Annotated in this window: 47 protein-coding genes and 3 pseudogenes; 29 read left to right on the forward strand and 21 right to left on the reverse strand. The window is 42.4% G+C overall.

Features of this window, described 5'->3' with window-relative positions:
* Positions 1 to 658, reverse strand: a 658-nt coding sequence (gene fmt / locus B2Y23_RS05415) for a methionyl-tRNA formyltransferase (protein ID WP_291369461.1), incomplete at its 3' end; no start/stop codon positions are given.
* A gap of 429 nt (positions 659 to 1,087) precedes the next feature.
* Here fmt and ilvD (B2Y23_RS05420) point away from each other — a divergent pair.
* The 4 genes from ilvD (B2Y23_RS05420) to B2Y23_RS05435 all read left to right on the forward strand — a co-directional run bounded on the left by ilvD (B2Y23_RS05420) (position 1,088) and on the right by B2Y23_RS05435 (position 6,667).
* Positions 1,088 to 2,917, forward strand: a complete 1,830-nt coding sequence (gene ilvD / locus B2Y23_RS05420) for a dihydroxy-acid dehydratase (protein WP_291369463.1) — start codon at positions 1,088 to 1,090, stop codon at positions 2,915 to 2,917.
* Positions 2,918 to 3,333: 416 nt separating this feature from the next.
* The gene (ilvD, locus tag B2Y23_RS05425; protein WP_291369465.1) at positions 3,334 to 5,019 is read left to right on the forward strand and encodes a dihydroxy-acid dehydratase; all 1,686 of its coding nucleotides are present in this window, start codon (positions 3,334 to 3,336) and stop codon (positions 5,017 to 5,019) included.
* Positions 5,020 to 5,088: 69 nt separating this feature from the next.
* The gene (locus tag B2Y23_RS05430) at positions 5,089 to 6,399 is read left to right on the forward strand and encodes a hypothetical protein (protein WP_291369467.1); all 1,311 of its coding nucleotides are present in this window, start codon (positions 5,089 to 5,091) and stop codon (positions 6,397 to 6,399) included.
* Entirely contained in the window at positions 6,380 to 6,667 is a 288-nt protein-coding gene (locus tag B2Y23_RS05435) for a chorismate mutase (RefSeq protein WP_291369469.1), read from the forward strand. The genes B2Y23_RS05430 and B2Y23_RS05435 overlap by 20 nt, the downstream gene beginning before the upstream one ends.
* Before the next feature lie 80 nt (positions 6,668 to 6,747).
* Here B2Y23_RS05435 and B2Y23_RS05440 read toward each other — a convergent pair whose 3' ends face one another.
* Entirely contained in the window at positions 6,748 to 7,209 is a 462-nt protein-coding gene (locus tag B2Y23_RS05440) for a hypothetical protein (protein ID WP_291369471.1), read from the reverse strand.
* 533 nt (positions 7,210 to 7,742) lie between these two features.
* Between B2Y23_RS05440 and B2Y23_RS05445 the strand changes: the two genes are divergently transcribed.
* Positions 7,743 to 8,480: a sulfite exporter TauE/SafE family protein gene (locus tag B2Y23_RS05445; protein WP_291369473.1), complete on the forward strand. Its 738-nt coding sequence runs from the start codon at positions 7,743 to 7,745 to the stop codon at positions 8,478 to 8,480.
* Between the two features lie 32 nt (positions 8,481 to 8,512).
* On the opposite strand, the gene B2Y23_RS05450 is transcribed toward B2Y23_RS05445, so the two are convergent.
* The 4 genes from B2Y23_RS05450 to B2Y23_RS05465 all read right to left on the reverse strand — a co-directional run bounded on the left by B2Y23_RS05450 (position 8,513) and on the right by B2Y23_RS05465 (position 14,577).
* Complete coding sequence (locus B2Y23_RS05450; protein ID WP_291369475.1) at positions 8,513 to 9,415, reverse strand: LysR family transcriptional regulator; 903 nt, start codon at positions 9,413 to 9,415, stop codon at positions 8,513 to 8,515.
* Between the two features lie 104 nt (positions 9,416 to 9,519).
* Positions 9,520 to 10,821, reverse strand: a complete 1,302-nt coding sequence (locus B2Y23_RS05455; protein WP_291356339.1) for a solute carrier family 23 protein — start codon at positions 10,819 to 10,821, stop codon at positions 9,520 to 9,522.
* 299 nt (positions 10,822 to 11,120) lie between these two features.
* Positions 11,121 to 13,805, reverse strand: a complete 2,685-nt coding sequence (gene ppc / locus B2Y23_RS05460; protein WP_291369477.1) for a phosphoenolpyruvate carboxylase — start codon at positions 13,803 to 13,805, stop codon at positions 11,121 to 11,123.
* Positions 13,806 to 13,953: 148 nt separating this feature from the next.
* Positions 13,954 to 14,577, reverse strand: coding sequence for a TetR/AcrR family transcriptional regulator (locus B2Y23_RS05465; RefSeq protein WP_291369479.1), 624 nt, complete (start codon positions 14,575 to 14,577; stop codon positions 13,954 to 13,956).
* Positions 14,578 to 14,723: 146 nt separating this feature from the next.
* Between B2Y23_RS05465 and B2Y23_RS05470 the strand changes: the two genes are divergently transcribed.
* From B2Y23_RS05470 to dnaJ, 4 genes are all read left to right on the forward strand, one after another.
* A complete protein-coding gene (locus B2Y23_RS05470; protein WP_291369481.1) occupies positions 14,724 to 15,842 on the forward strand; it encodes an efflux RND transporter periplasmic adaptor subunit in 1,119 nt (372 codons plus the stop codon).
* Positions 15,839 to 18,988, forward strand: a complete 3,150-nt coding sequence (locus tag B2Y23_RS05475) for an efflux RND transporter permease subunit (protein WP_291369483.1) — start codon at positions 15,839 to 15,841, stop codon at positions 18,986 to 18,988. Before B2Y23_RS05470 ends, B2Y23_RS05475 begins: the two co-directional genes overlap by 4 nt.
* Before the next feature lie 133 nt (positions 18,989 to 19,121).
* On the forward strand, positions 19,122 to 19,499 hold the full coding sequence (locus tag B2Y23_RS05480; RefSeq protein ID WP_291369485.1) for a hypothetical protein: 378 nt from the start codon (positions 19,122 to 19,124) through the stop codon (positions 19,497 to 19,499).
* A gap of 107 nt (positions 19,500 to 19,606) precedes the next feature.
* Complete coding sequence (dnaJ, locus tag B2Y23_RS05485; protein ID WP_086176573.1) at positions 19,607 to 20,719, forward strand: molecular chaperone DnaJ; 1,113 nt, start codon at positions 19,607 to 19,609, stop codon at positions 20,717 to 20,719.
* 124 nt (positions 20,720 to 20,843) lie between these two features.
* Here the strand turns inward: dnaJ and B2Y23_RS05490 are convergent.
* The 3 genes and pseudogenes from B2Y23_RS05490 to B2Y23_RS05500 all read right to left on the reverse strand — a co-directional run bounded on the left by B2Y23_RS05490 (position 20,844) and on the right by B2Y23_RS05500 (position 21,993).
* Positions 20,844 to 21,136, reverse strand: a pseudogene (locus B2Y23_RS05490) (helix-turn-helix domain-containing protein).
* A pseudogene (locus tag B2Y23_RS05495) lies at positions 21,120 to 21,389 on the reverse strand (transcriptional regulator); the annotation flags it as partial. The pseudogenes B2Y23_RS05490 and B2Y23_RS05495, both read right to left, overlap by 17 nt.
* A 34-nt stretch (positions 21,390 to 21,423) precedes the next feature.
* Complete coding sequence (locus tag B2Y23_RS05500) at positions 21,424 to 21,993, reverse strand: hypothetical protein (protein WP_291369488.1); 570 nt, start codon at positions 21,991 to 21,993, stop codon at positions 21,424 to 21,426.
* A gap of 102 nt (positions 21,994 to 22,095) precedes the next feature.
* On the opposite strand from B2Y23_RS05500, the pseudogene B2Y23_RS05505 reads away from it, so the two are divergent.
* The 4 genes and pseudogenes from B2Y23_RS05505 to B2Y23_RS05520 form a co-directional block, all read left to right on the forward strand.
* Positions 22,096 to 22,356: pseudogene (locus B2Y23_RS05505) on the forward strand (IS982 family transposase); the annotation flags it as partial.
* Between the two features lie 318 nt (positions 22,357 to 22,674).
* Positions 22,675 to 23,496, forward strand: coding sequence for a 4-hydroxy-tetrahydrodipicolinate reductase (gene dapB, locus B2Y23_RS05510; protein ID WP_291356350.1), 822 nt, complete (start codon positions 22,675 to 22,677; stop codon positions 23,494 to 23,496).
* A 60-nt stretch (positions 23,497 to 23,556) separates the two neighbouring features.
* Positions 23,557 to 24,201, forward strand: coding sequence for an START domain-containing protein (locus tag B2Y23_RS05515; RefSeq protein WP_291369490.1), 645 nt, complete (start codon positions 23,557 to 23,559; stop codon positions 24,199 to 24,201).
* 358 nt (positions 24,202 to 24,559) lie between these two features.
* Positions 24,560 to 25,450, forward strand: coding sequence for a LysR family transcriptional regulator (locus B2Y23_RS05520; RefSeq protein WP_291369492.1), 891 nt, complete (start codon positions 24,560 to 24,562; stop codon positions 25,448 to 25,450).
* Between the two features lie 98 nt (positions 25,451 to 25,548).
* Here B2Y23_RS05520 and ahr read toward each other — a convergent pair whose 3' ends face one another.
* The 12 genes from ahr to B2Y23_RS05580 form a co-directional block, all read right to left on the reverse strand.
* Complete coding sequence (gene ahr, locus B2Y23_RS05525; RefSeq protein WP_291356353.1) at positions 25,549 to 26,571, reverse strand: NADPH-dependent aldehyde reductase Ahr; 1,023 nt, start codon at positions 26,569 to 26,571, stop codon at positions 25,549 to 25,551.
* A gap of 18 nt (positions 26,572 to 26,589) precedes the next feature.
* Positions 26,590 to 27,174 (reverse strand): DNA-3-methyladenine glycosylase I, encoded by a 585-nt coding sequence (locus B2Y23_RS05530; RefSeq protein ID WP_291369494.1) that lies wholly within the window; start codon positions 27,172 to 27,174, stop codon positions 26,590 to 26,592.
* A 21-nt stretch (positions 27,175 to 27,195) separates the two neighbouring features.
* Positions 27,196 to 27,441, reverse strand: a complete 246-nt coding sequence (locus B2Y23_RS05535; RefSeq protein ID WP_086196761.1) for a hypothetical protein — start codon at positions 27,439 to 27,441, stop codon at positions 27,196 to 27,198.
* Positions 27,442 to 27,458: 17 nt separating this feature from the next.
* Positions 27,459 to 28,001 (reverse strand): M23 family metallopeptidase, encoded by a 543-nt coding sequence (locus tag B2Y23_RS05540; RefSeq protein ID WP_291356355.1) that lies wholly within the window; start codon positions 27,999 to 28,001, stop codon positions 27,459 to 27,461.
* Between the two features lie 62 nt (positions 28,002 to 28,063).
* Positions 28,064 to 29,098, reverse strand: a complete 1,035-nt coding sequence (gene mutY / locus B2Y23_RS05545; protein WP_291369496.1) for an A/G-specific adenine glycosylase — start codon at positions 29,096 to 29,098, stop codon at positions 28,064 to 28,066.
* Between the two features lie 125 nt (positions 29,099 to 29,223).
* On the reverse strand, positions 29,224 to 29,586 hold the full coding sequence (locus B2Y23_RS05550; protein ID WP_291356357.1) for an HIT family protein: 363 nt from the start codon (positions 29,584 to 29,586) through the stop codon (positions 29,224 to 29,226).
* A 71-nt stretch (positions 29,587 to 29,657) separates the two neighbouring features.
* Positions 29,658 to 30,398: a dienelactone hydrolase family protein gene (locus tag B2Y23_RS05555; RefSeq protein WP_291369498.1), complete on the reverse strand. Its 741-nt coding sequence runs from the start codon at positions 30,396 to 30,398 to the stop codon at positions 29,658 to 29,660.
* A gap of 360 nt (positions 30,399 to 30,758) precedes the next feature.
* Complete coding sequence (locus B2Y23_RS05560; protein ID WP_291369500.1) at positions 30,759 to 31,460, reverse strand: FKBP-type peptidyl-prolyl cis-trans isomerase; 702 nt, start codon at positions 31,458 to 31,460, stop codon at positions 30,759 to 30,761.
* A gap of 57 nt (positions 31,461 to 31,517) precedes the next feature.
* Positions 31,518 to 32,222, reverse strand: a complete 705-nt coding sequence (locus tag B2Y23_RS05565) for an FKBP-type peptidyl-prolyl cis-trans isomerase (RefSeq protein ID WP_291369502.1) — start codon at positions 32,220 to 32,222, stop codon at positions 31,518 to 31,520.
* A 338-nt stretch (positions 32,223 to 32,560) separates the two neighbouring features.
* Positions 32,561 to 34,753: a polysaccharide biosynthesis tyrosine autokinase gene (locus B2Y23_RS05570; RefSeq protein WP_291369504.1), complete on the reverse strand. Its 2,193-nt coding sequence runs from the start codon at positions 34,751 to 34,753 to the stop codon at positions 32,561 to 32,563.
* Between the two features lie 18 nt (positions 34,754 to 34,771).
* On the reverse strand, positions 34,772 to 35,200 hold the full coding sequence (locus B2Y23_RS05575; RefSeq protein ID WP_291356362.1) for a low molecular weight protein-tyrosine-phosphatase: 429 nt from the start codon (positions 35,198 to 35,200) through the stop codon (positions 34,772 to 34,774).
* A complete protein-coding gene (locus B2Y23_RS05580) occupies positions 35,200 to 36,279 on the reverse strand; it encodes a polysaccharide biosynthesis/export family protein (protein ID WP_291369538.1) in 1,080 nt (359 codons plus the stop codon). The genes B2Y23_RS05575 and B2Y23_RS05580 overlap by 1 nt, the downstream gene beginning before the upstream one ends.
* Positions 36,280 to 36,676: 397 nt before the next feature.
* On the opposite strand from B2Y23_RS05580, the gene tviB reads away from it, so the two are divergent.
* The 16 genes from tviB to B2Y23_RS05660 form a co-directional block, all read left to right on the forward strand.
* Positions 36,677 to 37,954, forward strand: a complete 1,278-nt coding sequence (gene tviB, locus B2Y23_RS05585) for a Vi polysaccharide biosynthesis UDP-N-acetylglucosamine C-6 dehydrogenase TviB (protein ID WP_291369507.1) — start codon at positions 36,677 to 36,679, stop codon at positions 37,952 to 37,954.
* A gap of 14 nt (positions 37,955 to 37,968) precedes the next feature.
* Entirely contained in the window at positions 37,969 to 38,994 is a 1,026-nt protein-coding gene (locus B2Y23_RS05590; protein WP_291369509.1) for an NAD-dependent epimerase/dehydratase family protein, read from the forward strand.
* On the forward strand, positions 38,991 to 40,163 hold the full coding sequence (locus tag B2Y23_RS05595) for a lipopolysaccharide biosynthesis protein (protein ID WP_291369511.1): 1,173 nt from the start codon (positions 38,991 to 38,993) through the stop codon (positions 40,161 to 40,163). Before B2Y23_RS05590 ends, B2Y23_RS05595 begins: the two co-directional genes overlap by 4 nt.
* Complete coding sequence (locus B2Y23_RS05600; protein ID WP_291369512.1) at positions 40,160 to 40,756, forward strand: acyltransferase; 597 nt, start codon at positions 40,160 to 40,162, stop codon at positions 40,754 to 40,756. Before B2Y23_RS05595 ends, B2Y23_RS05600 begins: the two co-directional genes overlap by 4 nt.
* Positions 40,757 to 40,850: 94 nt before the next feature.
* A complete protein-coding gene (locus B2Y23_RS05605; RefSeq protein WP_291369514.1) occupies positions 40,851 to 41,399 on the forward strand; it encodes an acyltransferase in 549 nt (182 codons plus the stop codon).
* A 23-nt stretch (positions 41,400 to 41,422) separates the two neighbouring features.
* Complete coding sequence (locus B2Y23_RS05610; protein ID WP_291369516.1) at positions 41,423 to 42,541, forward strand: glycosyltransferase; 1,119 nt, start codon at positions 41,423 to 41,425, stop codon at positions 42,539 to 42,541.
* Positions 42,538 to 43,638, forward strand: coding sequence for a glycosyltransferase (locus tag B2Y23_RS05615; protein WP_291369518.1), 1,101 nt, complete (start codon positions 42,538 to 42,540; stop codon positions 43,636 to 43,638). Before B2Y23_RS05610 ends, B2Y23_RS05615 begins: the two co-directional genes overlap by 4 nt.
* Entirely contained in the window at positions 43,635 to 44,774 is a 1,140-nt protein-coding gene (locus B2Y23_RS05620; RefSeq protein WP_291369520.1) for a glycosyltransferase family 4 protein, read from the forward strand. Before B2Y23_RS05615 ends, B2Y23_RS05620 begins: the two co-directional genes overlap by 4 nt.
* Positions 44,774 to 45,376: a sugar transferase gene (locus B2Y23_RS05625; RefSeq protein ID WP_291369522.1), complete on the forward strand. Its 603-nt coding sequence runs from the start codon at positions 44,774 to 44,776 to the stop codon at positions 45,374 to 45,376. Before B2Y23_RS05620 ends, B2Y23_RS05625 begins: the two co-directional genes overlap by 1 nt.
* Positions 45,376 to 46,032 carry a NeuD/PglB/VioB family sugar acetyltransferase gene (locus tag B2Y23_RS05630; protein ID WP_291369524.1) on the forward strand — a complete coding sequence of 219 codons (657 nt, stop codon included), beginning with the start codon at positions 45,376 to 45,378 and terminating at the stop codon, positions 46,030 to 46,032. The genes B2Y23_RS05625 and B2Y23_RS05630 overlap by 1 nt, the downstream gene beginning before the upstream one ends.
* Positions 46,033 to 46,054: 22 nt before the next feature.
* Positions 46,055 to 47,224 carry a DegT/DnrJ/EryC1/StrS family aminotransferase gene (locus B2Y23_RS05635; protein ID WP_291369526.1) on the forward strand — a complete coding sequence of 390 codons (1,170 nt, stop codon included), beginning with the start codon at positions 46,055 to 46,057 and terminating at the stop codon, positions 47,222 to 47,224.
* A gap of 62 nt (positions 47,225 to 47,286) precedes the next feature.
* Positions 47,287 to 49,134, forward strand: coding sequence for a polysaccharide biosynthesis protein (locus B2Y23_RS05640; RefSeq protein ID WP_291369528.1), 1,848 nt, complete (start codon positions 47,287 to 47,289; stop codon positions 49,132 to 49,134).
* A 185-nt stretch (positions 49,135 to 49,319) separates the two neighbouring features.
* Positions 49,320 to 50,444, forward strand: coding sequence for a non-hydrolyzing UDP-N-acetylglucosamine 2-epimerase (gene wecB / locus B2Y23_RS05645; RefSeq protein WP_291369530.1), 1,125 nt, complete (start codon positions 49,320 to 49,322; stop codon positions 50,442 to 50,444).
* A gap of 18 nt (positions 50,445 to 50,462) precedes the next feature.
* A complete protein-coding gene (wecC, locus tag B2Y23_RS05650; RefSeq protein WP_291369532.1) occupies positions 50,463 to 51,716 on the forward strand; it encodes a UDP-N-acetyl-D-mannosamine dehydrogenase in 1,254 nt (417 codons plus the stop codon).
* A 42-nt stretch (positions 51,717 to 51,758) separates the two neighbouring features.
* Entirely contained in the window at positions 51,759 to 52,295 is a 537-nt protein-coding gene (locus tag B2Y23_RS05655) for an acyltransferase (RefSeq protein ID WP_291369534.1), read from the forward strand.
* Positions 52,285 to 53,415, forward strand: a 1,131-nt coding sequence (locus B2Y23_RS05660) for a hypothetical protein (protein ID WP_291369536.1), incomplete at its 3' end; no start/stop codon positions are given. The genes B2Y23_RS05655 and B2Y23_RS05660, both read left to right, overlap by 11 nt.

Raw genomic sequence — 53,415 nt, forward strand, 5'->3', positions numbered from 1 at the left:
CAATTTCTGCTTCAGCTTTTGACAGTTTATGTGCATACACGGTTAAGGTTTCGTCTTGCACTTCACGTGTCGCTAAATAATGCTGTAATTTTTCTTCTGACTCTAAAACAGCAGCAATGGCTGTTGCACCCTGTTCAGCCAGTTTGTCATGTAAAGTTGCAGAAGTATCGTTTGCTTCAATAGGACAAAGGGTTTTATACATCATGTCGCCTGTATCCAAGCCAGCTGCCATTTTCATGATGGTCACGCCAGTCTCGGCATCGCCTGTGGCAATGGCACGCTGAATCGGAGCTGCACCGCGCCAGCGCGGCAACAGGGAACCATGAATGTTGAGACAGCCATATTTAGGGGTGTCTAAAACCACTTGCGGCAAAATCAAACCATAGGCGGCAACCACCATCACGTCGGCATTTAAGGCAGCCAGTTCTGCTTGCGCGGCCAAGCCTTCTTCAGTTGAAGATTTAAAGTGAAGTGGTTGGTAGACTGGAATATTATTTTCTAAAGCCAGCTGCTTTACTGCAGACGCTGTCAGTTTTTGTCCACGCCCAGCTTTGCGGTCCGGTTGAGTATAGACCGCAACAATGTCATGTTCGGTTTTAAGCAGTGCAGCCAATGCTGTGGCGGCAAATTCTGGGGTACCCGCAAAGATGATTTTCACACATGAAATTCCAAATAAACTTAACGTATTATAAGGCAAAAACTGAGTGAGACCTAAGGTCCTCTATAGGTAGTTATAAGCTGTTGAAACTCAGATATTTATCAGAAGATAATAACTAAAAAATCTGCTTTAAATCATAAAATTAATAAAATAAAGTAATGCAAAATTAAAAAATTATTCATGGAAGTTTTGTATTTAATTCACTGCTATGGCGTTATATTAGTTTTCAGTATCAGTTTATTTTATATGAATCATTGAAACATCAATAGATTTATCTCATAAAACAGCCTGCTTATCGGACTTTGCAAAACAGTAAGCTGTAGTAAGATAGATCTCTATTTCAACTGATTTAGCGTTATATATCAGTATCATTCAGCCAGATTGAATCCTAGAATTCATTTCGAGCACAAACTTTGTTGGAAATACACAATGCCTGACTATCGTTCAAAAACATCGACACACGGAAGAAATATGGCTGGCGCACGTGGCCTATGGCGTGCAACAGGTATGAAAGATGAAGATTTTGGTAAACCGATTATTGCGGTAGTCAACTCTTTCACCCAGTTTGTACCGGGTCACGTCCATTTGAAAGACTTAGGTCAGCTGGTGGCACGTCAAATTGAAGCGTCAGGCGGTGTAGCCAAAGAATTCAATACCATTGCTGTGGATGATGGCATCGCAATGGGTCATGACGGCATGCTGTATTCATTGCCTTCACGTGACCTGATTGCGGATTCAGTCGAGTACATGGTCAATGCCCATTGTGCCGATGCGATGGTGTGTATCTCGAACTGTGACAAGATCACCCCAGGCATGTTGATGGCATCTATGCGTCTGAACATTCCGGTAGTTTTTGTCTCTGGCGGTCCAATGGAAGCGGGTAAAGTTAAAATCCGCGGCAATGAAAAAGCCATTGACCTGGTCGATGCCATGATTGTTGCGGCAGATGACAGCTTCACCGATGAAGAAGTCGCTGAATACGAACGTTCAGCTTGCCCAACCTGTGGTTCATGTTCAGGTATGTTTACCGCGAACTCGATGAACTGTTTGACTGAAGCATTAGGTTTATCGCTTCCGGGCAATGGTTCAACGCTGGCAACACATGCCAACCGTAAAAAATTATTTGAAAAAGCTGGCCAATTGATTGTTGAATTGGCGAAGCGTCATTATGAGCAGGAAGATTACAGCATCTTGCCACGTTCAATCGCAACCAAAGCTGCGTTTGAAAATGCGATGACTTTAGACATTTCCATGGGTGGTTCGACCAATACGGTTCTGCATTTACTGGCAGCAGCACATGAAGCCGAAGTTGACTTTACCATGACCGACATCGACCGTTTGTCGCGTAATGTGCCGGTATTATGCAAAGTTGCGCCAGCGAAACAGGACATCCATATGGAAGATGTACACCGTGCCGGTGGCATCATGTCAATCTTGGGCGAGTTAGATCGCGCGGGCTTGCTGGATACTTCTGTTCCAACCGTCCATGAAAAAACTTTAAAAGATGCCTTGGACAAATGGGACATCATCCGTACTGAAGATGAAGAGGTGTATCAATTCTTCAAATCAGCGCCAGGCGGTGTACCAACGCAGACGGCATTCTCGCAAGACCGTTATTATGCACGCTTAGATGGCGACCGTGACAATGGCGTGATCCGTAATGCAGCCAATGCCTTCTCGCAAGACGGTGGTCTGGCTGTGCTTTACGGCAACATCGCGCTAGAAGGCTGTATCGTAAAAACAGCGGGTGTGGATGATTCAATCCTGAAATTCAACGGGACTGCACGTGTCTTTGAAAGCCAGGATGCTGCGGTTGAAGCGATTCTTGGCGGCAAAATCACTGCGGGTGATGTCGTGGTAATTCGCTATGAAGGTCCACGTGGTGGTCCGGGTATGCAGGAAATGCTGTATCCAACCAGTTACTTAAAATCGAAAGGTTTGGGTAAAGACTGCGCACTGTTAACTGATGGCCGTTTCTCTGGTGGTTCTTCAGGTCTTTCAATCGGTCACGTGTCGCCTGAAGCAGCTGAAGGTGGTGCAATTGGTCTGGTGGAAGATGGCGACCGTATCGAAATTGATATTCCAAACCGTACCATTCACCTGGCAGTGGATGATGCCACCATGGCAACGCGCCGTGAAGCACAAGAAGCCAAAGGTTGGCAGCCTGCCGAACAGCGTCCGCGTAAAGTGTCTAAAGCACTGAAAGCGTATGCGATGCATACCACCAGTGCTTCGAAAGGTGCGGTACGTGATATCTAATTTGTAATTTTATAGATTTAAAAAGCACTCCAAATGGAGTGCTTTTTTATTATTAGTATCAAAACATAAAAGCTCAGAAAAATGTTGATACGTAGAATGCGACAGGATGTCGCACGTTTGCCCGTATGGCAGGGATGCCATATCGGGTAAACAAAGGGATTTTGTTTACTTTTGGCCCATCAAAAGTAAAGTTTGCCTACACAACGAAAAGTAGATAATGCACGTAATAGTGGGGCTGTATGGAATCAACAGTTATTAGATTTGATCTGACCTTGACCACCTACTTTTTTTTGTGAATATCAAATGTCAGAAAATAGTTAATTGCTATATTGCACTGTTTTATTTCTATACAATAAATACAGAATAATTTGCCAAAGACTAAAGCTTAAAATCAGTCATCGCCCAGGAAGAAAATAATGAGTAAAGATAATATCCGCGAGCATTCCGCACCGGTGTATGAAGGTATTGAAAATGCACCGGCTCGTTACATGATGCGTGCCACAGGTTTTAAAGATGCCGATTTTGAACGTGCATTTATTGGAATTGCCTCGACTTGGGCCAATGTCACGCCTTGTAATATGCATATTGATGGACTGGCACGTGAAACCGAAAAAGGCGTAAATGCCGCAGGCGGTAAAGGCATTATTTTCAATACCATTACCATTTCTGATGGGATCTCAAATGGTACTGAGGGAATGAAATATTCCTTGGTGTCACGTGAAATTATTGCCGATTCGATTGAAGCCGTCGTCGGCTGTCAGGCCTATGATGGTGTGATTGCGATTGGCGGCTGTGACAAAAATATGCCGGGCTGCATCATGGGCTTGGCGCGTTTAAACCGTCCGGGTCTGTTTATTTACGGTGGAACCATCAAGCCAGGTGCTGGTCATACTGATATGATCTCTGTATTTGAAGCCGTCGGTCAGCATGCCAAAGGCGAGATTAACGAAATTCAGGTCAAGCAGATTGAAGAAGTCGCATTGCCGGGCCCGGGTTCCTGTGGCGGGATGTATACCGCCAATTCGATGGCCTCTGCGATTGAAGCACTCGGTATGAGCTTACCGGGTTCATCGGCTCAGGAAGCAGTGTCAGACGAAAAGCTGCTTGACTGTAACCGAGCGGGTGAGGCGGTAATGAACCTGCTACGTTTGGATATCAAACCGCGTGACATCATGACCAAGGCAGCATTTGAAAATTCCATTAAAGTGCTGATTGCACTCGGTGGCTCGACCAATGGCGTACTGCATTTATTGGCCATGGCTCATACTGCCGGCGTTGAACTCACTCTGGACGATTTTGTGCGGATTGGCAAAGACATTCCGGTGGTAGCCGATGTGCGTCCATCAGGGAAATATTTAATGTCTGAGCTGATTGCCATTGGCGGTATTCAGCCGCTGATGAAACGTATGCTGAACGCAGGCATGTTGGATGGTTCCTGCTTGACTGTGACCGGTAAAACGCTGGCGGAAAATCTGGCAGATGTAGAAGATTATCCAGAAGGTCAGCAAATCATTCTGCCATTTGATGCCCCAATTAAAAAAGACTCGCATCTGGTGGTATTAAAAGGCAACTTGTCACCGACCGGTGCAGTGGCAAAAATTACTGGTAAAGAAGGGCTATATTTTGAAGGGCCGGCACGCGTGTTTGAAGGTGAAATTGGTGCCATGCGCGGGATTCTGGATGGTGAGGTACAGGAAGGTGAAGTGGTGGTAATTCGTGGCGAAGGCCCTAAAGGTGGACCGGGGATGCCAGAGATGCAGAAAACCACTTCTGTCATTAATGGAAAAGGTTTAGGAAAGTCTGTTGCGCTGCTCACTGATGGGCGTTTTTCCGGCGGTAGTCATGGCTTTGTAATTGGTCACGTGACCCCGGAAGCCTATGAAGGTGGCCCGATTGGTCTGGTTAAAAATGGCGATAAAATTTCCATTAATGCTGAAACCCGTGAAATGACATTGCATATTTCCGATGAAGAGCTGGCAGCGCGTAAAGCGGCATGGGTTAAGCCTGAACCGAATTATCGTTACGGCGCTTTGGCGAAGTTTGCCAAATTGACTACAGGTGCTGAAAAAGGGGCAGTTACGGATCTAAATTTAGATGTATAATTGATCATTACCTAACAAATTGTTATAAACCCTTGTAGCACACAAGGGTTTTTTTTCGAGGCTGATCTCATGTCACTGTTACGCCGTTGGTTTGATCCACTCCGATCGCGTTGGTTTTACCAAAAGCCGACTCGTCAGGTGGTGTTATCTACGGAGCAGGGTTTAAGCATCCACTTACGTCTGGATGATGTCTATAGCTATCTGGCTGCACAGCAGTTACCTGAACTTGAAGAAATCTTAAGTGATGAGATCAAACCTCTAAAGGTGATTATTTCCAGTCGAACGGCAGAACCTCCGAACAACATGTCGAAAATGGAGTGGCAAAATTACTGCCTCAACGATGCCAAAATTCTATCCAAACAGCATCGCTTTAGTTTTCATGAAACCCCGGAACAACCGCCACTTGAAGCTATAGCACAAGCAGAAACGATTTTGCGCAATACGCCCTTACGCGGACAGGATTTCCTGTATTTACTTGAAGATGTATTCCACATGCTGTGGCAAAAACAGTATGGGAAATTACGTACCTTGCACGCTATGGCCAGCCGCCATCATCAAGCGCAAAACTTCCCGGAACGAATTTTTAACGATGCCGAAGTGCTGGCCAGTTATTTTGAATTTGGCGAAAGGAAGTATCATGCAGTAGATGATTTACTGCGCCTGACCCGCCGTTTAAAACAACAAAAATTGCTTACCGGCAATCCGATTTTCCTGATTAATCATATTGAATGGCGCGAGCATCTGATTTCTGACGCAGAAGAACTGAATGAAATTCAGGCGCTGGACCCGGAGCTGGATTTATATATTGCCCTGGAAGACCCGATCTCCTGGCTATTATTGGCTTATATTAAGGAAGAACTGGCCAATTTTTATAATATTCACCTCAATGTTTATCCGCTGTCTTATCATGGCCGCGATTTCTTTGACTGGGGGCTGGCCACCCGCCTTTCCAAACGGACGGAAGTGAAATTTACTCCATTCTGCCGTCCTACCCAGCAGGCCACTTTCGACATGGCACAACTGTTTTATAGCGTGCCTGAAGAGCAGCGGGTCGAAGCCATATACCGCATTTTGCAAGCGGTCTGGACCAAAGGCAAAGATCTTTCCTTTAAGTCACATTTTGATCAGATTAAGCGTGATCTAGAGATTAATGAACTGAGCACTGAAGATATCACTGCCAAATTGAAAGAAAATGACATACTCTGTGAAATGAAATCTCAACCAGATTTTCCAGTGCTTGAACTGCGCATTGACGGGCAAAGTTATGTATTTAATAGCTTGTACCGAGTCTGGATGATTGAGAGTATTTTTAGTAATGTTTTAGAAGACAAATATAAAAGTGAAAATGATGATATCAAAGATGAAGAAAGAGAAATGTGAGTCTTTAGAACAAGCCCGTGCAAAGATTGATGTCATTGACGCAGCGCTCATTGACATGATTGCGACCCGTCAATTTTATGTCGATCAGGCTGCGCGTTTTAAGCGTACTGTACAGGATGTGCAGTCACCTGAACGAGTAGAGCAGGTGATTCAGAAAGTGCGTGCACAAGCCCTAGATTTGGGCACCGATCCTGACTTGGTAGAGCATTTATATCGTGAAATGATCCAGCGTTTTATTCAACGTGAGTTAAAAGAGATTCGACCGTAATTTTCTTGCCTGTTATATCAAGTTAATTAGCAAAATAAAAAAGACACCTGAAAAGGTGTCTTTACCGGGCGGCTTATCGATTAAGCCAGTCGGTAATAAGTGTAGGTCACGCGGTCATTTTTATAAACGGCATGGCTGTTTTGGCGGAAATCAGAAACCCATTGACGACCGGTATACGCAGCAATATGGCCATAAATGTGTTTTTGAGTTCTATTGATAATATAAATATCGCCTTCTTTGGGATTATCAAAAGAGGGATTGATTTTTTTATAGCCAATCGTCTGGAGGGTATTTCCCCAATCCGCAGCTGCGACAGGGTGATTTAAAATCCGAGCGCCAGCAGACTGGAGTGCAATCCGGATGCTTCGAGCACATTTTTTAGTACTGGTCGCCGAGGAAATGCTATGTAACTTTTGCGTGAATTTACGCACATCGAGATAGGGAATACCTTTATTTTTGGAGTTTTTGGCGCCTGAACCTGCCTGATGTTTCTGGAAATTTTGGGAGATTACCGCAGTATTCTGATCCGCAGTATTAATCATATTGCTATGATGTCCATCATAAATCATTCTTAAATCTCTACCTTATCTTCAATTACTTTTAGAAAAAAATAGACAGCATTTTTCAGAACTAAAACCCGAATATTTTTTCTCTAACTCTCAATAGTGAAATGCTATATCATTACATAGCCTATTCATGCGAAGGGCGTACTTTAAAGAGGTTTTGTCTAAAAATCCACCCAATTTAGGCTAAAAAAAGATCAATTTTGAGTAAAAAAAGCACTAAAATTGTCAAAATCCGGGCAGAAAATGAACTTAAGATAGCTCATAAATCATACAGTTAAGCCAGACTTAATAATGTGTTATTAATTGATGGAATTTTTATGTAAACATGCAATTAATTGCTCAATTGTTAATCAAAAATTAACATTTTGTCATATTTGCAGTCCTTTTTTTAACATTTCTGCCCCCTCTAAAAGGCCTCAATTTATTCTTGAGGCTTACTCTGGAAAACAGTGATTTTTAAAGTGCTCAGAGTCGCCTATGATCAGCTTAAAATTTAACGGGTGCTCAATATGATTGGCTTTGTGATTGGGGTGTTTGCCATTGCAGGCATGATTAAAGGCACCATTGGACTGGGTTTGCCTGCGGTTTCCATGGGCTTGCTGACGATTTTTATCAGTCCCTTTCAAGCAGCCACCTTGTTGATCGTACCGTCAATGGTCACCAATTTCTGGCAACTGTTTGCCGAAGGGCATGTGCTGAAACTGGTTCGTCGCTTTTGGCCACTGTTGCTGGGCATTGTGGTCGGTTCTATCTGGAGTATTTTTCCAACCCTGGGACATGGCGAGTTTCAGAGTGAGGCGCTGCTCGGCGGAATGCTGGCCTTATATGGCTTGTACGGTCTATTTGCCAAGAACATGCCCAATCTGGCTGCATATGAAAAATGGTTGTCTCCGATGATGGGTTATCTGGGCGGGGCACTGACAGTCGCTACCGGTGTGGTCGTCATTCCTGTAGTGCCTTACTTGCAATCGCTGCATCTCAAACGGGATGATCTGGTGCAGTCGCTCGGTCTGGCCTTTACTATCTCCACGATTTGTCTGGCAGTATTTTTACATCAGAATCCGGTGGAAAATATTCCCATGGACTATAAGATGTCATTTATTGCCCTGCTTCCGGCCCTAGTGGGAATGTGGCTGGGAACCAAAATTCGCTATCGCATTCCTGAACAAAAATTTCGTAAAGTATTCTTTTGTGGCCTGGTCATTTTTGGCGGTTATATGGTACTGCATCAGTTTGGCCTGCTTTAAAGTTAGTATTAAAACAATCTGCCCCCGTGTTTTTAACTTAATAATCTGGATTTTTGTGAAACTAAAAACTGGCTGAAATGTTGATAAGTAACCGGCAAGGCATCAAAGTTTTTTGCTGCCAATAACAGCTTGCGATTGGCCCAGTCACCAGTCAGTTCAATTTGCTGAAAAGGATAAACCGACTTTAAACGATTAGCTGCACGTTTCGGCATAATGGCAATTCCGACGCCATTAGCAACCACCTGAGCAATCGCAGCAAAATTGGGTAAACGTAAACGGTACTGAATCGCACAGCCCAGTAATTTGGCTTGGGTTTCAATCGATTGCTGCAAGGAATGATATTGCATTAAACCGACAAAGGGATAATGCAGCACATCGGCTAATTGCAGGGTAGATTGCTGCTGCAGTTCATGATCTATGGGGCAAATCAGCACCAAAGGATCATCGGAAAACTCGAGGGTCTGTAACTTTTTTGAATTGAAAAAACCTGAAATCAAGCCGAGCTGGGCGTTGCCATTTTCCAGAGCCTGAATAATATCGTTACTTTCCGCTTCTTTTAAATCAATCTGGATATTGGGATTTTCAAGCAAATAAGAGGGTAAAAGCTGTGGAAGATACTCACTTTGAGCCGAGGAATTACACCACAGCGTCATTTCACTTTGTGCACCTGTAGCGAAGGGCAGCATCTGTTGTTGCAATTGTTGCGCTTGGTGAACCAGCATCTGCGCCTGCGTGGCAAACACCTGTCCGGCAAGGGTCAGTTTGACGCCGGAAGCATGCCGGGTAAATAAATGCACCGCAAACTGCTGTTCAATTTTTTTAATCCGTTCACTGGCGGCTTGCAGCGAAATGGCAGAGCGTTCTGCACCTTTGGTCAAGCTGCCCGTATCTACAATATTCAAGAAAAGTTGCAAATCAAAAAAGTCGAGACGCATCTGCTGAGTCTGTTCAGTGAAATTTAACTCATCATACTAAAATTTATTCAGCTTCAGACATAAAAAAAGCAGCCTGAAGGCTGCCTGAAAATTTGTCTTTATATTTATGATTTATCGCCCAGGCTAAAGAACCAGTTCAGGATGAGGGCTGCAAATGTAGCGGTGCCAATACCACCGAGGTTAAAGCTGCCGAATTGCAGGGCAAAGTCACCAGTACCTAAAATAATGGTCACCGCAGCCACCATCAGGTTTTTGTTTTTAGAGAAATCAACCTTGTTTTCAATCCAAATTTTGGCTCCGGCAATGGTAATTAAACCGAAGACCACAATCGAGGCACCGGTTAAAATCGCAGTCGGAATGGTGTGAATGATCGCACCAAATTTTGGTGAAAGTCCCAAGAAAACTGCAAAGATACCGGCAAAGACAAAAATGATGGTCGAATAGACACGTGTTACGGCCATCACGCCAATATTTTCACCATAGGTGGTCATGCCCGGAGCACCGACACCACCCGATAAAGTCGTTGCAAGACCATCGGCCACGAAGGCTTTGCCAATATGCGGATCAAGGTTTTCACCAGTCATGGCACCGACAGCTTTAATATGCCCCAAGTTTTCAGCCACTAAAATCAAGGCAATGGGTGCAATAATTAGCATGGCGTTGAAGTCAAAGACTGGAGAGTGGAAGGTTGGAATACCAAACCAATCGGCTTGCTGAATTGGCGCAAAATTAATTGGTGTGCCATGTCCCATCACATTGGAAACAATGTAATAGATCAGGTAAGCCAGTAATAAACCAATCAATAACAGCAGACGTTGCAGCAGGCCTTTGGTAAATACCGCAATCGAGCCCATGCACATTACGGTGACCAGTGACATCCACATATTAAAGTTATTACCCGCCACGCCTTTAACCGTCACCGGTGCCAAATTCAGGCCGATGATCATGACCACAGCGCCGGTCACTACAGGTGGCATGAGTTTTTCAATCCATTTGGTGCCGGTTGCCATCACAATAAAACCAAAAATGGCATAAAGCACACCACAGGCCATAATACCGCCAGCAGCCAAGGCCAGATTGGCATTGGGTGCACCTGTACCCGAAGCGGCATAACCCGTTGCCGCAATCACCACCCCAATAAAGGCAAAGCTGGACCCCAGATAACTCGGTACTCGACCTCCGGTCATCAGGAAAAATAGAATGGTACAGATCCCTGACATTAAAATGGCCAGATTCGGATCAAAACCCATCAGGAAAGGTGCAAGAACGGTCGCACCAAACATGGCAAAAGCATGTTGTACGCCCAAAACCACACTTTGTGCAGGCGGAAGGTATTCATTGGTACCTACAGGACGTGCATCGATACTGCCTTCGTACGGGCGCCATTTGGGAAACCAATTGGACATTTTTTGAGCACTCTAAAGATAAATTGTGCACATCATACGCTTCTTTTTTGGAAGATTTAATCATTGAAACAAAATTTTGTTCAAACTAATGCTATGACTTTTCAAACGTTTTTACCATATGGTAAAAATTTTACTATTTAAAAAATAATGCTAAATCAACAGCTAATCACTATGAAGATGTTTCAATTTATTCATAAGTATTTCTTATTTTAGTTATAAAAAATACCAGGAAACTTTTGACCATATGGTTAAAAAAAAGCACATTACGAAAATGTGCTTTTTCTGGGGAAAATCAGGACTTAACCGGTATTACGCAGTCCGGCAGCAATTCCTGCAATACTCACCATCAAGGCATGATCGACCGGGGTATGTTCGGCCTGACATTCGGCCAGATAGCGACGGCGGCGTTTCATCAGTTCGGCCTGCAATAAATGTAGCGGCAATAAATATGGTTTACGCACTTTCATGGACTGATCCAGTACTTCATTGCTACTGAGCAGTTTGGATTCGCCTTTTAGAGCCAACAAGGTCTGTACTGCATCTTTTAAGCGCTGACGCAGTTCGTTGCCGAGAACTTTTAAATCTTCATCATCGGTCAAATGTGATTCGTAATAGAGTGCCACATGACCATCGGCTTTAGACAGCACCATTTCCAGCATATCAATCAGGGTCTGGAAATAAGGCCATTGTTGCAGCATCTCATCCAGCAGCTGTTTTTGTCCCTGATCAAGCACCTGATTAATTGCAGCCCCGGTACCTAACCAGGCCGGAAGCATCAAACGGATTTGGGTCCAGGCAAATACCCAGGGAATGGCACGTAAAGATTCAATTCCCCCACTGACTTTACGTTTTGCCGGTCGTGAACCGAGTGGCAGCATTTGCAATTCAAGTTCCGGTGTAACCGTACGCAGGTATTTTACAAAATACGGATTTTCACGCACGGTTTGACGGTAGACCTGTACCGATAAATCGGTCATGGTATGCATCAATTGACGCCATTCATCTTTAGGCACTGGCGGGGGAAGCAAGGTGGCTTCTAAAGTAGCTGCGGTATAAATTTCCAGGTTTTGCAGGGCAATGCCTTCCAGACCAAACTTGAAGCGAATCATCTCGCCCTGTTCAGTCACGCGAATGGCACCGGAAATTGAGCCTGGCGGTTGTGAAAACAGCGCTTGCTGGGTCGGTGCGCCGCCCCGGCTGATCGAGCCGCCGCGACCATGGAATAAAGTCAGTTGTACAGCATGCTTTTGTGCAACCGCAGTCAGCTCTTCCTGTGCACGGTACTGCGCCCAGTTGGCCGACATAAATCCGGCATCTTTGGCAGAATCTGAATAGCCAATCATCACTTCATGTTTGCCCTGAATATGCTGTTTGTACCAATGCATATTGAACAGGGTATTCATGGTTGCGGCTGCGCCGTCCAGATCTTTCAGCGTTTCAAATAATGGCACGACTCGCAGCGGATGTTTGATGCCCGCTTCTTTTTGCAGCAGTAACACGGCCAAAACATCGCTCGGATATTCCGCCATGGAAATAATATACGCGCCCAGAGACTCGCTCGGCTGTTCAGCCAGCGTGCGCATGGTGGCAAAGACTTCTTGCACATCCGGATGTTCAATCAGGCTTTGTTTCGGCTCATTTAAATGTTTAGGCAATAACGGACGTTTGCTTTGTAATTCCTGTAGCAAGAAATTTTGGCGCGCCTGTTCAGTCCAGGTTTCAAAATTGCCTAATCCTAAATATTCGGTAATCGCGGAAATGGCCTGGCGATGCCGTCCGGATTCCTGACGGATATCCAGTTTCAGCAATTCAATGCCAAAGCAGTTGACGCGATGGATAAAATCAAGCAGTTTGCCATTGGCAATTTCAGGCAAGTTGCAGGCAATCAGTGAGCGGTAACACAGCAATAAAGGCTGTAATAATTCATCTTTACTTTTAATCACCAGACGCTCATCGGCATCTTGCCCATGCAGTTTTTGCGCCAGCCAGTGACGGGTGGCTTTGAGGCGTTCTCGGGTATCGCGCAGATATTCACGGTATGGTTCGGGATGCGACTGACCGAGTGCCTGCATCAGTTCATCGCTTGCATTTTGAATCGACAGTTCCCAGCGCAGGTCTTCAATATCGCGCAAGTATAAATCTGCTGCTTTCCAACGCGATAACCACAGTACTTCCTGGGTAATGTTATGCGTGACATTCGGGTTACCATCACGGTCACCGCCCATCCAGGAGGCAAAGCGAACCGGAGCAACATTTAAAGGTAAGCGTTGACCACAGTGCTCTTCAACCATTTCATCCAGTTCGCGGATGAATTTGGGAATGGCATTCCACAGCGTTTGTTCAATGGTGGTAAAGCCCCATTTGGCTTCATCGACTGGAGTGGGGCGGTGCTGGCGGATCTCATCGGTCTGCCATGCAGAACAAATCAGCTGTTTCAGTTCTTCTAATACGGTTTTGCGCTCACGTGGGGTCAGTTTTTGCTGATCGGCCTTAAACAGGCAATCATTAATATCATCATATTTTTGAATTAAGGTACGACGGCTCACTTCGGTTGGATGTGCAGTCAACACCAGTTCAATATTCAGCTCACAGATTTGCTTGAATAAGGTATCGGCTGAAATTTCGTGATCTTTAAACTTTTGGAACAGGTGATCGAGCGGATTGGGAGACGGTGCATTCTCATCAAATTCGCTTTGACGGCGGCTGCGTACCACATTGTACTGTTCAGCAATATTGGCAAAGTTCAGAAAGTGGGTAAATGCACGGGTCAGTGGAAGAATTTCTTCATCTTCCAGGCTTAAAAAAAGTTGTTCAAGCTGTTTTTCTGCTTCCACTTGACCATCACGCGCCCCTTTAGACAGGGCACGAATCTGTTCGACCTGATTAAACAAATCTTGTCCTGCATGTTCCTTGAGGGTTTCTCCCAGTAGGTTCCCAAGTAAGCGTACGTCCTCACGCAGTGGAGCATCAATTTGTTGAATCATTTTTTTCATTCTCCTAGGCTTCTCTTTTGAATATACCCCGATTCAATGACATTCCAAGTAGGGGGCAGACAAAAGTCGGTAATCTTTTGCTGCTAAAACTAGCAATTCATCTACCGTTACAGCGCTTAGGAAAATACAACAGTGGGCTTTAAGGCTTTTTTTGATATTTCAGCATAAAGATTTCAATGCTGTTCAAGAGAATCTGCTGTTTGTCTTCGGCCGTAGGCACTTCGCGAACCCCAAGCAGCACTTCATGATGGCGCATGCCAAACAATAACGACACGATCAGCAGGGTCAGTGTTCTTAATTCCTCAGCTTGAATAAAACCTAGATCAATCGCCTGTTGAAAGAAGTTTTCCCAAACTGCATTCATGCGCAGATGTGAAGCTTCATAAAATTTTTGTGCCAGTGGATTTTGTTCTGCTGCCAGTTCGATTAATAACCGTTCCAGTTTGATGGCTTCAGGTAAATTGCTGATATTCAGCGCCAGCTCGCAGGCATGTACGAAGGCATGATGAAAATCACTGTTTGGCTGCAAATTGAACGGGCGAGCATTGATCAGTTCATCGCAGGTGGCGGCAATCGCGCAGGCAAACAAGTTGGCTTTGTCCTGAAAGTGATTGTATACCGTCAGTTTGGTCACACCGGCTTCTTGCGCAATCTGGTTCATGCTGGAACCCTGATAACCACATTTCAAAAATAAGCTTTTTGCCGCATTTAAAATACGCTGTTTTTTTTCTAAGTCCTTGGGACGGCCCACATTTATTTGCACAATTTTTTCCAAAAAAATGAAAAAGGTCATTGTATTGACCTGATTATTATAATTACTGTACCAGTCAGTATATTAATTAAAAAATGATCAATTTAAGATATTGCTTATTTTGCCCTAAAAAACATTTTGAGATAAGAGCGAACTTCATGAGCACAGTAAAGATTGCAGTAAAAACCGCCCTTGCCAGCATGATGATTATTTGCAGTGTGACTTTATTGGGGTGCAGCACGGATGCAACCGAAACAGAACAAGTCCCCTTTGTGATGGTCACTCAGCCCAACAGTACCCACAATGAGCAGAAAAGTTACGCTGGAGATGTGCAGGCGCGTCAGCAAACAGCATTGGCCTTTCGGGTGGGTGGACAAATTACCGAACGTTATGTCGATGTAGGCGATCAGGTCAAAGTGGGGCAAGTGCTGGCAAAACTGGATGTTAAAGATGCACAGCTGCAACTCAATGCCGCAAAAGCTCAACTGGAAAGTGCCCAATCGGCAGCAAAAATTGCCGCAGATGAACAGCAGCGCTTTAAGCAGTTACTGCCGATGAATGCGGTGAGCCGCTCACAATATGATGCTGTGGATAATCAGTATAAATCGGCGCTGTCGGCACTGAAACAGGCGCAATCCAATTATGAAGTCACTCGTAACCAGACTAGCTATAACCAGCTGATTGCCAATAAAAATGGCGTGATTACGGCACGTAATATTGAAGTCGGGCAGGTGGTTGCAGCAGGGCAGGCCGCTTATCAGATGGCGATTGCGGGTGATCGTGAAGTGGTGATTGGAGTGCCGGAACAGGCCATTTCAGAGATTAAAGTCGGTCAGGCGGCATGGGTGACCTTGTGGTCTATAGCTGAAGATAAATTTGCCGGCTATGTACGTGAAATTTCTCCGGCAGCCGATCAGTCGCGGACCTTTAGTGTCAAGGTGGCTTTACGGGAAGGCAACGCTGCCATCCAGCTGGGACAAAGTGCCCGGGTATTTTTTAACCATACACAAAACAATGTTTTGAGTGTGCCTTTGTCCAGTGTTTCGGCCAATGGTCAGCAGGCCTATGTCTGGGTGGTAAAACCGGATCAAACCATTCATAAAGTAGCGGTGACTTTAGGTGCTTACGGTCGTGACAGCGTGCCGGTCTTGTCCGGTTTGCAGGCAGATGATTATGTGGTGATTGGCGGCGTGCATTTATTGCGTGAAAAACAAAAAATTCAGCCGATTGACCGGGAAAATCGTGCCGTGAAAATTCAGCCAGGAGCTGCATCATGAATTTAGGCAGCAACTTTAACCTGTCGGAATGGGCACTGAAAAATAAAGGCCTGATCCTTTATTTCATGCTGCTGTTAGGTATTGTCGGGATTATTTCCTATTCCAAACTGGCACAAAGTGAAGATCCACCTTTTACCTTTAAGGTGATGGTGATTCAGACTTATTGGCCGGGAGCAACCGCGCAAGAAGTGTCCTTGCAGGTGACCGATCGCATTGAAAAAGAATTGATGAGCACCGGCAACTACGAACGCATCATGGCCTATTCGCGTCCCGGCGAATCACTGGTGACGTTTGTTGCCAAAGATTCGCTGCGCTCCAGTCAAATTCCAGATGTGTGGTATCAGGTGCGTAAAAAAGTGGGGGATATCAAACAGCAACTGCCGAATGGTGTGCAAGGCCCTTTCTTTAACGATGAATTTGGCGATACCTTCGGAAATATCTATGTCCTGACCGGCAAAGGTTATGATTATGCTGTATTGAAGGAATATGCTGACCGTTTGCAGTTACAGTTACAGCGCGTCAAGGACGTTGCGAAAGTCAATCTGGTGGGGCTGCAAGACCAGAAAATCTGGATTGAGCTGTCCAATACCAAGGCGGCACAACTGGGCATTCCGGTCACCGCCATTCAGCAGGCACTCCAACAACAAAATACTGTGGCCAGTGCTGGCTTCTTTGAAACAGGCACCGACCGTATTCAGATGCGCGTTAGCGGCCAGCTGCAAAGTGTCGATGAACTCAAGCAAATGCCGCTGCTGGTGGCAGGCAAAACCATTCAGCTGGGTGATGTGGCCGAGGTCTATCGTGGCTTTAGCGAGCCGGCCCAGCCTCGGATGCGTTTTATGGGTGAAAACGGTATCGGCATTGCCGTATCCATGCGTAAAGGTGGAGACATTCTGGCTTTAGGTAAAAATCTGGAAACTGAATTTGCCCATTTGCAAAAGTCATTGCCCTTGGGCATGGAACTGAAAAAAGTTTCTGATCAACCGGTTGCCGTAAAGCGCAGCGTAAATGAATTCATGCAAGTGCTGGCAGAAGCAGTGATTATCGTGCTATTGGTCAGTTTCTTCTCACTGGGTTTTCGTACCGGACTGGTGGTGGCATTTTCCATCCCACTGGTTTTAGCGATGACCTTTGCTGGCATGAACCTGTTTGATGTCGGATTGCATAAAATTTCCCTGGGTGCCTTGATTCTGGCACTGGGTTTATTGGTCGATGATGCCATTATCGCCATCGAGATGATGGCCATCAAAATGGAGCAGGGCTATAGCCGGCTAGAAGCCGCAGGTTTTGCCTGGAAAACCACAGCTTTTCCAATGCTGACCGGAACCTTGATTACTGCCGCCGGCTTTTTACCGATTGCCACTGCCGCATCCAGTACCGGTGAATATACCCGTTCCATTTTCCAGGTAGTGACGATTGCTCTGGTGGTGTCCTGGGTTGCTGCGGTACTGTTTGTACCGTATCTGGGTGATAAGTTGCTGCCAGATTTCAATAAAGACCTGATTCAAAAAGCACCGTGGTACCAGCGCTTATGGGCCCGTTTGCGCAAGCAGCCAGAGCCTCAGCCGGTCGTGCATCATGCCGGTGAACATCATGATCCTTATCAAACCAGGTTTTATCAAAACTTTAGAGCTTGGGTGAGTAAATGTATTACTTACCGTAAAACCGTGATTGCCACTACAGTAGGTATTTTTGTGTTGTCGGTGTTGATGTTTAAACTGGTGCCACAGCAGTTCTTCCCGCCGTCCAACCGTGCTGAGATTCTGGTGGATTTAAAACTGGAAGAAGGTGCGTCACTGACCTCAACAGAGAATGCAGTGAAGAAAGTGGAGAAATTCCTGTCCACGCAGGAGGGCATCGACAACTATGTGGCTTATGTTGGCACAGGTTCCACCCGTTTTTATTTGCCGCTGGATCAGCAGTTGCCACAAGCCAGTTTTGCCCAGTTTGTGGTCTTGGCTTCATCCCTGGATGACCGCGATGAAATCCGTAAATCCCTGGATCAGGAAATTCGTAAACTGCTGCCGGATGTGCGTACCCGGGTATCGCTGTTGGAAAATGGCCCGCCTGTCGGTTATCCATTACAGTACCGCGTTTCTGGTGAAGACCTGAATCTGGTGCGTCAATGGGCGCATAAAGTGTCTGCGGTCATTGCAGATAATCCCAATACCACCAATGTCCATCTGGACTGGGGCGAGCCAAGCAAGGTCATTCAGCTGAATATTGATCAGGACCGCGCGCGTCAGATGGGCGTGTCGACCTTAGATTTATCGCAATTCCTGAACAGCTCTATCAGTGGTGCAGTAATTAACCAGTATCGTGAAAAACGTGAATTGATTGACATCCGCTTGCGTGGTGATCAGAACGAACGGATTAGTGTGGAATCATTGTCCAGTCTGGCCGTACCCACTGCCAATGGGGGCTCAGTGCCATTGGCGCAAATAGCCAAAATTGAATATAAATTTGAAGATGGCCTGATTTGGCATCGTAACCGTTTGCCGACCATTACCGTGCGTGCCGATATTCGCACCAACTTGCAACCGGCTACGGTAGTGAATGAACTGGCCGATAAAATGGATCAGCTGCGTGCCGAACTGCCAAGCGGTTATCTGATTGAAGTGGGCGGTACAGTAGAAGAGTCGGCACGTGGACAAAACTCGGTCAATGCCGGTATGCCATTTTTCCTGGCGGTGGTGATGACCTTGCTGATGATTCAGCTCAAGAGTATGTCACGCGCGTTTATTGTGTTTTTGACTGCGCCTTTAGGCTTGATCGGGGTAGTGCTGTTTCTGTTATTGCTGAATAAACCCTTTGGTTTTGTGGCAATGCTGGGAACCATTGCACTATCGGGCATGATTATGCGTAATTCTTTAATTTTGATTGACCAGATTGAACAGGACATTCAGGCTGGACATGATCCCTGGAATGCCATTATTGATGCCACCGTGCGTCGTTGCCGTCCGATTGTGCTTACAGCGCTGGCCGCAGTACTGGCGATGATTCCTTTATCACGCAGTATTTTCTTTGGTCCAATGGCCGTTGCCATTATGGGCGGCTTGATTGTGGCGACCCTGCTCACCTTGTTCTTTTTACCTGCATTGTATGCACAATGGTTTAAAGTGAAAAAAAATAGCCAAACGGAGTAACTTTTTGACAATAATCAGGTGCGAAATATTGAAAAGTTCAATATAGTAGCACCTAATATTTGTATACATTTCTATAAAGCAATTTACTGCATATTAAAAATCTAAACATGTGGTAAATGGGGTTAAAACGCACATGAAGCAAGACAACTTAAGCCGACTTCGCCGTTCTATTGCGATTTCCTATGTCTTGATGTTTTTGGCCTTATTTACTGTGATTAGTGGCATATTTGCTTACTGGTTTGCGCGCAAAGTCACACAGGTGGATGAAGCAGAGGTCTGGCTTCAGGCTCAAGCGCTCTGGATCATGCGTAATATTGTCATTTATATGATTTTGGTGTGTTTTGCAGCACTGTGGTTTATTCCACTGATTTTCTTTTATTGGGATAGCGCAATTTGGGTCAAAGGCTGTACCGTTGCAGGCGTGGTTTTTGCTATGATTGCCTTTTTATTCCTGTTGAATGCCTGGCTGAAAGGGATTTCCCGATTTTTCAAAAATAAAGCCGTTTTCTAAGCTGGATAAATTTTTTTCCCATCGTCCCCTTGTAAAATTTGTTTTCATCCCCAATTTCACTCCACAGTTAAGTATTAAATAAAATTCCGTGAGGAGCATCGCCAGACATGGCTAAACGTGATTATTATGAGGTTTTGGGCGTCGCTAAAACCGCTAGTGATGATGAAATTAAAAAAGCCTACCGTAAGTTGGCGATGAAATATCATCCAGACCGTAACCCGGACAACCCTGAAGCTGAAGAAAAATTCAAAGAAGCTGCTGAAGCTTATGAAATTTTATCCGACAGCGAAAAACGCAGCATGTATGACCGTATGGGGCATAACGCCTTTGAAGGCGGCATGGGCGGTGGTGGCTTCGGTGGCGGTTTCAGCGCAGAAGATATTTTCAGTCAGTTTGGCGACATCTTTGGTGGTGCGTTTGGTGGCGGTGGTGGCCGTGGTCAGCAACGTGCACGTCGCGGATCAGACCTGCGCTACGTTATTGAATTAACGCTTGAAGAAGCGGTTAAGGGCGTGAAAAAAACCATTACCTTTACTGCACCGGCACCTTGTGAAGCCTGTGATGGTAAAGGTTCTAAAAATCCGAATGATGTTGAAACCTGTAAAACCTGTCATGGTGCAGGTCAAGTGCGTATGCAACAAGGTTTCTTCTCTGTTCAGCAAACTTGTAGCACCTGTCGCGGTCAAGGTAAAATCATCAAGAACCCATGTAACACTTGTCATGGTTCAGGTGTAAAAGATCGTCAGCAAACGCTTGAAGTCACTATTCCTGCAGGGGTGGACAATGGCGACCGCGTACGTTTAAGCGGTAAGGGTGAAGCGATTCGTGATGGTCAGTCCGGTGACTTATACGTAGAAGTGGTCGTGCGTGAGCATGAAATCTTCCAGCGCGACGGTGCAGACCTGTATATGGATGTACCAGTCAGCATTGCTGATGCTGCATTGGGTAAAGAAATCCAGATTCCAACTCTGGATGGCCGTGTCAGCCTGAAAATTCCTGAGGGAACTCAAACCGGCAAGATGTTCCGCTTGCGTGGTAAAGGGGTTAAACCGGTACGTACCAGCATGCAAGGCGATTTACTCTGCCGCGTAGTGGTCGAAACACCAGTGAATTTGACTGCTCGTCAACGTGAGTTGTTAAAAGAGTTGCAAGAAACGATGGATGGTGATGACAATAAATCATCTCCAAAGAAAAAGTCTTTCTTCGGTCTGTTTGATTAATTCTAGATGTCATTAAAAAAGGGATGCATATGCATCCCTTTTTTAATTATTTTAATTGGTGAATAACACAAAAATGGGAGTTTATGGCTCCGATTTTTAATAATAATTTCAACTAGATAAGAGCTTATCTGACGAAAGAAGGATTTTTGATAAACAGTTTAATTAAAGATTGTGCTGCTTTAGATGGTTTACGCACACTTTGTTCCCAGCTTTCTAAAGTACGTACAGATACGCCTAATGTTTCAGCGAATTGACGCTGACTTAGCTCTGATTTCTGGCGTGCTAAAGCTACATCTGTTTGCGTAATGGTGTGTGTTTTTACTGGGGCATTTGAAAGCATTTATCTACCGCCATAAGCAACTCAGCACCAATATCTCGTTCAGCATCACGTCTTTCAATATCATTTAAGTGACTCATTTAATTTCTCCACTAAGGCACGTAGTACTTTTTTATCGAGTTGATCCACAGCAAATTCTCCGTAAATGGTTAGTAGCCATATCTGCCCGTTAGCTAAACGGTTGTAATAAATTACTCATACACCACCGCTTTTACCTGTTTTGCCAGATCCCCAACGAACTTTACGTATCCCACCTGAATTAGGTTCTACATCACCAGCTTCAGGATTCGATGCAAGGAAAATTTTAAACTCGTTGTACTCTTTTTCTGTCCAAAGGAATCATTGGCTTAAACAGGATTGGGGGTACTTAGTAATTTATAGCTTTGTGTTTTTGAGCTTGCATTTTTAATTGTTCCTCATAGGTTGTAGATGCATTGAATATAGAAGGAAGTGAACAATACTCTCTATAGGTAATTTTTTTATCCTTTTTATATTCTGATAAGTATGCTTGAACAGGAGGAACAGAGGACGATGCTTTACTAATATCATTTATATTTTGATAATCTTGTACGTTAATTTCCTGATCTAACCAATATTTTAAATTATCTTCATAATTTTCATAACTAAAATTACTAAAGTCTTCACACCACGTACTTATACTATACATGTCCATAGTAAGCTGTATCATATTAGAATTATTCCTATAATCATCAATGCCATTCTCAATATCACCATCTCTATATCGCTGATTATAATATTCTTTTACTTTATGGTAGCTATTAAGATTGTTGGGTACCATAACTCTATAGGAGTTATATATGGTCTGTATTTCTGTATTTCTCTTTTTATTTTGATACTCATATATTCCATATCCTATAGCCACAATAACTAATATAGATAATAGTATTGATACTATAATTTTACTTAACTTAGACATTTAAATAATTATTCCTATTAGTATGAATTAATAACACTCTTTGTATCACTATATATACTGTTTTTTTAAGATTAGTACTTTATTTTAACCCTAATCGTGGATAAGCAATTGAGTAGTGATTTGGTTACCTATCATCGAAAGAACATGAAATCGGTTCAACCTTCTGTATCAGATGTATATCACTTAAAACAGGGCAATAAAATAGAAAACTTATTTAGCCTATTGAAAGGGCAATACAATTTAGTGACGAGTAAAGCTCGGAGTATTCTGGGCTTCTTAAGTGGCATTTATGCATTGTTATGTGCATATCAATTGTGTCATCGAAATAAGTCAATAATTCAGATTAAGGAATCATTGGCTTAAACAGGATTGGAGTTATATTATTGAGTTTCTCTAAAATTAACATAATACACGTTATACGAAATTATTTAAATTACTTGATTTAAATCAATATCTTATGCTTATATTGAAAGCCCAATCAACTCAGATTCAATTCATATCTAAAATTGACTATCTGGCATTATTCCAAAAAGTCTGCATGAGCTTATTTCTCAGTTTTTTTATCAAGATCAGTGATTTTGCTATTTAGGTATTTTCATTGATTTTATGCAATCAATCTTAGTGTTATTACAGAGTTTTGATATAGTAAGAACAATTTAGAATCAACATTAGGAATATGTTATGTCAGCAGCTCCACGCATTGGTGTATTGGGTGCAGGCGGTCGTATGGGACGCATCCTTATTCAGGCAGTGAAAGAAGCAGGTTATCAACTTGCAGCAGCAGTTGAACGCCCTGAAAGCAGCCTGATTGGTGCAGATGCCGGTGAGATCGCTGGTATTGGTGCTGTTGGCATTAAGGTTGTAGGTAATCTGCAAGACGTATTAAAAGACTGTGATGTGGTGATTGATTTCACAGCGCCTGTTGCGAGTGTACAGCATTTAAAATTGTGCCGTGAAGCAGGGGTGGCCATTGTGATTGGTACCACAGGCATGAATGATGAACAAAAAGCATTTTTAGATGAAAGTGCAACGCAAACGCCTGTGGTCTATGCAGCAAACTATTCTGTTGGGGTAAATGTTTCAATTAAACTGTTGGAACTTGCTTCTAAAGTATTTGGTGATACAGTCGATATTGAAGTGATTGAAGCGCATCACCGTCATAAAGTCGATGCACCATCAGGTACAGCATTAATGATGGGTGAAGCAATTGCCGGTGCTTTAGGTCGCGATCTTAAAGAAGATGCCGTGTATTGCCGTGAAGGGCATACCGGTCCGCGTGAGCGTAAAAGCATTGGTTTCCAAACCATTCGTGGTGGTGACATCGTGGGTGAACATACTGCAATGTTTATTGCTGATGGTGAACGTGTTGAAATTACCCATAAAGCAACTAATCGCATGAACTTCGCTTCAGGTGCGGTACGTGCAGCTGCTTGGGTAGTGGGTCGCGAAGCACGTAAATATGATATGAAAGATGTACTTGGTTTTAACGATATTAAAGTATAAAAAATCGTTAAAATCATTTATAACAATACATAGCAAAATTAAAATAAGAAGCACAATGGAATGAAAAAAGTGATATTGATGGCCTGTGCAGTAGCGATGCTTGCTACTGTACAAGCTAAACCTATGGATAATGCCAAACTCAGTATTAACAAAAATAATATTAAAGTGTGGACCTATCAAAACAGTCAAAACCCGGTATTTTTATACAAAGCTGAGACCACTTACGATACACCTTTCGAAAAAGCCGTCGGTCTGATTCTGGATGTCGACCATGCGGTGAAATGGGTGCCGTATATGGGCAGCATCAAAGTCCTGTCGCGCGATGACAAAAAAGGCGAGTTTTTATTGTATATGGTGTTGGATTTTCCTTTTCCGCTAAAAGATCGTGATTTAGTGGTACAAGGCAAAATGATGAAAGATGCTCAGGGTGTTATTACCATAAAAAATAAAGCAGTCGATAAAGGCTATGCCAAAAATCCGGATTATGTACGTTTAACCCATTATGAAGGCGATTGGACCTTTCAAAAATTAGCCAATAATAAGGTCAAAGTTTCCACGTATGGTTATGCCAATCCTGAAGGTTCTATTCCTTTAACCTTTGTGAATATGTTTGTACAGCAGCAGCCTTATCAGATGCTGCAAAAGATGAAAGCTGAACTGGCCAAACCCTCGAGTATTCCGCTGTTGCCTGAAGCATTACGTTAAAACAGAAAAAGAAAAAAGTCCGCATCAAGTGGACTTTTTTCTTTACAGTATTTTATGAACATCACTGATTATTCAGCACTTTATTCGATGAAAATTTCATCTGAATAAACCTCTATATTCACTGAAAAATCCGGCCTTAACCATTTTAAGCCACAGATATGCTCTATGTGTTGTAATGGAAAAATCACGGCAAAAGCAGCTCTATCCCAACGGATGAATGCCAATGCTGTTGATGAGTTATTAGGTTAATTCCATCTTCAAATTTTCAAGATCGGCGTGATTTTGCAGCTATTATTGTGGTTAAAAATACATCAATTTGAAAAATATTCTGGATTAAACATCAATACATGAGTGCAAGATGAAATCGACCATCGAAGAACTACACGCTTTTGTGACCATTGTCGATAGTGGCTCGATTGTGATGGCAGCAGAACGTCTGGGACAAACTACATCCGGTATCAGTCGGGCTTTGCAACGTCTTGAAAACAAGCTCACTGTAACCTTGCTGGAACGTACCACACGCAAGTTGAAACTCACTCAGGAAGGGCAACTATTTCTGGAAAAGGCTCGTAAAATTTTAAATGACCTGGGCGAAGCCGAAGATGCCTTGCTGAAATCTGATAGTGATACTTCTGGACTGATTCGGGTGGATTCTGCCACGCCTTTTATTTTGCATGTCATTGTGCCGCTAATTCAGGAGTTTATGCAGCAATATCCCAATATCGAAATTGAACTCACCAATCATGATCAGGTCATTGATTTACTGGAACATAAAACCGATCTCGCCATTCGTTTTGGAGATTTGCACGATTCAAGTTTACATGCCAGGTTATTATGTCGTAGTCGTCTCTATATCGTAGCCAGTCCCGGGTATTTAGAACAACATGGAATACCGCAATCTCCAGCGGATTTATCGCAACATGCTTTACTGGGCTTTAGTCAGCCGACCCATTTAAATGCCTGGCCGATTCAGTTAAATGACACAGATTTGATTGTTCATCCTAAAATAAAAGCCTCCAATGGTGAAACCGTTCGGCAATTGGCTTTACAGGGCCTAGGAATTACTTGTTTGTCACGATTTTTGATTGAACAGGATTTACAAGCGGGACACCTGACAGCCTTATTAGAAGATCAAATTCGTCTGCATTATCAGAACATTCATGCAGTTTACTATCGCCAAGAGCATCTGCCGAAACGGGTGCAGTTGTTTATTGAATTCCTGGCACAAAAGCTTGCTATCTATTTATAAGTGACATAAATACGAATCAGGCAAAATAAATAAAAATCTGCCAAGCTCTACTAGTCTTGGCAGATGGGATTCAAGTGAAGATTAAATTCAAAACTGACTTAGAAATCTGCTTTCAGCACAATCCGATAACGCGCATTTCCTGAATGGAGATGTTCAATCGCCTGATTGAGTTGTGACATTGGAAACACTTCAATTTGCGGGGCAATATTTTTACGCGCAGCGAATTTCAGTAATTGGCGTAATGCAGCAGGGGAGCCAGTAGGCGAACCAGTCAGTGATTTTGCACCGCCAATCAGTGTACCAGCTGAGATCTGCATGGGTTCCAAAGGAAGCCCTAGCATATGCACTGTACCGTTTGGTGCCAGAGTAGCCAGATAAGCTTGCCAGTCCAGGGTCACATTGACGGTACTGAGTAACAAATCGAATTTACCGCGTTGAGCTTTTAATGCGGCTGTATCGCGGCTATTCACTACATGGTCTGCACCCATAGCTTTTAGTTCTTCAGCCTTGTCTAAATTAGATGTGAATGCCGTAATTTCACAGCCCCAGGCTTTGAGCAGTTTGATCGCCATATGACCTAGACCGCCAATCCCGATCACACCCACATGATGTATGGCTTGAATCTGGTGTTTGAGAATCGGATCAAACACGGTAATACCACCACAGAGGAGTGGCCCGGCACTTTCAGGGTCTAAATCTTCGGGCAGGGGAATCACCCATTGCCAGCCAGCACGAACTTTGTCGGCAAAACCACCGGCATGTCCAACAATGGTTGCTGTTTGCCCACCAGTACACAGTACTTGCTGACCCGATACACAGGAATCGCAATATTGGCAACTTTCAGCAGTCCAGCCAATGCCCACTCGTTGTCCGACTTTTAAACCTTTAGCTTCTGAGCCGAGCTGAGTAATGGTGCCAATAATTTCATGTCCGGCCACTACAGGATAAACCGAAGATTTCCACTCATTATCAATCACTGAAATATCAGAATGGCATAAACCGCAGTATTCAACTTTAACTTCAACCTGATGCGGCTGTAATTCACCGGCATCAAACTGGTAGGGTTCAAGGGCTGCACCTGCCTGCATCGCTGCATAGGCATGGATGATGTTATTACTCATGGCAAAATCCTTTCATGATCATTTTAATGAGGAAGATGTTTTAAAAGTGCAATGATTTTCATGGTCATCGACCATACCCACTGCTTGCATAAAAGCATAACAAGTGGTGGGTCCTACAAATTTAAAGCCCTGCTTTTTTAAAGCTTTTGAAAGCGCAAGACTCATGTCAGTTTGGGCAGGGGCTTGACGATAATCTACTACATCATTGTATAAGGTTTGATATTCAACAAAGCTCCATAGCCAGTCGCTGACATTACGCTGTTGTGGTTTTAATTGTTGGGTTAAATGCTGCCAGGCAATTGCATTGTCACGAATTGCTTTGAGCTTGCCGATGTGTCGAATCAAACCGGCATCTTGTAATTTATTTTCCAGCTCTGCATCACTGAACTGGGCAATTTTTGCAATCGGAAATTGAAAAAAATGCTGTCGATAACTGTCCCGTTTTTTCAGTACCGTAATCCAGGACAGGCCGGCCTGCTGTCCTTCCAGACACAGCATTTCAAATAAATGGGCTTCATTATGACTGGGAACTCCCCACTCATGGTCATGATAAGCGATATAAAGAGGATCATTTGAGCACCAGCCACAGCGTTGAATCGACATTTTTGATGCTCCTGAACAGGTTTAAAGTTTGAATTCAGTCCATTGATCTTGCTGATTGTCCCAGTAATACAGTTCGGCTTGCGGTAAATCAGTGAACTGAATCCACATGTCTTTACCCGTTTTTTCTGCAAAACCGGTGCTGATCAAAAGCGCTTCTTCGGTAATTTCCATCACCCAGCCCTGGTGAGTTTGTCCCGCCAAAACAATTTTTTGTTGATTGCCTGATTCAGCAAATTCGACCAAACGATTGATCAACGCTTCTGACATGAATAGTTCCTAAAAAATTAACGTAAATAAGGATAGGGATTCACCACACCACGACCCTTACCCTCAAGGTAAATACCGTAGTGTAAATGCGGTGCCGTATGACGGGCATTGCCGGTATTACCGACATAACCGATCAGATCACCTTTTTTGACATAATCACCGACATTTAAGCCGCGTTTATGATCATCAAGATGGGCATAGTAATGCCAGGTTCCACCGGGTCCCAGAATCCAAACCACTTTACCACCCAAATTGTTATTGCGTAAGTCGGCAATGAGACCTTCCGTGGCACTCAGCACTTTTGTTCCACGTGGAGCCATAATATCAATGCCTTCATGAGTGCGGCCACTACTGCGGGAAGCGCCCCAGGTATCCTTTAACTGTCTGGCTTTGATATTTTTTACCGGAATAGGCAATGATGATTTCAGCTGCATACTTTTCAGCTTTTGCACCTGAGCTGGCGGAAGCCGGGTAGAGGAAGATTTTTGCGGCGTTGAAGTACATGCCGCAATCCACAAGATGCTAAAACCCAAAAATAAGGTCGAAATAAAACGTAGCACTGTTCATCCTTTTTTCATTCTAATCTATGTGAAAATTATTCGAAGTACAGTGCCTGACTATGTCATAAATTTACTGCAGAGATCAATTTTTTCATCGCAGTAGGTATCCCCATTGCTGTTGCACTTTGTGGGCTTAACCAGCTGCCATTCAGTTCAATCGAAAGATGTTCTTGCTGGTCAGCATCCACTTCAAAGCACATGGCTGCCAGTTGCCAGGTAAAATGAGTAAAACTATGCGTGATTTCTACTCGTTGGATGACTTTTTTTAATCCTAAAGATTGGCACAAGAGTTCAAATTCGGCAGGATTTTCAATAATCGGCAAGCACCATAAGCCGCCCCATAGCCCGCTATTGGGACGTTGTTGCCATAACCATTGATCACCAGACTGAATCAGTAAGACTTGAGCTGATTTTACCGGCACAGGTTTCTTGGCTTTTTTAAACGGCAATTCAGTTTCTAGTCCCTGTTGATGTGCCTTACAGTGCTGCTGCATCGGGCAATATAAACAGAGCGGTTTTTTCGGGGTACAGATGGTTGCGCCGAGGTCCATAATGGCCTGGGTATAGTCATGATTGCGCTCAACTGGACAAAGCTGTTCGGCCAGTTGCCAAATGGCACGTTCATGCACAGGTTTGGACAGGTCATCTTCAATGGCAAAGAAACGCGCCAATACCCGTTTGACATTGCCATCCATAATCACGCCGTACTGACGCAAACCTAGCGACATCAATGCCCCTGCAGTGGAGGGACCAATTCCGGGCAGTTCCATCCATTGCTCACGTGTTGAGGGAAAATGGCCTTGCTGTGCAACGAGTGCCGCAGCTTTATGTAAATTTCGAGCTCGGGCATAGTAACCCAGACCCGCCCAATAAGGGGCTACATCATCCCAACTGGCCCGTCCTAAATCCTCAACTGTGGGAAAGCGTTCCATAAAACGCTCAAAATATTGCAGCACAGTTTTTACCTGGGTTTGCTGTAACATGATTTCAGACACCCAGACCTTGTAGGGATCATCAACCACTTGCCAAGGCAAATCATGACGACCATGTACATCAAACCAGGAAAGCAGGGCATCGGCAAAAGAAAACTGTGACATGTGAACCGTAGCGTGGGAATAGATGAATAGTATAACGAAAATTGCATGTTACTGCGGGAATGTCCTCAGCAAAAAAAATGATGCCGAAGCATCATTTTTTTTGGTGGATAAAGCATCATCCTTTTTTACTCGCTAGACATGCCCCAGCGCTCATCAAGTTTCAATGTCTGGCCTTCATAGCGTGGAATAATATGAATATGCAAATGTTCATTCACCTGACCAAACACTGAACCATCATTAAAGCCAATATGGAAGCCGGAAGGATGGTAACGTAATTTCAATTCATTACGGGCAAGCTCCAGCAGAGACATTAAGCTTTTACGTTCCTTGTCGGTAATATCAAAAAAAGAACTGACATGACGTAGAGGAACAATCACGGAATGACCTTTAGATAAAGCATTTGGTTCGGGTAAAATCACCCCGAAATCATTTTTATCAATGATGTCATATTCATCAAAATTGCAATATGCACAATTGTTTGTAGTCATTGTTGTATCCTCTCTAAATTTTCCATGTCACTGGTTCAGTAAAAATACCAGAACCCTCTTTACCTTCATCGTTATTCACCAAGTCGGGTTTTCAATAATTCATACATCGCAGATAAACCTTGCTGTTCAGCTGCTGCGTTATAGCCCAGATCAACACCATTGGCTTTGGCACGCTCGTCTGCAAGCGGGTTACTAAAGCCATGTTTAGCATCTTCAAAAATAATCACTTCATGCTCGACTTGAGCAACATGCATTTCTTCTTTAAAGCGTGCGACATCATCCAGACTCACCATGCTATCTAGCTTTCCGTGGAGCACTAGAATTTCAGCTTTGACCTGTCCGGGTTGGGCCGGTGCTTTGGGGGTAAGTGTGCCATGGAAGGTGACCACAGCCTGTAAGTTTGCTCCAGAACGTGCCAGATCAAGTACAACTTTCCCGCCATAACAAAAACCTACGGCTGCCAGTTTATCTGCATTTACTTCCTCTTGCGCAGCTAATGTGGCTAAACCTGCAGACGCACGAGTCACAATCGTTTCAGGATCTTCAAAGGTTTGCATCATCCATTCACTGGCTTGAGGTACGGCCGTAGTGACTTTTTTATCCCCGTACATATCAATAGCAAGAGCGGCATAGCCGTGTTCAGCAAGTTCGCGCGCACGCTGTTCGGTGTAGTCATTTCGTCCCCACCATTCTGGTGCAACAATAATTCCCGCGAGCGGTTTTGCTGATTCAGGGGCGGCAAAGTATCCAATCAAATGTGTTCCGTCTACTGCAGTGTACTGAATTTCACGAGTTTTAATGCTCAGAGCCATGGATTCAATCCTTGTAATAAATAAAAAAGTACTAATTAGAAAGTATAGAAATGGATTTCTTTAATGATTGTACAAGATCGGTCAATTTTGACCGCATACTATTCTGCCTAAATTGAAACATGCTTTTTATGAATCGGCTGATACATCTAAATGTTCAAGAAATATAAATTAATTTTATTTTATAGGAGATGACAGAAAGGGAAACAGATCGGCAAAATTTAGAAATTTAGCTTTTTAAGTGAAATGCACATGATGAAGGGATTACATCTAATCGATGTTAAAAATAGCGAGCGGTCATAACTGTTAGAAGAGCTTGAGATTAACTTGCTCGCTATTTTTAAATGAAAAGTAACGGATTGATTAGTTGCTGGATTTAGGTAATACCTCAAGCAGTTCGACATCAAAAATTAAGGTGCTATTTGGTTCAATCACATCGCCGGAACCAATTTGACCGTAACCCAGTTGTGCGGGAATAAAAAAGCGGTATTTCGCACCTTCTTTCATCAGCTGCAGACCTTCAGTCCAGCCTTGAATAACCTGGCTGACCTGAAATTCCGCTGGTTGGTTTCGGGCAATTGAACTGTCAAATACCGTTCCATTAATCAGTCGACCTTCGTAATTGACTTTAACCACGGAATTGGCCTTGGGTGATTTTCCGGTACCCTGTTTCAAAATCTGATATTGCAAACCGGATTTGGTCGTTTGAACACCTTCTTTTTTGGCATTGGCCGCTAAAAATTCAGCCCCAATTTTGGCATTGGTGTCGGCCTTTTGTTTTAGCTCGATCAGCTGTTTTGCTTCACTTTGTTTTTTATGTTGATTCAGAACGCGAGCCATTTCCTCATCGGTCAAGGCAGATTTACCATCTTGAGTGGCTGTCTTTAAACCAAGTATGAATGCATCCAGATCTAAATCTTTAAACGATTCAGCATTGCTACGTCCCATTAAATAACCAAAGCTGTAGCCAACCTGTTCTTTTAAACTGCTGTTATTGGTCACCGTTTTTGCAAAACTTACCGTGCTGCACAAGCATAAACAAAGGAGTGTTATAGATATTTTCATATTCTTATCTCAAGATAAATAAATAAATAAGGAGAGCAAAAGCTCTCCTTAAAATTATTATTTTACTTTAATCAATTCAACATCAAAAATAAGCGTGCTATTGGCAGGAATCATGCCAGGAACGCCTTGTTCGCCATAGCCTAATTGTGACGGAATATAAAGGGTCGCTTTACCGCCTTCTTTCATGAGTTGCAGACCTTCAGTCCAGCCTGGAATGACTTGATTTAATGGAAATTCAATCGGTTGGCCACGCTCAATTGAGCTGTCAAATACTTTGCCATCGACCAGCTGGCCTTTGTAATGGACAGTCACCATAGAATTGGCATTCGGTTGTTTACCTGTGCCTTCTTTGATGATTTTGTATTGCAAGCCTGAAGCTGTAGTTTTCACTCCTGGTTTTTTCGCATTTTCAGCCAAGAAATTGTCACTGGTAGATTGAGCTGTTTTTGCTTGATCCAGCTGTTTCTGTTGCATCTCTTTTTGGAACTGCTGATAGGCCTGTTGAAGTTCTTGTTCTGTATAAGCCGGTTTATTACGAGCATGCCCTTCACGTACACCTGTAACAAAGCTGTTAATATCTAATTCTGGTGGGGTTTGATGTGCCACTTCATAGCCGAGTGCATAACTGATTTTCTCAACAGCAGAAGCATTTTTTGATGCTTTCGAGGTCACAGTAGCGGGGTTTTGAGTTGCATAATAAACAGGTACAAGTGCAGCACCGCCTAACAGAACAGCGACAGCGATGGGTAAGGCTTTACTCATAGGTTTTCCCAAATTCATTTTATATTAAAAAAGTTGCATTAATTTTAGCAGACTTTTCTATCCAACACGTTTCCAGTGAAGCGTAGTGTACAGAAATCCAATATATTCTTATCAACACCTCTATTCTATAACAGTCTGAATATATAAAACATTTATCATACAATAAAATGTCTATTTTTATTTAAGCAAAAAATGAAAGATGAGTTTTAAGCCATAAGCTTTCATCGTTTAATTTGCCCAGGAAATACTGACAAGGAAATAAGCATAAAAAAGTAAAAGCCAGTGCTTTGCACTGGCTTTTAGCATAAAACGCTTTAAATCATGTTCAATAAAAAGAGTTAATCATTATCTTTTGAGGCTTTATATCCATAGGTATAGTTATAGCCATAACCATAGCCATAACCACCTGAGCCACGTTGAATATCATTCAGAATAAAGCCATTCACCTTCACATTCACTTGTTCAAAACGATTGACCGTTAATTCAAGTTCTTTCATTTGCGATTTTGCATAACGCGCAATCACTAAATTTACACCTGCATATTGTGAAATGATAATACCGTCTGTGACTGCCAATACCGGCGGAGTATCAATAATAATATGATCATACAAGGGTGAAAGGTGATCTAAAAGTTCCGAGAATTTTGCCGAACTTAACAGCTCTGAAGGATTCGCCGGATTTTTACCACGAGTGATCACATCCAAATGAGGAACTTCTGTAGATTTAATAATGCTTTCAAATGATTGTTGACCATTTAAAAATTCAGCCAGACCGGATTGATTATCCTGATTAAAATATCTGTGTAAATAACCACGACGCATATCGCCATCGATAAGTAACACCCGCTTATTACTCTGTGCCAGAATGGTCGCCAAGTTCGCGGAAATAAAAGATTTACCCACCTCAGGAGCAGGCCCTGAAATCATGATGATATTATTTTTGGCGTTGCTTAAAGCAAAATGAATCGCTGTACGCATGCTACGTAAGCTTTCAATCGCAATATCATCGCTGTTTTTAACGGCTAAAATAGGAATATGTTTGTTCTTTTTCAGTAGCTTAAGTCGGCTTTCTTGAATAGGTGAACGTGGAACAGTGGCATAGACAGGCAAATCCAGTTCATTTTCAATTTGATTGGCATCTTTAATGCCTGAACGCATCATATTACGTAATAAAGCCAGTAAGGTTCCCAGGAAGCCCCCCAGGAAGATGGCTAAAATTAAAATTTGCAGTTTTTTCGGTGCAATCGGTTTAATTGGCTCAACGGCTGTATCGACAACCCGGACATTGCCAATTTCACCCGCTTTGGCAATACGCAATTGCTGGTATGAGTTAAGCAGGGCAGTATAAAGCTGCTGTTTGACTTCAACCTCACGGTAAAGCTGTAAATAACGACGTTGCAAATCAGGCAGTTGTTTTAAAGTACCATTCAGCTCGGCAATTTTATTATTAATAGCACCAAGTTGAGCATTCATTTGCTGCATCACCGGATGTTCACTGGTGTATTTTGCAGAAGCTTCCGCCAGTTTTTGCTCCAGTTCAGCTTTAGATGTTTCTAGCTGAATGCTCTGGGTTAAATACAGTTCGGATTCTTTGGTCACATCAACCGTATTAAACTGTTGACGGAATTTGTTGAATTCACGTTCAGCAACATCCAGTTGTTGTTTTAATTCGGGTAACTGTTCTTCAAGGAATTTAAGTGTTTGTGCAGTTTCAGCAGAACGGCGTTCAATATTCTGGTGGCTATAGGCAACCAGAATTGAATTGAGAACCTGGGTGATGTGTTGTTTATCTTGACCTTGATAATTTAAGCCCAAGATACCTGTCATTTTACCTTTTTCAGCCACAGAATAGTTATTTGTGATTGAACTCATGGCAGCAGGTAAAGACATTTTTGCAATATTATAACTGTCTTTCAGCTGGTCTTGAGTATAAATGGCCACTTTCCAAGTCCCGAATTCTGAACTGAGATGGCTCTCTTGGTTGGTCAGTCCAGTAAAAACCACTTGTTCGGTTTCTACATCCGTTAGAGTAAATTTATTGCCATTAAAATTAAGTAATAGATTCTTGTCTAAGTAATAAGCCGGAACTTCAAATTTGCGAACATCAAATGACTGGGCATCATCCTTAAATAAAACAGATTTGCTGTGATATTGAGTCTGATAATCGTGTGGATTTAATAAGCGATCAAAAAAACTGTTTTCTGTCCCAGAAATCTTTAAATCCAGATTTAAGTTTTTAATGACTGAGCCAAGTACTAATCGCGATTTCAAAAGTTCAATTTCAGCCTGAGCCGGTTGCTTTTGCTCAATCATATTGGATAAATCACCCAATAATGCGGCAGAAGTCCCCTTACTTTCTTCTACTTGTACCAAGGCATCCACTGAATAGGTATCGGGCGTGGTTCTTAAATATAATAGGGCACAAACCAGACTTAAAATGATGCAGAGTGCAATAAGTTTCCATTGAGCAATCAGTGAAAAGAATAGTTCTTTTAAATCAATGGTATCTTCAGTATTGGTATTTTGGCTCATAATTTTGCTATCAAAAAGTTAAATATGTTGTGTCCAGTCGTTAATACAGTCTTGTATTAACTGACAGGTTTCATCAAAGACCAATTGCTCATGCTGGAAGGGGTCAGGGACATTTTTGCCTTGCCAATGACCTAAGCGGAAGGTTTTTCCTTTAGCAAAAGGCCAGGTTTGCTCTAAATGCTTTTGCTGATTTTGACTCATGACTAAAATCAGATCGGCCTTTTTAATGAGGTCAGCATTCAGCTTTTTGGCAATATGAGGACTCATATCAATACCTAAACGCTGCATACAAAGAGAAGCCTTTTGATCTGCAGCGTGGCCGACTAAACCGGAAATACCCGCAGACTCAATATGAAGCTGCGGATACTGCTGTTTTAAGAAATATTCAGCCATCGGACTACGACAGATATTGCCTACACAAACCACAAGGATATTCTGAATTTGCATTATTGCCCCAAGCGATCCAAATTATAAAGTGCATTTGAAAATGGAATAATTTGGTTGACTACACGTTGCCAACGAGCTAGACCAGAAGCATCGACGTAGACAATGTCATTACTGCGCATTTTGAACTTATTGGCTAAACCAAAATCGGCAATACTGGTTAAATCCAGTTGATAAACTTCAGTAGAGGTATCTCCAGCATTGCTGCGAACCACATAAATTTTACTTCGACTCGCAGACAACGGATTTAAACCTAAACTTTCACCTAAAACATCACTTAAACTCATCCCCTGATCACGCATTGGCAGGGATTGGTTTTTACCTGATTCACCCATCACATAAATTTTTTGGTTTTCACGTGAATTGACATATAAAGTATCATTCGGTTGAATCAGCAAGTTATGTAAAGACAGTCCGGCTTTTTCCAGCTCAATACTATTCAGTTGATAGGTACGGCCTTGTCTGACCAAGGTAATAGAGGTGTTATCGCCTTGCTGAGAGTTCACCCCACCCGCCATACCTAAAGCGGTATATACACTCACGGGTTGATCGCTTAGAGCAAATTGTCCGCCTTTCATCACATTGCCTTGCACGGAAAAACGCTGACCTTGATAAGACAATACCCGAGCAATCACATCTGGTGTTTTTAAATAACGGGAAAGTTGACTACGTAACTCCTGGTTGACCTGAGTTAATGACTTTCCTGCAGCCTTGTAGCGTCCAATCATAGGGAATTGGATATAGCCATTTTGATCAATTTGATAGCCGTTGGCTTGTACAGCTTGTTCATTACTTATTGTATTTGTAGGCGGGGTAATTTCAGGATAGGCCCAAAGATAAATGGAAAGAATATCGCCTGGACTCAATTTATAATTTTTATGGGAGCTATTAAATAAATGGGCATAATCTTGACGAATATTAATTTCGGCGGGTTGTACGGCAAATAGCGATTCTTGAGTGAGTTTGATTACATTAACTTGAGTTCCTAAATCCGTTTGATAAACCCCTTCACTAGGTAAATCATAAGTTTGCAGACCTGATGTAATGGCACAACCCGTCATTCCTAAACTCAGTGCAAACATAACGCTATAATGGTAATAACTCACTCGAAATCCTGTTTATAAAAATAATTTGAAAATATATAGGCGTAATTTGCCCAACAAATAAAATTTGAACAATATTATTTTATACCATTAACCTTTTGTTACCTAGTCTAAGATGTAGTTGAATCGTAAGAGGTTTGGTGGAGGGACAAAATTACTGCTGTCTGATCGTTAAATAAAAAATAAATTTATCTATTACATGATGTTTTTTGCATTTATAAGCAATCATTTTTAGGGTGAATTAAATTGCCCATTTGAATAATCTCTCAAGTAAAGACAATATTTTACAATTAAAATTACTGAAATTTCTGTTATATTATAATGCTATTTACAACGTCACGATGATTAACAATTCATCGATCGCATAGGCTTCTATATGTTACAACTCTCTGAACTGAAAATAGCAATTATTGGGCTAGGTTATGTTGGTTTGCCACTGGCAGTAGAGTTTGGTAAAAAAGTTTCAGTTGTGGGCTTTGATATTCACCAAAAACGGATTGATGAATTAAAAAGCGGACAGGACCATACTTTAGAAGTTTCTCCCGAAGAATTAAAACAATCCACACATTTAAGCTACACCTCACAGCTTGAAGATTTATCTGACTGTAACTTCTTTATTGTGACTGTACCGACCCCGATTGATGAGTATAAACAGCCTGACTTAACCCCATTGGTTAAAGCCTCGCAGAGTATTGGCAAGGTGCTGAAAAAAGGCGACGTGGTGGTATATGAGTCGACCGTGTATCCGGGAGCAACGGAAGAAGTCTGTATTCCTGAACTGGAAAAAGTATCTGGCCTAAAATTCAATCAGGATTTCTTTGCCGGTTATAGCCCTGAGCGCATTAATCCGGGCGACAAACTGCACCGTGTGACCAATATTTTAAAAATCACTTCAGGTTCAACCGCTGAAGTGGCGGACTATGTTGATCAGGTCTATAACCTGGTGATTGAAGCGGGTACCCATAAAGCGTCGAGTATTAAAGTCGCGGAAGCTGCGAAGGTGATTGAAAATACCCAGCGCGATGTCAACATTGCTCTGATCAATGAATTGGCGGTGATCTTTAACAAAATGGGTATTGATACTGAAGCTGTGCTTCAAGCTGCAGGAACAAAGTGGAACTTCTTACCGTTCCGTCCGGGTCTGGTCGGTGGTCACTGTATAGGGGTTGATCCGTACTACCTCACCCATAAAGCACAAGCGATTGGCTATCATCCGGAAATTATTCTGGCCGGTCGCCGTCTGAATGATGGCATGGGTGCGTATGTGGTGACTCAGTTGGTGAAAGCGATGCTGAAAAAACGCATTCAGGTTGAAGATGCCAAAGTCCTCATTCTCGGGTTAAGCTTTAAAGAAAACTGTCCCGATATCCGTAATACCCGTATCACTGATATTGTCAATGAACTGAAAGAATATCATATCGATGCCGATATTTATGACCCTTGGGTAGATGCAGCTGAAGCTGAACATGAATACGGGCTTAATCCCATTTCAACCCTGGAAAATGGCAAATATGATGCAGTGATTCTGGCGGTTGCGCATCATCAGTTTAAGGATATGGGCGTAGAAAAAATCCGTGCCTTGGGTAAAGCAGAACACGTGTTGTATGACTTGAAATATGTGCTGTCTCAAGCCGAATCTGATCTTCGTTTGTAATAGGACATACGAGCATGAATACATATCAAAGCGTATGTGAACAGTTAAAGCAAAGCCCTAAAACCTGGCTGGTGACCGGTGTTGCCGGCTTTATTGGCTCCAATCTTTTAGAGACCTTATTAAAACTTGATCAGAGCGTTGTTGGTCTGGATAACTTTGCCACAGGTCATCAGCATAATCTGGATGCGGTGCAACAAGCGGTAACTGTTGAACAGTGGGCGAAATTTACCTTTTATGAAGGGGATATCCGTAAGCTGGAAGATTGCCAAAAAGCCTGTTCGGGTGTGGACTATGTTCTACATGAAGCAGCGCTCGGTTCTGTACCACGATCAATCGCAGATCCAATATTAACCAATAGTGCGAATATCACTGGTTTTCTAAATATGTTGGTTGCTGCACGTGATGCTGAAGTCTCCAGTTTTACCTATGCAGCCAGCAGTTCGACCTATGGTGATCATCCGGCATTACCGAAAGTGGAAGAAAATATTGGCAAGCCTTTGTCGCCTTATGCGGTGACCAAATATGTCAATGAGCTGTATGCCGATGTGTTTGCCAAAACTTATGGCTTTAAAGCGATTGGCTTGCGTTACTTTAACGTCTTTGGGCAGCGTCAGGACCCGAATGGTGCCTATGCTGCAGTGATTCCGAAATGGACGGCTGCCATGATTGCCGGCGACGATGTGTTTATCAATGGCGATGGTGAAACCAGCCGTGATTTCTGTTTTATCGAGAACACCGTGCAAGCCAACATTCTGGCGGCGACCACGACTGATGATGCCGCAAAAAACCAGGTTTATAATGTGGCGGTGGGCGATCGTACTACACTGAATGATTTGTATCGTGCGATTCAAAGCGCTTTAAAAGAGAATCACGTCAATTACGAAAAAGAGCCGGTTTATCGTGACTTCCGTGCTGGAGATGTACGTCATTCCCAAGCCAGTATTGCCAAAATTGAACAGGCCTTGGGTTATGCACCTGAGTTTCGAATTGATGCCGGCATTCAACTCGCGATGCAATGGTATGTTAAAAATCTGACATGATTGCGCGTATTTTCGCCAAGTATCAATCGATTGGCTTAATTACCTCGAGTTTATTAGTAGGTGCGATAATTACATTTATCGCACTTCCTTTTTTAACGCGGCTGTATTCGGTTCAGGATTTTGGTGAATACGGTATTGCCTTGGCCGTGGTCAGTGTTCTATCCACCATCGCCAATTTGCGTCTCGATCAAGCTTTATTGGTCGCGGAAGAGCAGGACAAGAAAAGCCTGATCTTCGAAGGAGCAATATTCTCCGCGGGCATTGTCGCGGTCAGTGCCATCATCCTCAGTTTTATTTTTGATGCTGCCGTAGTGGCTGCCATTTGTAGCGGCGTGCTGGCAAATACCCTGATTCAAAGTATCTATAATTACAAATTTGCCGCGCATGCCGAATATTTCTGTGCCGGGCTGAATATTTTCCGTAGCCTGATTGTGGTGCTGGTACAGCTAGGCTTGCCATTGTTGATGAGCATTAGTCTGGTCAACAGTTATAGCGTCAGCTCGGTACTGATGCTGCTGTTTGTGCTGATTTATATTGTGAAAAATCAGCTGTATCAGGTCAGCTGGCAGGCATTTAAGCACTATAAAGATTTTATTTATTCCAATACTCCGCATGCCTTGCTGAACAGCTTTTCGCATAATTTGCCTTATTATGTGGTCTCGCATTTTGTCGGCGTTCAGGCGATGGGCTTTTATGCCATCGTGGAACGCACCTTGCGCGTGCCGATCAATTTAATGTCGCAAACCATTCGCCAGTTCTTTATCCGAAAATTCAAAAATCTGGAAAATAGCCAAGAAGCTCTGAAAAGCAGTGTGCTGCTGAGTCTGCTGTCGTTACCCTTATTTGCCGTGTTCTTTGTGTTGCCGGAATCCTTATATTTATGGGTATTCGGCAAAGACTGGGTAGGCATCTCGACCTATTTCCAGATTTTGGCCTGGGGCTATTGGGCGATTTTTTGTAATCCGCCCAGTTCCGCTTTTCTGATTGCGCAGCGTAATAGCCATATCCTGTTTAGATTGCAGATCATTGAATTATTAATTAAATTTGTTTTATTCTTCGGCCTATATGTACTGCTGGAAGATAAAATTTATATGCTGCTTGCCGTACCGGTTGCCCTAATTTTTTATAACTTTGCCATTTTGTTTTCTGTGTGGAGAATCCAAAAATGATGTTTTTTAAAGCTTTAAAACTCATGCATTGGTTCACTGCACAGTGCCGTAAGGTTATTTATAATCAGGCCTTTGGCACCCAGTTTAAATATTTTGGTAAAGGCACCACGCTTGAAATTGCCGGCCGGGTGAATATTGGTAAAAATGTCTATATTGGTGATCAGGTCAGCCTGATTGTGGAACAGGGCGCAACGCTCACCATTGCCGATAACAGCTTTATTGGTGAAAGTTGCTATATCAAATGTTTTGGTGGCACGATCGAAATTGGTCAGGATGTCAGTATTAATTCAAAATCATTTATCAATGGTTGCGGCGGGGTCAGCATTGGCAATAACACCCGCATTGGCACGCAAAGCATTATTATTGCCAGTAACCATAAATTTGGCGAACCTGATTTGTTGGTCAAAGATGCGATTACCAAACAGGGCGTTAATCTGGGCGAAAATATCTGGCTCGGTGCGCGGGTCACAGTATTAGATGGTGTTGTGATCCCCAATGACAGCGTCATTGGTGCCTGTAGTTTGGTCTCTAAATCTTTGCCTGAGTCCGGCGTCTATGTCGGGATTCCGGCTAAAAAAATCAAATCGGTGTGATGGCTTATCCATATCGTTAAGGTCATTTTCAGCGTAAAATATTGCACTAATTTTTCTTCTTTCCAATTTAGGTCCTTCTACTCAGGTCATGCGTATGGCATTTATGGTTTCTGCTTTTCGACAGCTGTTTGATCTCGCTTATTTTTTTGCGAAGGGCAGCGTGGCTTATGCACGCCGTAAAGGAGTGGCGGTCGGTGAAAATTGTCGTATCTATATTCGCAGTTGGGGCTCAGAGCCATTTTTGGTCAACCTTGGCGATGACGTCACCGTGACCTCAGGGGTAAAATTTATCACCCATGATGGCAGTACCTGCCTAGTCAAAGATCAGCACGGCAAACGCTATCAACGCTTTGCCCCGATTCAGGTCGGTTCGCATGTGTTTATTGGGGTCAATAGCATTATCATGCCGGGTGTGAAGATTGGTTCCAATGTGGTGATTGGTGCAGGTTCAGTTGTGACCAAAGACATTCCAGATAATAGTGTCGCAATTGGCGTACCTGCTAAAGTGGTCTCGAGCTTTGAGGATTATCAAACCAAAATCCAAGCCAGCTGTGCCAGTGACTCAGAGCTGGCTGGCATCCATGATTATCAGCAACGTGTACAACGTGCGATGGCTCTGCAAGCCTCCAAAAATGCTCATTAATTTCTCCCGTTTTAGGTACTGTTATGCTCAATAAAATCATGTTTTTTTTGCCAAGCTTAGGTGGCGGCGGAGCAGAACGTACCGTGATTCAATTGGCCAATAACATGGTTCAGCAGGGACGAAAAGTGGATGTGGTGGTCTGTGATATCACTGGGGTAAAAGGCAAACTTCTTCCTGAGGTTGATCCACAGATTCAATTGGTCGATTTAAACTGTGGTCGTGTTGCCAATGCCATTTTTCCACTGAAAAAACTGTTGCAGGCGGTGGATTATGAGGTGCTGGTGGCGACCCAGACCCATACCAACATTATTGCTGCCTTGGCCAAGCGGTTAGCCAAAAGCTCAGTTCGCTTAATTTTGCGTGAAGTTTCAACCCCTTCGAAAAATTTGAAATTACAGGGTACGGCAAAATTTATTTTAAAAACTTTGGTGAATTGGACGTATCCGATGGCACGGCAAGTGGTGTGTGTCTCCAAAGGTGTAGAAACAGATTTTCGTGAATATTATAGCTATACCCAGGATAATTTAGTCACCATCTATAACCCGGTCATTGACGATACCTATATTGAAAAACTGCAAGTGACGGTTGAGCATCGTTTCTTCCAACCTGAAAATAAAGTCATTCTGGCGGTCGGGCGTTTAACCGAAGCCAAAAATTTTGGTTTTCTGATACGTTCTTTCCACGCCTTACATCAACAACACCCGGAAACCCGTTTGATCATTCTAGGTGAAGGTGAATTACGTGCCGAGTTTGAATCTCTCCTACAAGAGCTGGGTCTAAGTGAAGTGGTCGATCTGCCCGGCTTTGATCCCAATCCCTATGCCTATTTTAAATATACAGAACTGTTTGTATTAAGTTCAAACTGGGAAGGCTTGCCGGGGGTGCTGATTCAGGCCTTGGCCTCAAAAATTAAAGTGGTGAGTACCAATTGTCCGAGTGGTCCTATGGAAATTTTGGCTAATGCCAAATTCGGGTTGTTGGTGGAATGTAATGATCAGGCTGGCATGACGGCGGCAATGCAGCAGGCGATTTTTGGTCAATATGTCACTTATGATGATACTGAGTTGACCGAACATTGCCTGCAATTCCATAAACATACAGTGCAACAGCGTTATCTGCAGCTGATGGAGTCCTCCACATGAATCAGCCAAAACAGACCATTGTGCATGTGATTACCAACTTTGCCGGAGTCGGTGGGGCGGAGATGATGCTGGCCCGTCTGATTCAGCAAACTCAGGATCAGTATAAGCATGTGATTATCGCGCTGATGAAAACTTCGGATGTTTATGCAGAAACTTTATCGCGTTGCCAAAGCCATTATGCATTGGGCTGGAATGGGCTGAATACGCTGGGCACAATCGCCAAACTGCGGCATTTGATCAAATCCATCTCGCCAAAAACTGTGCAGTGCTGGATGTATCATGCCAATGTATTGACCAGTTTAAGTTGTATCGGTCTAAGCCAAAAACCCTACATTTTTTGGGGTATTCACCATTCTTTGGCCTCTCCCCAAGAAGAGTCACTGAGCACCAAAATTGCATTAGCGATGAGTAAAGTCCTGGCACAGCAGCCAAAAGGCGTGATTTATTGCGCGCATTCATCTTTGCAACAACACCAAAACTTTGGCCTGAAAAATAACAATGCCCAAGTGATTGCCAATGGTGTGTTTCTAGATAAGTTTCAGTCTAATCCTAATTTACATGAGCCGTTGGTGATTGGTTTTGCCGGACGTTACCACACTGCCAAAGGCTATTCCTATTTATTTGAAACCATGGCTTTGCTGAAAGATCAGAATCTTGTTTTTAAAATTGCGGGTAGCGGGGCAAGCTTGGACAATCCTGAAGTGAAAGCGTTGTTTGAGCAATATCAGTTGGATGCCAAAAAAGTGCAGCTACTTGATCAAGTGAATGACATGCCTACCTTTTATCAGTCGGTTGATGTGTTCCTGATGACCTCAATTACCGAAGGTTTTCCGAATGTGTTGGTTGAAGCCATGGCATCAGGCTTGCCCTGTATCAGTACCGATGTCGGGGATGCGCGTTTTATTGTGCAGGACATTGGAGCCGTTGTTCCGCCACGTAATGCCCCAGTTTTGGCAGATGCTATTTTAGGTTATGCGGCCAAGAGTTCAGCGGAAAAGTTACAACTGAAACAGCTAGCACGTGAACGGGTGGAACAGAATTTCAGTATTGAAAGTGTCAGTGGGCAATATATACAGATGTGGAGATCGGCACAATGAAATTTCTCATGCTCAGCAGTTTCTTGCCTTCTGCACTAAATTTCCGTGGCAAATTACTGGAAGCAATTCACGCTCAAGGCTATGAAATTCATATCATGGCGCCTGAGCTTTCGAGCTTTAGTGAAGAATATGACAAGCTGAAAGCACTGGGTTATCACGTGCATGAAATCCCGATGCAGCGTACCGGCACCAATCCACTGGCAGATTTAAAATTGCTGAAAAACTTGGTTGGGCAGATCCGCCAGATCAAACCGGATGTGGTGTTGTCTTATACTATTAAGCCAGTGATTTACGGCACCTTGGCCGCTTGGCTTGCAGGTGTACCGAAGCGTTATGCCTTAATTACCGGTTTGGGCTATGCGTTTCAAAATGTCGAATTGGGCAACCGCAGTCTGTTTCAAAAAATGGTGCATGGCTTATATGGCTATGCCTTAAAACATGCCGATAAAGTCTTTTTCCAAAACCCTGATGATTTAAAACTTTTCCAAGATATGCATTTATTGCCAGCCAATAAAGCCGCTGTGGTGGTGAATGGTTCAGGTGTGAATGTTCAAGATTTTGCGGTATTGCCTTTGCCGAAGAATGCGCAGGGCATCACTCAAGCTTCATTTCTACTGATTGCCCGTCTACTGGGTGACAAAGGCGTGCGTGAATATGCAGAGGCTGCCAAAATCGTCAAAGCCAAATATCCTGAAACTGAATTCCATTTGGTGGGCTGGATTGATGACAATCCTTCTGCGATTTCACAAGCTGAACTCGATACATGGGTAAGCGACAAAACCGTGAACTATTGGGGTAAACTGAGTGATGTCCGTCCTGCAATTGCGGCAAGTTCCGTTTATGTATTACCTTCTTATCGCGAAGGTACACCGCGTACCGTGTTAGAAGCCATGGCGATGGGTCGCGCCGTGATTACTACCGATGCACCGGGATGCCGTGAAACAGTATCCAATGGGGTGAATGGCTATTTGGTCGGGGTAAAGTCTGTGGATGATTTGGTAGAAACTATGCAGTACTTTATTGAAGATCCAAAACTGATGGACTATATGGGACAGCGTTCACGTGAGATTGCCCTGAATAAATATGATGTGCATCAGGTGAACCGCCATATGATGACTGAAATGGAGCTGATCTGATGTTAAAGCGTAGTCTAGATATCGTGATTGCATCGGCAGCGCTCATTCTTCTGTCACCTGTATATTTCTATGTCGCTTATAAAGTGCGTAAAAACTTGGGTTCACCAGTACTGTTTCGTCAGGTACGTCCAGGTTTATATGGCAAGCCATTTGAAATGATTAAATTTCGCAGCATGAAAGATGCGGTGGATGCACAGGGCAATGTCCTGCCGGACAGTGAGCGTTTAACCCCATTTGGCAAAATGCTGCGTGCCAGCAGTTTGGATGAAATGCCGGAACTGTGGAATGTGATTAAAGGTGACATGAGTATTGTCGGGCCACGTCCATTGTTGATGGAATATCTGCCTTTATATAATAGCGAGCAAGCCAAGCGGCATAACGTGCGTCCAGGTATTACCGGTTATGCGCAAGTGAATGGTCGTAATGCCATTTCTTGGGAGAAGAAATTTGAACTCGATACGTGGTATGTGGAAAATCAATCTTTATGGCTCGATTTTAAAATTATGCTGAAAACCATTAAAAAAGTGATTGCCAAAGATGACATCAGTGCCGAAGGTGAGGCAACCATGACCAAATTTACCGGCACACCGGAACAAAAATAATGACAACACTTTATGCAATTTATGGAGCTTCAGGTTGTGGGCGTAGTTTGATGCCGGTGGCACGTCAGCAATTGGCACGAGAACATGACCGCTCTGAAATCGTCTTTATTGATGATGCCTTAACCGAGGTGGCTTCAGTGAATGGTCATCGTGCCATGAACTATCAAACTTTTTTAAATGAAACGGCATCTGAAAAACACGTACAAATTGCGATTGCCAATAGCCGTGTGCGGGAAAAAATTGCCCAGCGTCTAGAAGCAGACAATATTTCACTGTGGTCGATTCAGGCAGACAATGTGGTCTTGATGGATCAATCAGACATTGCAGCAGGTGCAGCCTTAAGTCCTTTTGTCAGCATCACTTCAAATATCAAAATCGGCAAATGCTTTCACGCCAATTTATACAGCTATGTCGAGCATGATTGTGTGATTGGGGATTTCGTTACCTTTGCGCCGGGCGTAAAATGCAACGGCAATATTCATATTCATGACCATGCCTATATTGGCGCAGGGGCTATGATCAAGCAGGGTACACCGGATCAACCTTTGGTGATTGGTGCAGGTGCGATTGTCGGTATGGGTGCCGTGGTCACCAAAAGTGTACCAGCAGGGGCCACTGTGGTGGGTAATCCTGCCCGTATTGTGCAGCCAAAATAGTTTTTAAAATCAGGAAAATTCCATGTTAAACAGCGCATTTGAACCGTGGCCAAGTTTTACGCAAGCCGAAGCGGATGCGGTTTCAAAAGTCCTTCTCTCCAATAAAGTCAATTATTGGACTGGGCAGGAGTGCCGTGAATTCGAAAAGGAATTTGCACAGTTTGCAGGAACGCAGCATGCCGTGGCATTGGCCAATGGCACGGTTGCCCTAGATGTGGCACTTAAAGCTCTAGAGATTGGTGCAGGCGATGATGTGATTGTCACCTCACGTACTTTCCTAGCATCAGCAAGTTCGATTGTCACTGCAGGGGCGAATCCGATCTTTGCCGATGTTGAACTGGATTCACAAAACATCTCACGCCGTAGCATTGAAGCGGTGCTTACGCCAAATACCAAAGCCATTATTTGTGTGCATTTGGCCGGCTGGATGTGTGATATGGATCCGATCATGCAACTGGCTGAGGAAAAAGGCATCTTTGTGATTGAGGATTGTGCCCAGGCGCATGGTGCCAAATATAAAGGCAAATCAGCAGGTTCAATTGGCCATATCGGGGCGTGGTCCTTCTGCCAGGACAAGATTATGACCACCGGTGGTGAAGGCGGCATGGTCACCACCAATGATGAAACATTGTGGAAAAAAATGTGGTCGTATAAAGATCACGGTAAAAACTTTGACAGCGTCTATAATAAACAACACCCACCGGGATTCCGTTGGTTGCATGACTCCTTTGGCACCAACTGGCGCATGATGGAAATGCAGGCGGTGATCGGTCGTCTGCAACTGATCGAGATGCCGACTTGGACGGAAAAACGCAACAGTAATATGGCATGTATTCAGGCGGCGTTTGAAAATAGCCCATATTTCACTGTGTCAAAACCATCTGATGATTATGTACACGCAGCCTATAAATGTTATGTACAAGTCAATATTGATGCTTTGCCTGAAGGATGGTCACGGGACCGCATCATGGCGGAAATTAATGCGCTAAACGTACCCTGTTTTAGCGGTTCATGTTCAGAAGTGTATTTGGAAAAAGCCTTTGATGGAACAAAGTGGCGTCCGGTTGAAAGTTTGCCAAATGCGAAACAGTTGGGTGAGACCAGCCTCATGTTCTTGGTGCATCCAACTTTGTCTGAGCAAAGCATTCAGAAAACCGTAGATGCTATTCAGCAGGTCATCATTAAAATCTAAATGAGAAAAGGCGTATAATTTGCGCCTTGTTTAATTTTCTATTCCCTAAATTCGAGCGCTTTGTGAAAGACATTATTCGATCTATAGCATCTTTACCGCGTCGCCAAAAACAGATTGTTTTGGTGCTGATGGATCTGTGTGTCTTACCGCTCATGATGTGGATGGCGTATGCCATTCGCTTGGCGCGCCCCAATGTTCAAGTGATGCAAGGGTTAGACAGCTGGTATGTGTATATTGGCAGTTTAGGCGTTGCTATTTTTGCATTGCTTGGCATTTATAGTGCGATTGTCCGTTCATTTAATGAAGATTATTTGTTACGTATATCCATTGGTACCTTTGTACAGATTGTAGCGCTATATGCAATTAAAAAGTTAGATGTCGCCTTTATCCCGATGAGTATTCCACTCATGTACGGTTTTATGCTGTTTTCTTACATGTGGTGGAGTCGTGCTGTCATTCGCTATGCAACGATTAAAACCTTTGCCAAGAAACAGACCCGTAAACGTGTCGCAATATATGGTGCAGGCCTTGCAGGTCAGCAAATTGCAGCAGCTTTAAATCGCTCAGATGATTATTTACCCGTTTGTTTTATTGATGATAAGAAATCCCTGCAAGGGCAATCTTTAAGTGGGTTAAATATTTATTCCCCCAAACGTGCATTAAATAAGTTAGGTAAATTTGGCATTGAAGAAATTCTCCTGGCGATGCCATCGGTGGGACGTGCGCGTAAAAAAGAGATCATTGAGTCGTTTGATTCTGCAGATGTGAAGATTATGGAACTGCCAGGGGTAACCCAGTTGGTCGATGGTCGGGTGCAAATCTCGGATATCCGTGAGGTAGATATTATCGACTTACTTGGCCGTGATCCGGTGCCCCCCAAAGCTGAGCTGCTTGAAAAAAATATTAAAAATAAAGTCGTGATGGTCACAGGGGCGGGAGGCTCGATTGGCTCTGAACTCTGTCGTCAAATCGTGAAACATCAGCCGAAGTGCCTCATTTTGTTTGAAATGTCAGAGTTTGCCTTGTATTCAATTGACCGTGAGTTACAAAACGCAGGCATTCGAATTGTACCAATATTAGGTTCAGTCACTAACCAACAAAAGCTAGAACGCATTATTGCAGAATACCAAGTACAAACGGTTTACCATGCCGCAGCATATAAGCATGTGCCCTTAGTAGAAGCCAATCCTTTTGAAGGTATCTATAACACCTCGATTGGTACCGCACGCAGTGTTGATGCAGCTGTGAATCAGGGTGTGGAAACCTTTGTTTTAATTTCCACCGATAAAGCCGTGCGCCCGACCAATGTCATGGGGGCTTCTAAACGTATGGCCGAGCTGTATTGTCAGGGTTTAGCATCAACCCATCCTAAAACCCAGATCAGTATTGTGCGTTTTGGTAATGTGCTCGGTTCTTCCGGTTCTGTTGTACCTTTGTTTAAAAAGCAGATTGCCCAAGGCGGACCGGTTACGGTGACGCATCCGGAAGTGACACGTTACTTTATGACCATTCCTGAAGCAGCCCAGCTGGTGATTCAGGCAGGGGCCATGGGTACGGGCGGTGACGTATTTTTATTGGATATGGGAGAGCCGGTCAAAATTGTCGATTTGGCCAAGCAAATGATTCGCTTAAGCGGTTTTCGTCCCATTGATGAAAATGGACTGGGTGATATTGAAATACAGTTTACAGGGTTACGTCCGGGTGAAAAGTTGTATGAAGAGTTATTGATAGATCAGGAAAACATTGAAAATACAGAACATTCTAGAATATTAAAGTCTTATGAAACATATTATCCATGGCAAGAAATTTTAACGGTTTTTGACAGCCTGAATATATTGAGTCGGGAAAATATTGAAACAAAACCGCTATATACATTATTAAATAAATATGTATCTGGTTTTAATAGATAATAGGCAGCTATTAATAAGAGTTTTTATTAATAAGCATCAATATATTTTTTATTCCACTAATACCATAAATAGAGTTTGGTAAAAAAAGTAAACAAAATCTTTTATTTAAAATAAGCATTAAAATTGCTAGAATATTAATCTGAATTTAAGTCTTATTTTTACTATAATTTAGATAGGGATTTTGCGTGAAAAAAGTTCTACTTGTTTTTGGTACAAGACCCGAAGCAATTAAAATGGCGCCTTTGGCATTACAGTTAAAACAAAATAACCAAAGCTTCGAAACAAAGGTCTGTGTAACAGGTCAACATCGTCAAATGTTGGATCAAGTGCTTGAACTTTTTAATTTGACTCCTGATTTTGATTTAAATTTAATGAAACCGGGTCAAACACTTTCTGATGTAACTTCTGGAGTTCTAAAGGGCTTAGAGGCGGTTTTCACAGAATGGTTACCAGATGTTGTATTGGTGCATGGCGACACGGCAACAACCTTTGCAGCATCATTGGCAGCATACTATCACAAGGTGAAAATTGGTCATGTTGAAGCTGGATTACGCACCGGTGATATTTACTCACCCTGGCCGGAAGAAGCTAATCGTAAACTAACCGGAGCATTGGCAAATTATCATTTTGCACCAACTCAGTCCTCTTATAATAATTTAATTAAAGAAAATATTAATCCGGAAAATATTACAATTACAGGAAATACTGTAATTGATGCTTTATTAAAGGTGAAAGAAAAAGTAGAAACTGATCATAAACTTATTGCTGATTTTAAAACGCAATTCAGTTTCTTGGATGAAAATAAAAAATTGATTCTAGTTACAGGGCACCGCCGTGAAAACTTTGGTCAAGGCTTCTTAAATATTTGTCAGGCATTGGCAAATATTGCTCAAAAATATTCAGATGTACAAATTGTATATCCGGTGCATTTAAATCCAAATGTACAAAAACCTGTAAATGAACTTTTATCGGGTATTTCAAATATTCATTTAATCGCCCCTCAGGATTATCTGCCTTTTGTATACCTCATGAATCGCAGTTATTTAATTTTAACTGACTCTGGTGGCATTCAAGAAGAAGCACCTTCATTAGGCAAGCCTGTACTGGTCATGCGTGATACCACTGAACGTCCTGAAGCTGTAGAGGCAGGTACAGTTAAGCTGGTAGGAACAGATACGACATTAATTGAAAAATATGTAACGGACTTATTAACAAATAATGAGTTGTATAAACAAATGGCAGAAGCCCACAACCCGTATGGTGATGGAACTTCATGTCAGCAAATTATTGAATTTTTGAAGAATAACTGAGTAAGTGTAAGTAATATTATGAATAATCAATTTAAACATATTTGTGTTATTGGTCTTGGATATATTGGTTTACCGACAGCAGCGACTTTTGCTGCACACGGCATTCAAGTGACTGGGGTGGATGTTAATCAGCATGCTGTCAACATGATTAACCAAGGTAGAGTACATATTGTTGAACCTGACCTAGATGCTTTAGTGAAAGTGGTCGTTGCAAAGGGCATGTTATCTGCACAAACCACGCCAGTTGAGGCAGATGCATATATTGTTGCAGTACCCACACCGTTTAAAGATGATTATCAGCCTGACCTTAAATATATTGAAGTAGCCTCTAAAGCTTTAGCCCCTTACTTAAAACCGGGTAATTTAGTCATTCTTGAGTCAACTTCACCTGTAGGTGCGACTGAACAAATGGCGGCATGGTTAGCTGAAGCGCGCCCAGACTTAACCTTCCCTGAACAGGCAGGCGAGCAGGCAGATATTTTAGTTGCGCATTGTCCTGAACGTGTATTGCCAGGCAAAGTTTTACAAGAACTGATTAGTAATGACCGAATTATTGGTGGTATGACAACACGTTGTTCAACTGCTGCATGTAATTTGTATAAAACATTTGTGCAAGGCAGTTGTATTGAGACCAATGCACGTACCGCGGAAATGTGTAAACTCACAGAAAATTCATTTCGTGATGTAAACATTGCCTTTGCCAATGAATTATCAATTATTTGTGACAAGCTCGATATTAATGTTTGGGAACTGATTGCACTTGCTAACCGCCACCCGCGTGTCAATGTTTTACAGCCGGGTCCGGGTGTAGGCGGGCACTGTATTGCAGTTGATCCTTGGTTTATTGTAGCGAAAACCCCTGAACAGGCACGTTTGATTCGTACTGCCCGTGAAGTAAATGATTCGAAGCCTGAATGGGTGATTGAACAGGTAAAAATTAAGATTGCGGAGTTTCTACAGGCAAACCCAGAAAAAACCATTAAAGATGTAACTGTGGCTTGTTATGGTCTGGCTTTTAAACCTGATATTGATGACCTGCGTGAAAGTCCAGCTTTAGAAATTACTAAAAAGCTTGCTGAGCAAGGTTTAAATATTTTGGCAATTGAACCAAATATTAATGAATTACCAGAAAAATTAATAGGTAAAGTTCAATTGGTTAATTTAGATGATTCGAATAAAGCTGATATTAAAGTAGTATTAGTCGCTCATAAGGAGTTTAAGAACAACACTCATCTTACTAAAAAAGATGTTGTTTCTTTAGTAAGTCTCTAATTATTATTTCACAAGGACGTGAATTTTTCTTTTGAGTAATTTATGAAATTATTTTTTAAGTTTTTAATTATTCTCACAAGTGGACCATTATTCTCATTAAAATTTTTTAGAAATTTAAGATGGTATGCACATAAAAAAATGTTTAATACGAATTTATTTTATGTTGCTGAATACGTGAAAATAGTTAAAGCACATCCTAATGAAGGAAGTTTTATCAAATTTGGAAAAAGTGTTCATGTGGGAGAATATGCTTATATAGACTACTCTGGAGGTATACAGATTGGTAATCATGTAGCAATATCAGAAGGGGTAAAAATATTCACTCATAATCATAATGTGCATGGAGTATATAAGGATTGGAATAAAAATGAGAAAGTTTTTTCAAATTTATCAATTCAAGATTATGCATGGATAGGTGCTAATAGCATGATTTTAGAATCTGTAAATGAAATAGCTGAGGGCAGTATAGTAGCTGCAGGAGCAGTTTTGACAAAAAATACAGAACCTTACTCAATTTATGCTGGAAATCCTGCTAAGAAAATAGGTGAACGTTTGGTAAGTGAAATCAATGCAATTTAATAAAAAAAATATACTTTCTTTGTTAATATATATATTAAGTGTAGCTGCTTTTACTTTAACAGATTTCTTTGTTATAAGTTTTGATGATAATAATATTATCGCTGATTGGGCTTTCTATAAGTCTTCAATTTTTATAGTAGGATCAATTTGTATATTAGGATTTGATCAACTACTGTTAAGAAATATAAATTCATACTCTGTACTAAAAAAACAATTTTTAGTACAGAGTTTTATTATATCATTAATAATTATTTGCGTTTTTTACTATTTTCAAACATTTGAAAAATCAATTTATATGGGGGTGATAGGTTTTACTTATTCATATTTGATGTTTCAAGCAGGTTTTTATAGAGCTAATGGTAATTTAACACAATCCCAAATTAGAACAAATTTTTGGAAAATAATTTTTTTAGCTTTTTTAGTATTTTTTTATTTTTTTAATTTTAATTTAAATTTGCCATTGCTATTAACACTATCGATGTTGTTTGTTGTTTTTTTGGATATTTTTTCTAAAAACAATATCTATTTACAGAATCAATCTAATTCTAATGATTTTAAAATGAATACTATAGTTGGATTTTATTTGTTTTTACATAGTTTTAGTCTAGTTATTGCTAATTATGGAGAGCAATTTTTAATTAATATTTATAATAAAAAAGAAATTTCTTCTTTAATTTTTACTTATAATACAGTATTTAACTCAGTTGTTTTAGCAGTTATAGCATTTATTGGTTTTGCATTAGGTCCGAAAGTAAGAAATGATAAAAATTTTAATAAGAAAAAGTATATTAAATATATGCTTATTATTTTATTAATTGCCATTTTTATATCTCTAATTAATTCCATTGCAGTATATGCTTTTTATGACTATATGCCATTTATTTTTGTCTTTAAAAAAGAATTATATATACTAATTTTACTATTATCATTATTAAAATCTATATATATTATGCCATCTTTATGTTTAGGTATATATGGTACAAATAATAGCTTAAAAAAATCTTCTATTATAAGTTTGATTTTAGCTTTAATTTATGTAATATGTTTTTTATTTTTGTTAAAATATAATTTTAGATATCTAGTTCAAGGATTACTGTTAGTTATGTTACTGCAATGGATT

The organism is Acinetobacter sp. UBA5934, assembly GCF_002430855.1.
In the GTDB taxonomy this organism is placed as follows: domain Bacteria; phylum Pseudomonadota; class Gammaproteobacteria; order Pseudomonadales; family Moraxellaceae; genus Acinetobacter.

What these genes read in the sequence shown, in the direction of transcription:
- ilvD (WP_291369463.1), top strand. Translation starts at nt 1,088, where the DNA reads ATGCCTGACTATCGTTCAAAAACATCGACACACGGAAGAAATATGGCT.
- ilvD (WP_291369465.1), top strand. Translation starts at nt 3,334, where the DNA reads ATGAGTAAAGATAATATCCGCGAGCATTCCGCACCGGTGTATGAAGGT.
- B2Y23_RS05430 (WP_291369467.1), top strand. Translation starts at nt 5,089, where the DNA reads ATGTCACTGTTACGCCGTTGGTTTGATCCACTCCGATCGCGTTGGTTT.
- B2Y23_RS05435 (WP_291369469.1), top strand. Translation starts at nt 6,380, where the DNA reads ATGAAGAAAGAGAAATGTGAGTCTTTAGAACAAGCCCGTGCAAAGATT.
- B2Y23_RS05440 (WP_291369471.1), bottom strand. Translation starts at nt 7,209, where the DNA reads ATGATTAATACTGCGGATCAGAATACTGCGGTAATCTCCCAAAATTTC.
- B2Y23_RS05445 (WP_291369473.1), top strand. Translation starts at nt 7,743, where the DNA reads ATGATTGGCTTTGTGATTGGGGTGTTTGCCATTGCAGGCATGATTAAA.
- B2Y23_RS05450 (WP_291369475.1), bottom strand. Translation starts at nt 9,415, where the DNA reads ATGCGTCTCGACTTTTTTGATTTGCAACTTTTCTTGAATATTGTAGAT.
- B2Y23_RS05455 (WP_291356339.1), bottom strand. Translation starts at nt 10,821, where the DNA reads ATGTCCAATTGGTTTCCCAAATGGCGCCCGTACGAAGGCAGTATCGAT.
- ppc (WP_291369477.1), bottom strand. Translation starts at nt 13,805, where the DNA reads ATGATTCAACAAATTGATGCTCCACTGCGTGAGGACGTACGCTTACTT.
- B2Y23_RS05470 (WP_291369481.1), top strand. Translation starts at nt 14,724, where the DNA reads ATGAGCACAGTAAAGATTGCAGTAAAAACCGCCCTTGCCAGCATGATG.
- B2Y23_RS05475 (WP_291369483.1), top strand. Translation starts at nt 15,839, where the DNA reads ATGAATTTAGGCAGCAACTTTAACCTGTCGGAATGGGCACTGAAAAAT.
- B2Y23_RS05480 (WP_291369485.1), top strand. Translation starts at nt 19,122, where the DNA reads ATGAAGCAAGACAACTTAAGCCGACTTCGCCGTTCTATTGCGATTTCC.
- dnaJ (WP_086176573.1), top strand. Translation starts at nt 19,607, where the DNA reads ATGGCTAAACGTGATTATTATGAGGTTTTGGGCGTCGCTAAAACCGCT.
- B2Y23_RS05500 (WP_291369488.1), bottom strand. Translation starts at nt 21,993, where the DNA reads ATGTCTAAGTTAAGTAAAATTATAGTATCAATACTATTATCTATATTA.
- dapB (WP_291356350.1), top strand. Translation starts at nt 22,675, where the DNA reads ATGTCAGCAGCTCCACGCATTGGTGTATTGGGTGCAGGCGGTCGTATG.
- B2Y23_RS05515 (WP_291369490.1), top strand. Translation starts at nt 23,557, where the DNA reads ATGAAAAAAGTGATATTGATGGCCTGTGCAGTAGCGATGCTTGCTACT.
- B2Y23_RS05520 (WP_291369492.1), top strand. Translation starts at nt 24,560, where the DNA reads ATGAAATCGACCATCGAAGAACTACACGCTTTTGTGACCATTGTCGAT.
- ahr (WP_291356353.1), bottom strand. Translation starts at nt 26,571, where the DNA reads ATGAGTAATAACATCATCCATGCCTATGCAGCGATGCAGGCAGGTGCA.
- B2Y23_RS05530 (WP_291369494.1), bottom strand. Translation starts at nt 27,174, where the DNA reads ATGTCGATTCAACGCTGTGGCTGGTGCTCAAATGATCCTCTTTATATC.
- B2Y23_RS05535 (WP_086196761.1), bottom strand. Translation starts at nt 27,441, where the DNA reads ATGTCAGAAGCGTTGATCAATCGTTTGGTCGAATTTGCTGAATCAGGC.
- mutY (WP_291369496.1), bottom strand. Translation starts at nt 29,098, where the DNA reads ATGTCACAGTTTTCTTTTGCCGATGCCCTGCTTTCCTGGTTTGATGTA.
- B2Y23_RS05550 (WP_291356357.1), bottom strand. Translation starts at nt 29,586, where the DNA reads ATGACTACAAACAATTGTGCATATTGCAATTTTGATGAATATGACATC.
- B2Y23_RS05555 (WP_291369498.1), bottom strand. Translation starts at nt 30,398, where the DNA reads ATGGCTCTGAGCATTAAAACTCGTGAAATTCAGTACACTGCAGTAGAC.
- B2Y23_RS05560 (WP_291369500.1), bottom strand. Translation starts at nt 31,460, where the DNA reads ATGAAAATATCTATAACACTCCTTTGTTTATGCTTGTGCAGCACGGTA.
- B2Y23_RS05565 (WP_291369502.1), bottom strand. Translation starts at nt 32,222, where the DNA reads ATGAGTAAAGCCTTACCCATCGCTGTCGCTGTTCTGTTAGGCGGTGCT.
- B2Y23_RS05570 (WP_291369504.1), bottom strand. Translation starts at nt 34,753, where the DNA reads ATGAGCCAAAATACCAATACTGAAGATACCATTGATTTAAAAGAACTA.
- B2Y23_RS05575 (WP_291356362.1), bottom strand. Translation starts at nt 35,200, where the DNA reads ATGCAAATTCAGAATATCCTTGTGGTTTGTGTAGGCAATATCTGTCGT.
- B2Y23_RS05580 (WP_291369538.1), bottom strand. Translation starts at nt 36,279, where the DNA reads ATGTTTGCACTGAGTTTAGGAATGACGGGTTGTGCCATTACATCAGGT.
- tviB (WP_291369507.1), top strand. Translation starts at nt 36,677, where the DNA reads ATGTTACAACTCTCTGAACTGAAAATAGCAATTATTGGGCTAGGTTAT.
- B2Y23_RS05590 (WP_291369509.1), top strand. Translation starts at nt 37,969, where the DNA reads ATGAATACATATCAAAGCGTATGTGAACAGTTAAAGCAAAGCCCTAAA.
- B2Y23_RS05595 (WP_291369511.1), top strand. Translation starts at nt 38,991, where the DNA reads ATGATTGCGCGTATTTTCGCCAAGTATCAATCGATTGGCTTAATTACC.
- B2Y23_RS05600 (WP_291369512.1), top strand. Translation starts at nt 40,160, where the DNA reads ATGATGTTTTTTAAAGCTTTAAAACTCATGCATTGGTTCACTGCACAG.
- B2Y23_RS05605 (WP_291369514.1), top strand. Translation starts at nt 40,851, where the DNA reads ATGGCATTTATGGTTTCTGCTTTTCGACAGCTGTTTGATCTCGCTTAT.
- B2Y23_RS05610 (WP_291369516.1), top strand. Translation starts at nt 41,423, where the DNA reads ATGCTCAATAAAATCATGTTTTTTTTGCCAAGCTTAGGTGGCGGCGGA.
- B2Y23_RS05615 (WP_291369518.1), top strand. Translation starts at nt 42,538, where the DNA reads ATGAATCAGCCAAAACAGACCATTGTGCATGTGATTACCAACTTTGCC.
- B2Y23_RS05620 (WP_291369520.1), top strand. Translation starts at nt 43,635, where the DNA reads ATGAAATTTCTCATGCTCAGCAGTTTCTTGCCTTCTGCACTAAATTTC.
- B2Y23_RS05625 (WP_291369522.1), top strand. Translation starts at nt 44,774, where the DNA reads ATGTTAAAGCGTAGTCTAGATATCGTGATTGCATCGGCAGCGCTCATT.
- B2Y23_RS05630 (WP_291369524.1), top strand. Translation starts at nt 45,376, where the DNA reads ATGACAACACTTTATGCAATTTATGGAGCTTCAGGTTGTGGGCGTAGT.
- B2Y23_RS05635 (WP_291369526.1), top strand. Translation starts at nt 46,055, where the DNA reads ATGTTAAACAGCGCATTTGAACCGTGGCCAAGTTTTACGCAAGCCGAA.
- wecC (WP_291369532.1), top strand. Translation starts at nt 50,463, where the DNA reads ATGAATAATCAATTTAAACATATTTGTGTTATTGGTCTTGGATATATT.
- B2Y23_RS05655 (WP_291369534.1), top strand. Translation starts at nt 51,759, where the DNA reads ATGAAATTATTTTTTAAGTTTTTAATTATTCTCACAAGTGGACCATTA.